This window comes from Salinimicrobium xinjiangense DSM 19287, from assembly GCF_000423585.1.
Classification (GTDB): Bacteria; Bacteroidota; Bacteroidia; order Flavobacteriales; family Flavobacteriaceae; genus Salinimicrobium; species Salinimicrobium xinjiangense.
In genome coordinates this window covers 1-57,655 of sequence record NZ_AUIG01000029.1, presented here as the reverse complement: position 1 = coordinate 57,655, position 57,655 = coordinate 1, and the positions used below count along the sequence as shown (strand labels likewise).

51 protein-coding genes, 3 tRNA genes and 1 pseudogene are annotated in these 57,655 nt (G+C 41.4%); 34 read left to right on the top strand and 21 right to left on the bottom strand.

Features of this window, described 5'->3' with window-relative positions; genetic code table 11:
- The 5 genes from G564_RS0111365 to G564_RS0111340 all read left to right on the top strand — a co-directional run.
- The coding region (locus G564_RS0111365; protein ID WP_029037768.1) for a transposase at positions 1-290 on the top strand (290 nt) is incomplete at its 5' end.
- Positions 291-425: 135 nt separating this feature from the next.
- Positions 426-767, top strand: a complete 342-nt coding sequence (locus G564_RS0111360) for a tRNA-binding protein (protein ID WP_029037767.1) — start codon at positions 426-428, stop codon at positions 765-767.
- A 28-nt stretch (positions 768-795) separates the two neighbouring features.
- Positions 796-1,092 (top strand): DUF6660 family protein, encoded by a 297-nt coding sequence (locus G564_RS0111355; protein ID WP_037373909.1) that lies wholly within the window; start codon positions 796-798, stop codon positions 1,090-1,092.
- 54 nt (positions 1,093-1,146) lie between these two features.
- A complete protein-coding gene (locus G564_RS0111350; RefSeq protein ID WP_029037765.1) occupies positions 1,147-3,330 on the top strand; it encodes a TonB-dependent receptor in 2,184 nt (727 codons plus the stop codon).
- Positions 3,331-3,771: 441 nt separating this feature from the next.
- Entirely contained in the window at positions 3,772-4,416 is a 645-nt protein-coding gene (locus G564_RS0111340) for a cation transporter (protein ID WP_029037764.1), read from the top strand.
- Positions 4,417-4,638: 222 nt separating this feature from the next.
- Here the strand turns inward: G564_RS0111340 and G564_RS19150 are convergent.
- The 3 genes and pseudogenes from G564_RS19150 to G564_RS0111325 form a co-directional block, all read right to left on the bottom strand.
- Positions 4,639-7,150: pseudogene (locus G564_RS19150) on the bottom strand (M14 family metallopeptidase).
- A gap of 80 nt (positions 7,151-7,230) precedes the next feature.
- The gene (locus G564_RS0111330) at positions 7,231-7,620 is read right to left on the bottom strand and encodes a PUR family DNA/RNA-binding protein (RefSeq protein WP_029037763.1); all 390 of its coding nucleotides are present in this window, start codon (positions 7,618-7,620) and stop codon (positions 7,231-7,233) included.
- Positions 7,621-7,695: 75 nt separating this feature from the next.
- Positions 7,696-9,453 (bottom strand): ABC transporter ATP-binding protein, encoded by a 1,758-nt coding sequence (locus G564_RS0111325; RefSeq protein ID WP_029037762.1) that lies wholly within the window; start codon positions 9,451-9,453, stop codon positions 7,696-7,698.
- A 127-nt stretch (positions 9,454-9,580) separates the two neighbouring features.
- On the opposite strand from G564_RS0111325, the gene G564_RS0111320 reads away from it, so the two are divergent.
- The 4 genes from G564_RS0111320 to yajC all read left to right on the top strand — a co-directional run bounded on the left by G564_RS0111320 (position 9,581) and on the right by yajC (position 12,522).
- Positions 9,581-10,675: a Glu/Leu/Phe/Val family dehydrogenase gene (locus G564_RS0111320; RefSeq protein WP_029037761.1), complete on the top strand. Its 1,095-nt coding sequence runs from the start codon at positions 9,581-9,583 to the stop codon at positions 10,673-10,675.
- Between the two features lie 85 nt (positions 10,676-10,760).
- Positions 10,761-11,699, top strand: a complete 939-nt coding sequence (locus G564_RS0111315; RefSeq protein WP_029037760.1) for a transcription antitermination protein NusB — start codon at positions 10,761-10,763, stop codon at positions 11,697-11,699.
- Positions 11,700-11,748: 49 nt separating this feature from the next.
- Positions 11,749-12,201 carry a DUF1573 domain-containing protein gene (locus tag G564_RS0111310; RefSeq protein ID WP_029037759.1) on the top strand — a complete coding sequence of 151 codons (453 nt, stop codon included), beginning with the start codon at positions 11,749-11,751 and terminating at the stop codon, positions 12,199-12,201.
- A gap of 27 nt (positions 12,202-12,228) precedes the next feature.
- Positions 12,229-12,522: a preprotein translocase subunit YajC gene (yajC, locus tag G564_RS0111305; RefSeq protein ID WP_029037758.1), complete on the top strand. Its 294-nt coding sequence runs from the start codon at positions 12,229-12,231 to the stop codon at positions 12,520-12,522.
- Between the two features lie 706 nt (positions 12,523-13,228).
- On the opposite strand, the gene G564_RS0111300 is transcribed toward yajC, so the two are convergent.
- Together G564_RS0111300 and pepT are read right to left on the bottom strand one after the other, a co-directional pair.
- Complete coding sequence (locus G564_RS0111300) at positions 13,229-13,822, bottom strand: YdeI/OmpD-associated family protein (RefSeq protein ID WP_029037757.1); 594 nt, start codon at positions 13,820-13,822, stop codon at positions 13,229-13,231.
- 199 nt (positions 13,823-14,021) lie between these two features.
- Positions 14,022-15,275: a peptidase T gene (gene pepT / locus G564_RS0111295; protein ID WP_029037756.1), complete on the bottom strand. Its 1,254-nt coding sequence runs from the start codon at positions 15,273-15,275 to the stop codon at positions 14,022-14,024.
- Positions 15,276-15,386: 111 nt separating this feature from the next.
- Here pepT and G564_RS0111285 point away from each other — a divergent pair, with 111 nt between their 5' ends.
- The 11 genes from G564_RS0111285 (at position 15,387) to guaB (ending at position 30,393) form a co-directional block, all read left to right on the top strand.
- The gene (locus G564_RS0111285; protein ID WP_029037755.1) at positions 15,387-16,406 is read left to right on the top strand and encodes a quinone-dependent dihydroorotate dehydrogenase; all 1,020 of its coding nucleotides are present in this window, start codon (positions 15,387-15,389) and stop codon (positions 16,404-16,406) included.
- Positions 16,406-17,023 (top strand): LysE family translocator, encoded by a 618-nt coding sequence (locus tag G564_RS0111280; protein WP_037373906.1) that lies wholly within the window; start codon positions 16,406-16,408, stop codon positions 17,021-17,023. The genes G564_RS0111285 and G564_RS0111280 overlap by 1 nt, the downstream gene beginning before the upstream one ends.
- Before the next feature lie 627 nt (positions 17,024-17,650).
- Complete coding sequence (locus G564_RS0111270) at positions 17,651-18,514, top strand: hydroxymethylglutaryl-CoA lyase (protein WP_029037753.1); 864 nt, start codon at positions 17,651-17,653, stop codon at positions 18,512-18,514.
- A 138-nt stretch (positions 18,515-18,652) separates the two neighbouring features.
- Entirely contained in the window at positions 18,653-19,861 is a 1,209-nt protein-coding gene (locus G564_RS0111265; RefSeq protein WP_029037752.1) for a DUF4856 domain-containing protein, read from the top strand.
- 188 nt (positions 19,862-20,049) lie between these two features.
- Positions 20,050-21,168, top strand: coding sequence for an imelysin family protein (locus G564_RS0111255; RefSeq protein WP_029037751.1), 1,119 nt, complete (start codon positions 20,050-20,052; stop codon positions 21,166-21,168).
- A 19-nt stretch (positions 21,169-21,187) separates the two neighbouring features.
- Positions 21,188-22,552 carry an HTTM domain-containing protein gene (locus G564_RS0111250; RefSeq protein WP_029037750.1) on the top strand — a complete coding sequence of 455 codons (1,365 nt, stop codon included), beginning with the start codon at positions 21,188-21,190 and terminating at the stop codon, positions 22,550-22,552.
- Positions 22,530-24,995, top strand: coding sequence for a TonB-dependent receptor domain-containing protein (locus tag G564_RS0111245; protein WP_029037749.1), 2,466 nt, complete (start codon positions 22,530-22,532; stop codon positions 24,993-24,995). The genes G564_RS0111250 and G564_RS0111245 overlap by 23 nt, the downstream gene beginning before the upstream one ends.
- A gap of 109 nt (positions 24,996-25,104) precedes the next feature.
- Positions 25,105-26,151 carry a Fe(3+) ABC transporter substrate-binding protein gene (locus tag G564_RS0111240; protein WP_029037748.1) on the top strand — a complete coding sequence of 349 codons (1,047 nt, stop codon included), beginning with the start codon at positions 25,105-25,107 and terminating at the stop codon, positions 26,149-26,151.
- Positions 26,132-27,793, top strand: coding sequence for an ABC transporter permease (locus G564_RS0111235; protein WP_037373904.1), 1,662 nt, complete (start codon positions 26,132-26,134; stop codon positions 27,791-27,793). Before G564_RS0111240 ends, G564_RS0111235 begins: the two co-directional genes overlap by 20 nt.
- A gap of 8 nt (positions 27,794-27,801) precedes the next feature.
- Positions 27,802-28,788: an ABC transporter ATP-binding protein gene (locus tag G564_RS0111230; RefSeq protein ID WP_029037746.1), complete on the top strand. Its 987-nt coding sequence runs from the start codon at positions 27,802-27,804 to the stop codon at positions 28,786-28,788.
- Positions 28,789-28,920: 132 nt separating this feature from the next.
- Positions 28,921-30,393, top strand: coding sequence for an IMP dehydrogenase (guaB, locus tag G564_RS0111225; protein WP_029037745.1), 1,473 nt, complete (start codon positions 28,921-28,923; stop codon positions 30,391-30,393).
- A 259-nt stretch (positions 30,394-30,652) separates the two neighbouring features.
- Here the strand turns inward: guaB and G564_RS0111220 are convergent, their stop codons facing one another.
- Positions 30,653-31,162: an OmpH family outer membrane protein gene (locus G564_RS0111220; protein ID WP_029037744.1), complete on the bottom strand. Its 510-nt coding sequence runs from the start codon at positions 31,160-31,162 to the stop codon at positions 30,653-30,655.
- Positions 31,163-31,232: 70 nt separating this feature from the next.
- Entirely contained in the window at positions 31,233-31,481 is a 249-nt protein-coding gene (locus G564_RS0111215; protein WP_029037743.1) for a hypothetical protein, read from the bottom strand.
- A gap of 158 nt (positions 31,482-31,639) precedes the next feature.
- Between G564_RS0111215 and G564_RS0111210 the strand changes: the two genes are divergently transcribed.
- From G564_RS0111210 to G564_RS0111190, 4 genes are all read left to right on the top strand, one after another.
- A complete protein-coding gene (locus G564_RS0111210; RefSeq protein WP_316928854.1) occupies positions 31,640-32,500 on the top strand; it encodes a peptidyl-prolyl cis-trans isomerase in 861 nt (286 codons plus the stop codon).
- Complete coding sequence (locus G564_RS0111205; RefSeq protein ID WP_029037741.1) at positions 32,463-33,911, top strand: peptidylprolyl isomerase; 1,449 nt, start codon at positions 32,463-32,465, stop codon at positions 33,909-33,911. Before G564_RS0111210 ends, G564_RS0111205 begins: the two co-directional genes overlap by 38 nt.
- Positions 33,912-33,924: 13 nt before the next feature.
- On the top strand, positions 33,925-34,878 hold the full coding sequence (locus tag G564_RS0111200) for an AAA family ATPase (RefSeq protein WP_029037740.1): 954 nt from the start codon (positions 33,925-33,927) through the stop codon (positions 34,876-34,878).
- Positions 34,879-35,486: 608 nt separating this feature from the next.
- Positions 35,487-37,757, top strand: coding sequence for an aconitate hydratase (locus G564_RS0111190; protein ID WP_029037739.1), 2,271 nt, complete (start codon positions 35,487-35,489; stop codon positions 37,755-37,757).
- A 280-nt stretch (positions 37,758-38,037) separates the two neighbouring features.
- On the opposite strand, the gene G564_RS0111180 is transcribed toward G564_RS0111190, so the two are convergent.
- From G564_RS0111180 to G564_RS0111165, 4 genes are all read right to left on the bottom strand, one after another.
- Positions 38,038-38,460, bottom strand: a complete 423-nt coding sequence (locus tag G564_RS0111180; RefSeq protein WP_029037738.1) for a hypothetical protein — start codon at positions 38,458-38,460, stop codon at positions 38,038-38,040.
- A 181-nt stretch (positions 38,461-38,641) separates the two neighbouring features.
- Positions 38,642-38,725, bottom strand: a tRNA-Leu gene (locus tag G564_RS0111175).
- 164 nt (positions 38,726-38,889) lie between these two features.
- A tRNA-Lys gene (locus tag G564_RS0111170) sits at positions 38,890-38,962 on the bottom strand.
- A gap of 98 nt (positions 38,963-39,060) precedes the next feature.
- A tRNA-Lys gene (locus G564_RS0111165) sits at positions 39,061-39,133 on the bottom strand.
- A gap of 132 nt (positions 39,134-39,265) precedes the next feature.
- On the opposite strand from G564_RS0111165, the gene G564_RS0111160 reads away from it, so the two are divergent.
- The gene (locus G564_RS0111160) at positions 39,266-39,787 is read left to right on the top strand and encodes a shikimate kinase (RefSeq protein WP_029037737.1); all 522 of its coding nucleotides are present in this window, start codon (positions 39,266-39,268) and stop codon (positions 39,785-39,787) included.
- Here G564_RS0111160 and G564_RS0111155 read toward each other — a convergent pair.
- Together G564_RS0111155 and G564_RS0111150 are read right to left on the bottom strand one after the other, a co-directional pair.
- Positions 39,779-40,282, bottom strand: coding sequence for a phosphoribosyltransferase family protein (locus G564_RS0111155; protein WP_029037736.1), 504 nt, complete (start codon positions 40,280-40,282; stop codon positions 39,779-39,781). The genes G564_RS0111160 and G564_RS0111155 overlap by 9 nt on opposite strands.
- A gap of 42 nt (positions 40,283-40,324) precedes the next feature.
- The gene (locus G564_RS0111150) at positions 40,325-40,714 is read right to left on the bottom strand and encodes an RNA-binding S4 domain-containing protein (RefSeq protein WP_029037735.1); all 390 of its coding nucleotides are present in this window, start codon (positions 40,712-40,714) and stop codon (positions 40,325-40,327) included.
- A gap of 77 nt (positions 40,715-40,791) precedes the next feature.
- On the opposite strand from G564_RS0111150, the gene G564_RS0111145 reads away from it, so the two are divergent.
- Positions 40,792-41,700 (top strand): FKBP-type peptidyl-prolyl cis-trans isomerase, encoded by a 909-nt coding sequence (locus G564_RS0111145; RefSeq protein ID WP_029037734.1) that lies wholly within the window; start codon positions 40,792-40,794, stop codon positions 41,698-41,700.
- A gap of 46 nt (positions 41,701-41,746) precedes the next feature.
- Here G564_RS0111145 and G564_RS0111140 read toward each other — a convergent pair whose 3' ends face one another.
- The 3 genes from G564_RS0111140 to G564_RS0111130 all read right to left on the bottom strand — a co-directional run bounded on the left by G564_RS0111140 (position 41,747) and on the right by G564_RS0111130 (position 44,378).
- Complete coding sequence (locus G564_RS0111140; protein ID WP_029037733.1) at positions 41,747-42,352, bottom strand: outer membrane beta-barrel protein; 606 nt, start codon at positions 42,350-42,352, stop codon at positions 41,747-41,749.
- Between the two features lie 119 nt (positions 42,353-42,471).
- Positions 42,472-43,425 (bottom strand): transketolase family protein, encoded by a 954-nt coding sequence (locus tag G564_RS0111135; RefSeq protein ID WP_029037732.1) that lies wholly within the window; start codon positions 43,423-43,425, stop codon positions 42,472-42,474.
- A gap of 107 nt (positions 43,426-43,532) precedes the next feature.
- On the bottom strand, positions 43,533-44,378 hold the full coding sequence (locus G564_RS0111130; RefSeq protein ID WP_029037731.1) for a transketolase: 846 nt from the start codon (positions 44,376-44,378) through the stop codon (positions 43,533-43,535).
- 426 nt (positions 44,379-44,804) lie between these two features.
- Between G564_RS0111130 and tgt the strand changes: the two genes are divergently transcribed.
- The 8 genes from tgt to G564_RS0111080 all read left to right on the top strand — a co-directional run bounded on the left by tgt (position 44,805) and on the right by G564_RS0111080 (position 53,404).
- Positions 44,805-45,935: a tRNA guanosine(34) transglycosylase Tgt gene (tgt, locus tag G564_RS0111120; RefSeq protein WP_029037729.1), complete on the top strand. Its 1,131-nt coding sequence runs from the start codon at positions 44,805-44,807 to the stop codon at positions 45,933-45,935.
- 1 nt (position 45,936) lies between these two features.
- On the top strand, positions 45,937-47,013 hold the full coding sequence (locus G564_RS0111115; protein WP_029037728.1) for an LptF/LptG family permease: 1,077 nt from the start codon (positions 45,937-45,939) through the stop codon (positions 47,011-47,013).
- Positions 47,000-47,923, top strand: a complete 924-nt coding sequence (locus G564_RS0111110) for a DMT family transporter (RefSeq protein WP_029037727.1) — start codon at positions 47,000-47,002, stop codon at positions 47,921-47,923. Before G564_RS0111115 ends, G564_RS0111110 begins: the two co-directional genes overlap by 14 nt.
- 46 nt (positions 47,924-47,969) lie before the next feature.
- The gene (locus tag G564_RS0111105) at positions 47,970-48,923 is read left to right on the top strand and encodes an acetyl-CoA carboxylase carboxyltransferase subunit alpha (RefSeq protein ID WP_029037726.1); all 954 of its coding nucleotides are present in this window, start codon (positions 47,970-47,972) and stop codon (positions 48,921-48,923) included.
- A 167-nt stretch (positions 48,924-49,090) separates the two neighbouring features.
- Complete coding sequence (gene dnaB / locus G564_RS0111100) at positions 49,091-50,644, top strand: replicative DNA helicase (RefSeq protein ID WP_029037725.1); 1,554 nt, start codon at positions 49,091-49,093, stop codon at positions 50,642-50,644.
- A gap of 151 nt (positions 50,645-50,795) precedes the next feature.
- Positions 50,796-51,980, top strand: coding sequence for a hypothetical protein (locus G564_RS0111090; protein ID WP_029037724.1), 1,185 nt, complete (start codon positions 50,796-50,798; stop codon positions 51,978-51,980).
- A gap of 132 nt (positions 51,981-52,112) precedes the next feature.
- Positions 52,113-52,946: an amidohydrolase family protein gene (locus tag G564_RS0111085; protein WP_029037723.1), complete on the top strand. Its 834-nt coding sequence runs from the start codon at positions 52,113-52,115 to the stop codon at positions 52,944-52,946.
- Between the two features lie 14 nt (positions 52,947-52,960).
- Entirely contained in the window at positions 52,961-53,404 is a 444-nt protein-coding gene (locus G564_RS0111080; RefSeq protein WP_029037722.1) for a secondary thiamine-phosphate synthase enzyme YjbQ, read from the top strand.
- A 30-nt stretch (positions 53,405-53,434) separates the two neighbouring features.
- On the opposite strand, the gene G564_RS0111075 is transcribed toward G564_RS0111080, so the two are convergent.
- The 5 genes from G564_RS0111075 to thrS form a co-directional block, all read right to left on the bottom strand.
- The gene (locus G564_RS0111075) at positions 53,435-53,641 is read right to left on the bottom strand and encodes a hypothetical protein (RefSeq protein WP_029037721.1); all 207 of its coding nucleotides are present in this window, start codon (positions 53,639-53,641) and stop codon (positions 53,435-53,437) included.
- A 130-nt stretch (positions 53,642-53,771) separates the two neighbouring features.
- On the bottom strand, positions 53,772-54,116 hold the full coding sequence (rplT, locus tag G564_RS0111070) for a 50S ribosomal protein L20 (protein ID WP_029037720.1): 345 nt from the start codon (positions 54,114-54,116) through the stop codon (positions 53,772-53,774).
- Positions 54,117-54,265: 149 nt separating this feature from the next.
- Positions 54,266-54,463 carry a 50S ribosomal protein L35 gene (gene rpmI, locus G564_RS0111065; protein WP_029033297.1) on the bottom strand — a complete coding sequence of 66 codons (198 nt, stop codon included), beginning with the start codon at positions 54,461-54,463 and terminating at the stop codon, positions 54,266-54,268.
- Between the two features lie 67 nt (positions 54,464-54,530).
- Positions 54,531-55,052 carry a translation initiation factor IF-3 gene (gene infC / locus G564_RS0111060; RefSeq protein WP_262504842.1) on the bottom strand — a complete coding sequence of 174 codons (522 nt, stop codon included), beginning with the start codon at positions 55,050-55,052 and terminating at the stop codon, positions 54,531-54,533.
- Positions 55,053-55,116: 64 nt separating this feature from the next.
- On the bottom strand, positions 55,117-57,063 hold the full coding sequence (gene thrS, locus G564_RS0111055; RefSeq protein WP_029037719.1) for a threonine--tRNA ligase: 1,947 nt from the start codon (positions 57,061-57,063) through the stop codon (positions 55,117-55,119).
- Between the last annotated feature and the right edge of the window lie 592 nt (positions 57,064-57,655).

Sequence of the window (57,655 nt, the reverse complement as noted above, 5' to 3'; positions counted from 1 at the left end):
TAGGTGTAGCTCCTTTTTCTTTTCATTCGGGAACAAGTCAAAGATCAAAAAATAAAGTGTCTCACAGAGCAAATAAAAAGCTTAAAACACTTTTCCATATGGCTGCCTTGTCAGCAATAAAAATGAAGGGTGAGCCCAGGGATTATTTTGAAAGAAAAATAGCAGAAGGAAAGAACAAAATGACTGTTGTTAATGCTGTAAGAGCAAAATTAATTAACAGGATCTTCGCCTTAATTAGAGAAAACAGGCAATATGAAAAATCCCTTAATTTAACCTTGGTTTATCCATAAGAATATCGGGATTGCGTCCTTCGCGTGAAACATAAAAGTAAATTTGTTCTTCTGCCTCTTGTTTGTTATGTCTGCCTCCAGAATACCTCCCAAAAATGCTATTTTTAGAACATCTTATTTTACATCCTTAAGCCAATGGAAGAATTAATCACCTGGAAAGATTTTGAAAAAGTGGAAATGCGGGTAGGAACCATTATTGAAGTCAATGATTTTCCTGAAGCACGTAATCCCGCTTATCAGCTAATAATAGACTTCGGTCCGGAGATCGGAATCCTAAAGTCTTCGGCACAGATCACCAAACGCTATTCAAAAAATGACCTTTTAGACAAGCAGGTCATTGCGGTAATCAATTTTCCGAAGAAACAGATCGCGAACTTTATGAGTGAATGCCTGGTCCTGGGTTCTGTTGGTGCCGGAAATGATATTGTGCTGCTTCAACCTGAAGCAAAAGTGGAAAACGGATTGAGAGTAGGCTGATTTCACTTCAGTTTTTTAACTTTGCAGCGTGAAAATTTTAGCTGTCTTATTAGCTCTCCTGGTTTTGGTTTTGAATGGCATTCCATGTTGTGCAGATGACTGTGAGCGTGAAAATCCCATTGAACATCAGGAAAAGAACACTCACAGCAATGAACTTTGTTCTCCTTTTCTAAGCTGCGGTACTTGTAATGCCGTGGTATTTCAGGAAGAGCCTTCAGAAATGCCTTTTTTGGAACCTGTTATTTCCAGGGAGTTTTCTAAGGCTGAAATAGGACTGCTTTCCGAATTTACTTTCCGAATCTGGCAGCCTCCAAAGAATAGCTAATCACCTCCGGGGGATTATTCCCAATGCTATTTTTTTAAAAACAAAATTAAAATCATGAAACAAAATATTCTTTTGTTGCTGGCCTTTGTCTTCTGTGGACTGGCAGCAAACGCACAGGACGTGCTGAAAATTAAAGTTATAGACGCCGAAACCAATCAACCTCTCTATGGTGCTAATGCCTTCGTCAAGGGGACTACGATTGGTGCCACGGCAAATGAAGAAGGAGTGATCAGCCTGGAAAATATTCCCGAAGGGATTCAGATCATACTTGTAAGTTATGTGGGTTTCGCCACTCAGGAACTCAGCATGGAATTTCCTCTTGCCGAAGAGAAATTTGTTACAGTAAAACTCGCTCATGAAGGGGAGCATATGGATGAAGTGATCATTTCTGCCACCCGTTCCCGCCGCACTATTGCCGATCTTCCCACCCGGGTTGAGGTAATCTCCGGCGAAGAACTTGGGGAAAAGGGAAATATGAAGCCCGGCGATATCCGCATGCTGCTTAATGAGACCACAGGGATCCAGACCCAGCAAACTTCAGCCACTTCATATAATTCCAGTATTCGAATTCAGGGGTTGGACGGGAAATACACACAACTTCTTAAAGATGGTTATCCATTGTATTCCGGATTTTCCGGCGGATTGAGTCTGCTGCAAATCGTGCCGCTCGATCTGCAACAGGTGGAAGTGGTCAAGGGAGCTTCTTCGACACTTTATGGAGGAGGTGCCATCGCCGGACTGGTTAACCTGGTATCCAAAACTCCGGGAGAGGAAAGGGAGTTGAACTTTCTGCTGAATGGAACTTCGGCTCTTGGCCTTGACGTGAGCGGATTTTATTCCGATACCTTCGGAAAGTTTGGAACCACAGTTTTTGCTTCTTATAACTACAGTGATCCTTATGATCCTGCAGATATTGATTTAACCGCTATTCCTGAAGTAAATCGGGTTACCGTAAACCCCAGATTGTTTTATTATCCTTCCAAAGATGCTACCCTGGAGTTGGGAGTGAACGCCGTTATTGAAGAAAGAACAGGCGGAAATATTGCCTTTTTGGAAGGTGAGGATGTAGCAGATCCATATTTTGAAAGGAACAACACCGAAAGGATCACCACCCGTGCCGGTTATACCCAGCTCTACGAAAACGGAGGTTCTCTGAATATAAAAAACAGCTTCAGCTTTTTCGAAAGAAAAATTGAGATCCCCGATTTTACATTTTCAGGAGATCAGCTGGCTTCTTTTACTGAAGCTGCCTATAATTTTGGAGATCACGATTTAGAATGGGTGGCAGGACTGAATATAGTTTCTGATAAATTTACCCAGGATCCTTTAGGTACTTCTGAAGTGGTAGATTATAATCACATCACCTATGGGGCTTTTCTTCAGAATAACTGGCGGATTTCTCCCATGTTTAGCCTGGAAAGCGGATTACGGACCGATTACCAGAATGAGTACGGTTGGTTTGTGCTGCCAAGGATGTCGGCTATGATCGAATTTTCTGATGCCTGGACGATGAGGCTGGGTGGCGGACTCGGCTACAAAACGCCGACCATCTTCACTGAAGATGCTGAAAGAATACAATTCCGAAACGTGCGTCCTATAAATGTTTCTGAAACAGAAGCTGAGAGATCTTTCGGCGCAAATTTCGATATCAATTATCGTACAGATTTGTTTGAGGTCATTGACTTTAGCCTAAATACACTCTTTTTCTATACCCGTGTAAATGATCCTCTTATTTTAGGTCAGACTTTTGACAATGTGCCTATTCCCGTGTACGAATATCGTCAACCCAATGGCTACCTGGACACACAGGGAATGGAGGCCAATTTTCGTTTTTCTTACGGAAATTTCAAGCTGTTTACCGGTTATACTTTGGCCGATGTCAACCAGCATTACAACGGAGAAAGTTATGAAGCTCCTCTTGTGGCTCAGCACCGCCTGAATAATGTGCTGGTTTATGAAATTCACGATGAACTGGTGATAGGTCTGGAAGGATATTATTTTGGTCCGCAGAAGCTGGAAAACGGGGCAACAGGGCAGGATTACTGGATCTTCGGATTAATGACCGAAAAGAAGTGGGAGAATTTCTCTCTGTTCCTCAATTTTGAAAATTTCACCGACACCCGGCAAACCCGCTTTGACAGCATTTACACCGGTTCCATTTCCGATCCGCAGTTTAAAGATATTTATGCTCCCGTGGATGGTTTTGTGATCAATGGAGGGATAAAGATTAATCTCTAATTGTTGAAGGTTTCAGGTCCCACCCCATCCTGCGGCCACCCCTCCGAGGGAGGGGACTTTTCAAATGATGTTTTGGGTCTATTACCGGCCATTCTTTTAAAATAATATTTTTTGAAATGGAAGTTTGATGCTCAGTAAGATTTAACACTATTCATTATAAAAATCCTCAGCATCTTCTATCCCTGGGTTTAGTTTTTTCTACTAAACATTGTTCAATCAGTCCCCTCCTCCGGAGGGGTGCCTGTAAGGCGGGGTGGGCATTAACAAATATGAATTGCCTCCGGCTTCAGCCGGAGGATATAATGTGTGCTAAAGTCCGGGCTTTAGCACAAATGTCTTTTTATTCTCTTTAAAGGAGAGGGATAATAAATTCAGGTGCAAAACTCAAGATTAACTATAAATTATTCGTACTTCTAAAATCGTCCTTCTAACTTTACAATTATGGGAAACGAAAAATATAAAAAAAGACTCCACTACGCGCTGATCCTTAGCTTTATCACCATCGGCTACAATCTAATAGAGGGTATTGTTTCCACCTTCTTTGGAGCCAGTGACGAGACACTAGCGCTGTTCGGATTTGGCCTCGACAGTTTCGTGGAGGTATTATCCGGTGTGGGAATCGCTCATATGATCTACAGGATGAAAAGACATCCTGTTGTGGAACGCGATGGCTTTGAGGTGACGGCGCTAAAAGTGACCGGGACCGCTTTATACATTCTCGCTGCCGGACTAGTTGTAGGAGCTGTGCTTGCGATGATCAATCGTTCTGAACCCGAAACCACACTCGCCGGAATTATCATTGCCGGCCTGTCCATACTTACCATGTACTTTTTATACCGGGAGAAAATAAAGGTAGGAGAACAACTGGAGAGTGAGCCTATCATTTCTGACGCTAAATGCACCAAAACCTGTTTCTATCTTTCTTTTATTCTCCTTGCTTCCAGTCTTCTATATGAGCTCTGGCAAATTCCTTATGTGGATGCGCTCGGTAGTCTCGGGATCGCCTGGTATGCTTGGAAAGAAGGAAAAGAAGCCTTTGAAAATGCTAAGTTGAAGAGTTTGAGCTGTAGTAGTGATTGCTGTTAAAGAGTATAGAGTACAGAGAATTGAGTATTGAGAAATGGATTTGAAGAAATAAATGAATTGCCTCCGGCTTTAGCCGGAGAGTTATGGGATAATTGCAGCCCCCTTCAGGGGGTTGGGGGTAAATCACTCAAAATAATAGAGCTTCCAAAAATAACATTTTTGGAAGCTCTATTAATATTATCAGTCTAGATTCTAGACTCTAGCTTCTAGTCTCTTCTTAACCTACATTTCCTCCCCAAAAAACACTGCATTCATCAACAGCTTGTTAGTTCCATACCAGAAGGCTCTGAAGTTAGTATTGTCTGTAAACAGGATGACATTTCCTCTACCCATGCTGTTGTGTTTGAAGGGAACGGTGTTGCCCAGTAATTCCAGATTAGGCTTACTTATGTATCCTGCCTGCAAAGGCTGAGCTGTATATTTAATTGGATTCTTGTAGCTGACAGAATCAGCTTCTACAAAGATGGTGATCTCTAAAAAGAGAGACTTTATCATCTTTATATCCAAAGTTAATAGGGTGGGAGCGGTCCTGTTTTGCTTCAAAAATGGCGCCTCCAATTCCTTGTGCTCCTCTGAAATCACGTCGCTGCTCAAAAGTGACATTTTTCGCCTGCACTTCATTTTCCTTGAATTCCAGATCCATAAATTCATTTTTATCAAACCAGTTAGCAGCATTTTTGTAACCGATCAATGTACCGCCGTTGCGAACCCATTCCTTCAGTTTTTTAGCTTCATCTTTTCCTAATCCTCCTCCCCATTGGTTGGGTAAAATAATATCCGTGTATCTGCTGAGATCAGCTCGTGAAAAGCTGGAAAGATCGAGCTTTGTGATCTTCATGTCGTACTGCTGATCGAACAGATGCCATATCTCTCCGGCGTCATAAGGCGTGATTCCGCTGCCGACTAAAAGTGCGACTTTTTGCGGCTCCAGGGCGCGAAACTGGTTACTTCCCAGGTTGACTCCGCCGGTAAGGCCGGTATCGGCTGCCGAAATTTCTACGCCCGAATCTTCTGCTATGTTCTTTAAGAAGTCATAGATCTCTTCGGAGTTCATTTCCTGGTTTTGCGCCGGGATCATAATGGTTCCATAGTCGTATTTCCTGTTTCCAATGGAAAACTGCTGCATGGCAACTTTTGCTCGAAGATCTTTGTTCAGGATCTTATTGAGGGCTTTTGGAGCTTCATAGGAATGCCATTCCATAACATATGCGTATTCACTGCGCACAGGGGCAGGAGCAGATGGTTTAATAAGACTGTCTATAGCCTTGCCTGCATTCTTCATCGCTGCATTATCACTGTAATCGAGATTGAAAGCCAGCGGGAATGACCATGCAGAAATATCATAGAACAAGCTGTCCTGGAATTGCGTTCTGCGTTCAAACATCGCTTCCAGAAGACGCTGCTGTCTCTGATTTTTCGGAATCAGATAACTGCTTCCGGGTTTAAAGGTTTTTCCGTTAGATGTAAATTCCTCATTCACCTCATGGAGTTCCACCTGGTGGCGGTTGAGGATCTCTGCCAGCTTATAGGCTGTAACAGGATCTTTTGAATTTCCGAAGACATAGGCATTCTTCCCGGCTTCTTTACGGGCATTATTGAAGAAGTTTCGCTGGTAATCCAGGAGCTTTACCCGCATTTGCTTTCCGGCTTCAAGCGTGGAGAGAGCTGCAGTAAATTGATTTCTAATGGTAAAAGGGAAGGTAAGAATTCCATTATCGGTTTCCTGCGCATGACCGCGGGAGCTTCCCTGTTCAAACAGAATTCCGATGCTTCCCTGAATGTCAGGGAAAGTAGAACCTTTTCCGTAGTAAAAGTCATCGTAGTTTTCTTCACTGTAATACAAGGATCCTATCCCATCAAGAGCAGAAGCATGATAAGTTCCTATTTCCCTTGTTAATTCCTGATTTAAAGACGGGGTGAGGGGATGGGTGCGGGATGGTATTCCCGGCTGAAAGAAAAATGATGCATTGGAGCCCATTTCATGGTGATCTGTCAGGATATTTGGATACCACTTGTGAAAAGTTTCTATTCTTGCACGACTTTCCGGTAATTGCACCGGAAGCCAGTCCCTGTTCATATCAAACCAGTAGTGGTTAGTACGCCCGCCTGGCCATACTTCACTGTACTCCCTGTCCTGGGGATCGGGATTGATATTTTTGCTCTTGTTGGTATTGGCCCAGTAGGCGAATCGCTGAAGTCCGTCAGGATTAAAAACCGGATCAAAAAGAATAACAGTGTTTTCCAACAGCTTATTTATTTTTTCACCTTCGGCGGCTGCGAGGTAGTAAGCGGCTAAAATTGCAGCGTTCGCTCCGCTGGCTTCGTTTCCGTGAATGGAAAATCCCTGATTTACGACCAGGGGCATTTCGGTTGTATTAAGTTTTTCAGATCCTGCTTCGGTAAGAGCTACATGTTGCTTCCGGATCTCCTCAAGATTTTGGTGATTTGCTTCCGAAGTAATGGTCAATAGCACCAGTGGCCTTCCTTCATAGGTGCTCCCCCGGTTTTCCATTGTGATCCTTGGAGAGGCTTCGGCTAAAGCTCTCATATAATTGAGGATCTGGTCGTGACTTGCATGCCACTCTCCGGGAATATATCCAAGAATATCCTGGGGTTTTGGTATCTCCTCGTTGTATTTAACGTCTTGCGGAAGATAGTAGGAAAGGCTAAGCTCTTCCTGAGCAAAAATTTGTGAGCTGAACAGAAAGGCAAGTGTAAATATAATAAATTTCATAAATGGAATTTTTGGAGCCCTAATATAAAAAAACCGCCCCGATTGATCGGGACGGTTTTATAGGTCATGTAATTTTTTATTTATATGTCGTCAAAACTAATGTCTGTAAAGGCAGCGGCAGACGGGGTAGCAGTAGCTTCAGCTTTCGGCTTCTCATCTTCCTCATATTCCTTCTTGAAATTCTTTTGATGACGTTCGCTGATCACTTCTTCTCCTTTTTCATCGAGAATATAATCTGTCATTTCCTGGAGAATTTCATTAAAACCGGCAAAATCTTCTTTATAAAGGTAGATCTTGTGCTTCTTGTAGTGGAAGGACCCGTCTTCATTTGTGAATTTTTTACTCTCGGTAATCGTCAGGTAGTAATCGTTTGCCTTAGTCGCCCTTACATCAAAGAAATAGGTGCGTCTACCGGCTCTCAAGACCTTGGAAAAAATCTCTTCTTTTTCAATCGTTCCATTGTCGCTCATAATCAATTTATCTTTTACGGTTTGTAAATCATAGGTTCAAAATTCTAAAAAAAATTAACATTCTACAACAAATTTTTACATTTCTTTTTCACTTAGCTGTTTTAGGTACAGCTCTTTGTAATAGCCCTCTGTTCCAAGAAGTTGCTGGTGAGTACCGCGTTGAACGATCTTTCCATCTTCCAGAATGATGATTTTATCGGCATTTTTTACTGATGAGATCCTGTGGCTAACAAGAATTGTAGTCTTATTTTTGCTGATCCTGAAGAGGTTATTTAAAATTTCTTCTTCGGTTTCTGTGTCTACTGCGGAAAGAGAATCATCAAAAAGCAGGATCTTTGGGTCGTGGACTATGGCCCGAGCTATTGACACGCGCTGTTTTTGCCCCCCCGAAAGAGTGATTCCCCGCTCTCCCAGTACTGTATCGTATCCTTTGCTGAAGCCTTGAATATTTCGATGAACTGCAGCATTTTTAGCGGCTGTGATGATCTCCTCATCTGTAGCATCAGCTTTACCGAATTTAATATTGTTTCTAATAGAATCACTAAACAGGAAGGCATCCTGTGGCACATAACCAATGCTTTCCCGTACCTCCTTGAGATTCATTTTTTGAATGTTCTTACCGTCAATCGTAATCTCCCCCTGCGTTACATCGTATAGTCTTCCTATTAGTTCAAGGATCGTGGATTTTCCGGAACCTGTTTTCCCTATTATTGCCAGGGTTTCCCCGCTTTCCACTTCAAAAGAAACGTTTTTAAGAGCAGTAATGTGAGTGTCTTCATAAGTAAAGCTTACATTTTTAAAAGCAATGGAACCCTGTACATCTTCCTTTTGGGTAGTGGGATTTTGAATTTGAGGTACCTCTTTAAGGAATTCGTTAATACGTTTTTGGGAAGCTTCAGCCTGTTGGACTATTGAGGTAACCCAACCTACCGTAGCCACAGGCCAGGTCAGCATATTCACGTATAATAAAAATTCAACAATTACTCCCAGGTTATCAATTTCCCCTGTGATAAATTTTCTTCCGCCTATATAGATCACCAGGATATTACTGGCCCCGATCAAGAGGATCATTAAAGGGAAAAAGAAAGCCTGAACTTTCACAAGGTCAATATTCTTATCCTTGCTTTCGTTAGAGAGCTGCACAAAACCTGTGTTGGTTTGAGGCTCCAGGCTATATGATTTTATGACTGAGATCCCACTAAATGTTTCCTGTGTGAAGGTATTGAGTTTTGATAAATATTGCTGAACGATCGTACTCCTTTTATTAATTGCCACACTTAATTTATAGATAGCAAAAGAGAGGATGGGAAGTGGAGCAATAGCATAGAGGGTTAGTTCCGGAGCCTGCAAAAACATGTACGGGATAACCACTATGAAAAGAATTCCGGTTTGGACACTGTACATAAAAGCGGGACCGGCGTACATACGAACTTTCGACACATCTTCACTAATCCGGTTCATGAGATCCCCGGTACGGTTCTTTTTGTAAAAATTCAGAGAGAGATCCTGATATTTTTGATAGACCTCATTTTTAAGATCGTATTCAATATGCCTGGAAACTACTATGATGGCTTGTCGCATGAGAAATGTAAAGAGTCCGGCAAGCAGAGTAGCTCCTAAAATGAGTAAAATATTGTTCATTAATTCAGATCGCAGGGCAGCTTCTGAAGTGATCTCGCCATTGATCCATTTTTCAATGGCACTTGTGGACTCTCCGATAAAACGCGGAGTGAGGATTGCAAAGATTCTTGCAATGATGGTAATAATGACACCGCCAGTTAGATGCCATTTATATTTTAGGAAGTACTTATTTAAATGCTTTAATTCCTTCATGCAAATTTTACAGCTGCAGAATTCCTAATTTGACAATTTTGCTGCAGCAAAGTGTTTTGAAAATGAAATATTATCTATTTTTGCCTCATAAAATTTCGATTAACGAAATCTACAAATCTCAAAATCTATGACAGTGGATGTTCTAAAGGCAAATGAACTTAAAAAAGCCGCTCCGGTCTTTGGGCAGCTTTCTTTTGATGACCATGAGCAAGTGGTTTTTTGCAACGACAAAGATACAGGTTTAAAGGCAATTATTGGAATCCATAACACAGTTTTAGGTCCGGCACTGGGTGGTACCAGGATGTGGAATTACAATTCTGAATGGGATGCCTTGAATGATGTATTGCGTCTATCCCGTGGGATGACCTTTAAAAGTGCCGTTACCGGTCTCAATCTAGGAGGAGGTAAAGCGGTGATCATTGGGGATGCCAAAACTCAGAAAACGCCGGAACTGATGCGAAAGTTTGGTGAATTTGTTCACTCGTTAAGCGGAAAATATATTACTGCCGAAGATGTGGGAATGGAAACAGCCGATATGGATACCGTACGCGAGGTGACACCTTACGTAACAGGTATTTCTGAAGATAAAGGTGGCGCCGGAAATCCTTCTCCTGTAACTGCTTATGGAGTTTATATGGGAATGAAAGCCGCGGCAAAATTCAGGTTTGGGAATGATGACCTGCAGGGAAGATCTGTACTTGTAGAGGGAATTGGCCATGTGGGAGAATCTCTTGTCGCTTATCTGGCTAAAGAAGGTGCAAAAATTTTCATTAGTGACATCAATGAAGCAAAACTTCAGCAGGTAAAAGAAATTTATAATGCTGAAATTTTTTCCGGAGATGTATATGCTGCCAATGTAGATATCTATTCCCCCTGTGCCCTTGGAGCAACTATTAATGACAATACCATTGAGCGTCTTCGCGCCGTAATTATCGCAGGAGCTGCTAATAACCAATTGGCGGATGATACCAGGCACGGAATCGTACTTCGGGAAAAAGGGATTGTCTATGCACCGGATTTCCTAATCAATGCCGGCGGAATAATCAATGTATACGCCGAATTGGAAGGCTACGGAAGAAAAGAGATCATGGAAAAGACGGAGAATATCTATAATACCACTCTGGAGATCCTTAATTCGGCCGAAGCAAATGATATCTCAACTCATGAAGCTGCACTTAAAGTAGCGCAGCAGCGTATAGCCGATAGAAAAAATAAGAAATAACCCCAGCGGTTTTTTAATTAAATAGTATTTTTGCCGGGCGAAAGGAAAACCTTTCGCCCTAATTTTTTAAAGTTCTTTTACAGTTATGTTGACCAGAAGACATATCCGGGTTAAAGTAATGCAGTCTTTGTATGCGTATTCCCAAAGTGAAAACGACAATCTCAAAACAGAAGAAAAATTTCTTCTAAAAAGTATGGATGAGATGTACGACCTGTATCTTTTAATGCTGGATCTATTTGTGAAGATAAGAGACCATGCAGAGGATTACCTGGAAAAATCTCAGCAAAAACATCTTCCTTCCATGGAAGAAGTTGACCCCAATAAGAAATTTATTAATAATGAAGTGATTGCGCTCCTAAAGGAGAACGACAGCCTCCAAAATGCACTGGAAGCCCGTAAACTTAACAATTGGAGTCATGACAATGAGTATGTAGAGATATTGTGGTCGGAGATCAGGAAAAGTGAAATTTTTGAAGATTATATGGCCACCCGAACTTCCACTTTTAAAGAAGATAAAGAATTTGTTCTGGCGATCTTCAGAGAGATCATTGCACCCAATGAAAAACTTTATGATTACCTGGAGGATAAGAAGATCACCTGGGTTGATGATTTACCTCTGGTAAATACAGCAATTGTAAAAATGCTTCAGAAATCGGTATCTGGGAAACAGCAGGCTTTGACCCGCTTGTTCAAGAGTTCAGATGACAAGGATTACGCAGTAGAGCTTTTCAGAAAAACGCTTTTAAATGATGAAAGTCTGGCGGCAGAGATGGAGGGGAAAACTCCTAACTGGGACAAGGAGCGTATTGCCGATCTTGATACGATTTTGATCAAGATGGCCATCTGTGAATTCCTTAAGTTCACATCCATACCTGTAAAGGTCACTATTAACGAATATTTAGAAATTGCCAAAGAATACAGTACACCTAAAAGTAGTATTTTTATCAATGGTATCCTTGATAAGCTCTCAAAGGAGTACAAGGATAATGGCAAACTGAACAAAATTGGAAGGGGCTTGATGTAATCCTCCAATTTTTCTTAATTTTAACCTCTTTAAATTTAAATTGTAAATCATGAAAAAAGGAATTTTATTAATGGCATTGATTGCTGCGTTTAATTTTACCTCCTGTAAGGAAGACGCATCAAACAAAGTAAAAGCAGAAAACGTTGAAGAAGCAGCAATGCGTGATTCACAGGATGTAGTATATCCGGCGATTACATTTGACAAGACCGAGCACGACTTTGGTACCATTCAACAGAATGAGAACGTGGAGCACACCTTCACTTTTACAAACACAGGGAAAGCTCCTTTGGTGATCACTAATGCGACCAGCTCTTGTGGTTGTACTGTTCCTACATGGACCAAGGATCCAATTGCTCCGGGAGAAACTGGAGAGATGTTGGTAAAGTTCAATGGAACGGGTCAAAATCAGGTTACTAAAACAGTTAATATTACTGCCAATACAGAGAGCGGTAAAGAACAATTAAAAATTAAAGCTTTTGTAGAGCCTAAGGCACAGTCGTAAGCCTAAGCAAAAGCAACAAAATTATCTATGGATCAATTAGCCCAGTTTGCCCCAATTATTTTAATGTTCCTTGTAGTGTATTTTTTTATGATACGCCCACAAATGAAACGTGCGAAGCAGGAAAAGCAATTCGCCTCTGAACTTAAAAGAGGAGATCGTATTGTAACCAAAAGCGGAATGCACGGTAAAATAATTGATTTCAGTGATAAACAGAATGCAGTAATTATTGAAACCGGAGCCGGAAAGATCACTTTTGACAGGTCATCCATTTCTATGGAAATGAGCCGAAAGCTGAACGAACCAGCGAAGGAAACCAAATAGCATCCTTAGGGATCGACAATAAAAAAGCCTCATGCCACCGCGTGAGGCTTTTTTATTGCAGCAAACCTGCAGGGTCTTTTTAAAACCTACCAGGTTTCCAAAACCTGTTAGGTTTGATTACCGAACCACCCGGACGTTTGTCTGCACCAACCCTGCCAGCGGTTAAAAACCCTGGCAGCGGTTTTGAGGATTGTCTTCCTAAACAACGTCAACTCCTCGTAATTCATTACAGCGATTTTGTTTGTGTTTTAGCCACCGATGCACGGATGATTTCTTGTTCAATCTACAACCGAGTCGACCTTTGAAATGAACTGATAGGCCAGATATCTGAATTGCAATTTAAAAAAGGCTGGAGGCCGTCAATAATTTAGCCGGAGCAGCGTTCCGGAATTATATTTCCCAAAGACCATCAGCCTGTAAGGCTGAGATCTTTTTTAACCTGAAGTCGCATAAACCTAACAGTTCCAAAACCTGTTAGGTTTGATTACCGAACCACCCCGACGTTTGTCTGCGCCAACCCTGCCAGCGGTTAAAAACCCTGGCAGCGGTTTTGAGGATTGTCTTTCACAACCCTGCCAGCGCTTAACAAGCCTGGCAGCGGTTTAGGAACTGTCTTTGTCAAGAACCTGTCCGGGCGTCAAGCCGCTGACAGGATTGCTCCGGAAGATTATTAGAACCCTTTCAGGGTTTCGAACCTGAAAGGGTTCTAACAATTCTTATACTTATCATGTAAGCCCTTTCCCTCCTTGACCATGGGAATGATCTTTTCCAGGCGACTTTTTCTTGTATTTTCTCTTTTTGCCTCATTCACATGCTCACAATATTCCCGTTGTTTTCCCGGAGAGAGATTGTCAAAGGCAACCTCGAAAGCCGGATCTTCAGAAAAAGCAGCTGCAATTTCTGCCGGTACTTTTATTTTTTTTGCTTTAACCGGCTTAATCTCCTTGCCATCTTTTTGATTCCGGATTGCTTCGAGCACATATTTTTTCAATTCCTTCAAGGGGATCTCTTCCCCACGCTCAAATCTTACCTGTCGTAAAGCCTTTGTCTTTCCTTCCTGCGCATTCTCCAGAAGAGCTGTATTTTTTTCTAATAATGCTCCGTTATAAAACCACATCGAGCAGTGATTCTTAAAGGCGGCAATGGATAACACGTTTTTACCGTCAACAGTATATACAGGGGCACCCCATTTGATGGTTTCCTCCACATCTGTACTCAGGATCATTTCCCGCAATTCACGTAGTTCCTTTTCCCAGGAAGGATGAGCCACTATGTATTGTTCTGCAGATTGGATGGCCATGGCTTGGTGAATGGTTAATTAGTTAATAGTGATTGGTTAATTGGTGATTGGTTAATTCGTTAATTCGGGATTCGTTAATTCGTTAATTCGGTAATTTGGATCCTTAAACCACAACCACTTTAAAATTTAAGGTCAACACCTAAACCCAAACACGCCACTCGCAACCCGCAACCCGCAACCCGCAACCCTACTTGGAATTTTAAATTTTAAATCTTGAATCCTTTTCCGCTGTTATCTCTGCTATCTTCACGATTACTTCTACCGCTTTCTGCATACTTTCGACCGGTACGTACTCATATTTACCGTGAAAATTATGTCCGCCGGCGAAGATGTTAGGGCAGGGAAGGCCTTTAAAACTTAACTGGGCTCCATCTGTTCCTCCACGAATAGGTTTTATTATAGGAGTTACGTCAACCTGCTTCATGGCTTCTTCCGCTATATCCACAATATGCATCACAGGCTCCACCTTTTCCCGCATGTTGAAATACTGATCTTTGATCTCCACAGTCACACAATCTCTTTCCTGCTGACTGCAGATCTCCCGGGCCAGGTCCTCCATCATCTGTTTTCGGGCCTCAAAATGTTCCCTGTCATGATCACGAATAATGTAATGTAAAGTCGTTTCTTCCACATCGCCCTCTATACCGTTAAGATGGAAGAATCCCTGCCGGTCTTCGGTATGTTCCGGAGTTTCAAGTCTTGGAAGGGAGCTGATGTAATCCATGGCAATGTACATGCTGTTGATCATTTTATCCTTTGCATAACCGGGATGTACGCTTTTACCGCTCACTTTAACCACGGCTCCGGCAGCGTTGAAATTTTCATATTCCAATTCGCCCACCTGGCTGCCATCCATGGTATATGCCCATTCGGCACCAAACTTTTCCACATCGAACTTATGGGCTCCGCGGCCAATTTCCTCGTCGGGTGTAAAACAGATACGGATCTTTCCATGTTTTACCTGCGGATTGTTAATGAGGTACTTCATTGCCTCCATGATCTCTGTAATACCCGCCTTGTCATCTGCCCCTAAAAGGGTATTTCCGTCTGTAGTTATAATTGTTTGTCCCTTGTATTGTAAGAGATCACTGAAGTAGTCGGGAGAAAGGATAATATTCTTTTCTTTATTCAGCACAATGTCCTTCCCGTCATAATTTTCAATGATCTGCGGATTCACATTTGTTCCTGAAAAATCCGGAGTGGTATCAAAATGAGAAACAAAACCAATTACCGGTACATCATGATCAACATTAGAAGGCAGTGTAGCCATTACATAAGCGTTTTCATCAATGATTACTTCCTGCATTCCCATGGCCTGTAGCTCATCTTTCAATTTGTTCGCAAGATCCCACTGTTTTTCTGTACTTGGGGTAGTGTCGCTGTTTTCATCACTCTGAGTATCTATTTTTACATAGCTTAAAAACCGATCTATCAATTCCTGTTTGTTGGTCATTATTGCTGATATTTTTTTCAAAAATAAAGATATAAAGAGCAGCTTGAAAAGCTTTCCTGATTTCCTGCTTTTTTAGGAAGCTTTGTGTTAATTTTGCCTAAAATTCCACCCATGTACCATAGCATAATCCGTCCATTACTTTTCAATATTGATCCTGAAAAGGTGCATTATTTTACTTTTTCCATGCTTCGGAAGTTATTTAAGCTTCCGGGGATACAATCCAGGATAAAAAAAGAATTCGTAGTGGAAGATCCACGGCTGGAGCGGGAAGTATTCGGAATTAAATTTAAAAATCCGGTGGGCCTTGCTGCAGGTTTTGATAAAGATGCAAAGTTGTATAAAGAGCTCTCCAACTTCGGATTCGGGTTCATTGAAATTGGCACTCTCACGCCTAAACCGCAGCCGGGAAATGAAAAGAAAAGACTTTTCCGCTTAAAAGAGGATAAAGCAATCATTAACCGGATGGGCTTCAACAACGGCGGTGTAGCTGAAGCTGTAGAAAGGTTGAAGAAGAATAAAGATGTGCTGATTGGAGGTAATATTGGTAAGAATAAAGTTACTCCAAACGAGAAAGCTGTTGATGATTATAGGATCTGCTTTAATGCCCTTTTTGACTATGTGGATTATTTTGTGGTAAATGTGAGTTCTCCCAATACGCCTAATTTACGGGAGCTGCAGGATAAAGCACCTCTTACAGCACTACTGAACACCCTGCAGCAGGAAAACCTGAAGCGGTCAGCTCCAAAACCGATCCTTCTTAAAATTGCACCAGATCTTACAGATTCGCAGTTACTCGACATTATTGATATTATAAAGGAAACCGGTATCGCCGGAGTAATTGCTACCAATACAACAATATCACGGGAAGGACTAACTTCTCCCGATAAAGACGAAACAGGAGGCCTGAGTGGAAAACCCTTAACTAAGCGGGCAACCGAAGTTATTAGATTCCTTTCAGAAAAAAGCAACAGGGCTTTTCCAATTATAGGAGTAGGAGGGATAATGAGTCCGCAGGATGCAATTGAAAAACTGGAGGCCGGGGCAAGTCTGGTACAGTTGTACACAGGTTTTATCTATGAAGGACCCAAGCTGGTGAAAAAGATCAATAAGGAAATCCTAAAGCGCTCATAGTGGCGGGGGAACTCATTGCATTCCTGACTGCTTCCATTTTACTTACCCTTTCTCCCGGGCCCGATATCATCTATGTCCTTGTGCAGGGAATGACCAACGGCAAAAAACATGGGATTGTAACTACCCTGGGGCTGGTTTCAGGCATCATTGTTCATACGAGTCTGGTTGCTTTTGGGATTTCGGCTGTTATAAAACAATCCGACAACCTATTTCTAATTATCAAAATTTTAGGTGCTGCCTATCTTTTTTATCTCGCCTGGCAGGTTTACAAAAGTGATGCAGCAATTAATTTCAAGGCTCCCGTAGCGGAACAGAAGAAGGAGCTCACTTCCCTCTTCAAAAAGGGATTTTTGATGAATGTTTTAAATCCCAAGGTGGCAATTTTCTTCCTTGCCTTTTTTCCTGGATTCCTGTGGGAGCCGGAGGTTAATACCATTTATCAGTTTTACCTTTTAGGTTTTCTGTTCATGCTGCAGGCTTTTATTATTTTTTCTACAGTTGCTATACTTGCAGGGAAAATTTCAAAATACCTTCGGAAGCATCCCAAGTCGGGAATAGTCTTTAAATGGGTACAGGTGGTGGTCTTTATTGGGATAGGAGTTTTTATTTTGGTGTAGAGTAGTTAGTATTGAGTATTGAGTATTGAGAAGAAACTTTAAATGAGTTTTGAATCCTTTTCGGCCGCTAATAAAATTTTAAACGTCTTTGCGAGCAAAACGCAGTGGAGCGAAGCAATCTCATTCTTTTATACCGGGCTGCCTCTTTGAACTGCACAGAAAATGAAATACATTTCGAGAGGGAGATTGTCTCAGTCGCCTTTTCGGCTCCTACCATTGACGTTTTTCTTTAGAAATTTATTTTCTCCCTTCGGTCGTTAAAAATTCGCATCTTTTCATAATTGTTCATTTTTTTGCTTGTCCAAAAAAACGAACCAAAAAAAGGACACTTTTTTGATAGGTGTTTCCGATTTTGCTCCCGCAAATCGGAACCGTGCTCCCCGGCTAAATTTTCTCCAAGGCTTCAAAAATTTTTAACGCCGGGGAAGCACTACACTTACAAAAAAGATACTCTGAAGGGAATATTGTATTATACAAGGAACAGACGTCATTTCCTACGCTAGAAATTTTTTTCAGAGGTCTCGCAAAGACGTTGCTAATGAAACTTCGTAATTCCTCCTTTGTAAATCGGAAATTGACTTCTAATTTCGTACTTCTAACTTCGTACATCTTCCTTATATTTGGCCTATGGCGAAGATCAAGATTATCGAATGTCCGCGTGACGCGATGCAGGGAATAAAAACCTTCATTCCTACAGATAAGAAAGTTCAATATATCCAGTCACTTTTACGATGTGGTTTTGACACCATTGACTTCGGAAGTTTTGTTTCGCCCAAAGCCATTCCGCAAATGGCTGATACAGCCGAGGTATTATCCAGACTTGATCTCTCCCGAACCCGGAGTAAACTTTTGGCTATTGTTGCCAATACCCGTGGGGCACAGGATGCATCTCAACATCCGGAAATTCAGTATCTGGGATATCCTTTCTCTATTTCTGAAAACTTTCAGATGCGGAATACCCATAAGACCATAGCCGAATCTGTGGAGACGCTTCAGGAGATCCTGGATATTGCCAATGCTACAGGTAAAGAGGTTGTAGCCTATCTTTCAATGGGTTTCGGAAATCCTTATGGAGATCCCTGGGATGTGGAGATCGTGGGAGAGTGGACAGAAAAGCTTTCAGGAATGGGAGTTAAAATATTATCTCTTTCAGACACCATAGGAAGTTCTACCCCGGAGGTCATAGAGTATCTTTTTTCAAATCTTATTCCGAAGTATCCTTCCATAGAATTCGGAGCGCACCTTCACACGACTCCCACAAAGTGGTTTGAAAAAGTGGATGCTGCCTATAGATCTGGCTGTAGAAGATTTGATGGGGCTATACAGGGCTTTGGTGGCTGCCCTATGGCCAAGGATGAATTAACAGGCAATATGCCTACGGAAAAACTGCTTTCCTACTTTACTTCAAAAAAAGCAGATACCAATGTCAAGATGATGAGTTTTGAGTCATCTCATAATGAAGCTACAAAGATCTTCTCTGCTTATCATTAGTAAATTCAATTGGTGCGAATATTTCAATAGCTAAATTTTATTTAAATTAAGTCTAAATAAGCTTTGCGAAATGTTGAAGCTGCTCTATATTTGCACCCGAAAATCAACCTTATTTTAAACAAGTCTAAATAAATTAGAATGAAAAATGCTCTTTTTGCGACTGTAGTTGGAGGACTATTATTTACTTCCTGTACAGTGGATGACAACCCTCCTATTGAAATCGATAATATTGATGTGCCGGAAACCTATGCTTTTGAAAGGAATGATAATTCCAGTGTAAATTTCGAAGGGCAGACTACAAGGTTAGTAATGGTCGGGGAATTGTTGTCTTCTTTCAATGACTTTGACAATGCTACAGAAGCCAGTCTCTCTAACATGTATTCTAATGTAAATGATCCTTTCTCTTCTGAAGAACTCAATTCTTCTTCAAAAAGCATAAAGAGCAAAGTAGCTGCTTCTCAGCTTTATTTTACAGGTAATACAGAGGAAAGCCACGCTCTTAAAAATGATTTTGAATCTTTCATTACTGGACAGGTCAATGAAGTATTTCCTAACAAAAATGAAGTGGCAACTCCGGGAGTTGCAGGGCAAATTGCAGATGGTTCCAGCGTTCGCTATGTGAATGGAAAAGGACTCGAATATAATCAGGCTTTTGCAAAGGGACTTATAGGCGCACTGGTAGCAGACCAGATACTGAATAATTACCTTTCTGTAGAAGTCCTTGATGCGGGAGATAATGTTGAAAAGAACGATGCAGGTTTAACGGAAGAAGGAAAGTCTTATACCACAATGGAACACAAATGGGATGAGGCCTATGGATATTTATATGGGCACCCAACTGTACCTGTAGCTAATCCCAATGCTGCATTGGGTGACAATGCTGATCAATTGTTATTGAAATATATGGGACGGGTAGAAGCCGATCCTGATTTTGCAGGAATTGCTGAAGAAACATTTGAAGCTTTCAAATTAGGACGTGCAGCTATAGTTGCAGGGAAATATAACGTAAGAGACCAGCAGGTGGAGATCATCCGCGAAAATATTTCAGAAATTATCGGAATTCGTGCAGTGTATTATCTGCAGGCCGGTAAGAGGGCTCTTGAAGCCAAAAAGATGGGAACTGCCTTTCATTCATTGTCTGAAGGTTACGGGTTTATTTACAGTCTAAGATTCACTCATAATCCTGCTACCAATGCTCCATATCTTTCAACATCGGAAATTGATGCGATGCTTGAGATCCTTATGGACGGTGATGGCTTCTGGGATGTAACTCCGGAAATTCTGGATGCACTTTCTGCAACCATTGCAGCGCCATTTAATTATACAGTTGCACAGGCAGCTGAGTAATTTAAAAGATCGTTAAGTAGCATATTTAGCTGCTAAACCTTAATTCTGAAGTAACCTGCCCGCAGTCCGGGCGGGTTTCAGAATTAAATACAGGAACTGGTTTTTTTTGAAAATATTAAAAACCAGAATTTCCATGATTACCCCGGATCATAACGGGCTTAAAACTGCTTTTTTAAACCACTATGAAAATGAAAAATCATAAATTATTTACCCTTATCTTTTTTATTTCTATACTGATTTCCTGTAATTCAGATGACAGTAAAAAATCTACCGATAAGGATAGTTTTGACCGGGGCGCGCTTCTGGAGAACTGGGCTGATAATATCATCATTCCTTCCTTTGAGAATTTTGCTTCATATACTACAGACCTGGAGGAGAAAACAGAAGCTTTTGTGCAGGAGCCTTCCGAAGCAAATCTCGCCAGCCTTAGGGCATCATATGAAGAAGCCTATATACAATATCAAACGGTTGCTATGTTTGGGATGGGTAGGGCAGAAACCATTAATTACAGGATGTTCCTTAATACCTATCCGGTAGACGAGGCAGCTGTAAAGGGGAAAATAGAAAGTGGAAGCTATAACCTGGAATTATTCACATCCTACGATGAGCAGGGTTTTCCGGCCCTGGACCTCCTGTTGAATGGATTAGCAGAAGAAGATGCCGGCATAGTAGAATTTTATACAAGTCATGCCGATGCTTCGGAATATCGCAATTATTTACAGGCGGTATCCACCAGGATCAATGGTTTGACACAGGAAGTTTTGGCCGATTGGCAGAATTCCTTCCGCGATGAATTTGTATCCAATACAGCTTCTTCAAACACCGGTTCTGTGGATCGGTTTACCAATGATTACGTAATGTATTACGAAAAGAATTTGAGGTCCGGTAAAATTGGGATTCCTGCGGGAGCTTTTACAGGGAATCCGGTGCCTCAAAATGTGGAGGCAAAATATTCTGAAGGATTATCAAAAGATCTTTATTTAAAAGCCCTGGAAACAGTGCAGAATTTCTTTAACGGAAAACATTTCGGTAAAAGCGAAACAGGTCCCAGCTACAAGCAATACCTGGATCATCTGAACAGCGTTAAGAATTCCGCAGATCTCAGCAGTCTCATCAATGGGCAATTTGACGTTATTAAACAGCAGGCTACAAATCTTAATGCTGATTTTGTAGAGCAGATCCAGACAAATAATTCGGTTATGCTACAGGCTTTTGATGAGCTTCAGAAGAATGTGGTGTTAATGAAGGTCGATATGCTGCAGGCTCTTTCCATTAGTGTGGATTATGTTGACACAGACGGAGATTAAGGAGTTCTAAAGCAAGGCAATGAAAAAAGCTTTTTCAGCATACCTGAACAGATATTCGGAAGCCGCCCCTCTGGCGGTTTTCCGAATTTTTTTTGGGATCATGATGTTCTTGAGCATCATTCGGTTCTGGTGGCATGGCTGGATTGAAAAGCTTTATATAAGCCCGCAATTCTTCTTTTCCTATTATGGTTTTGAATGGGTCAAGCCTATAGGAGATTTCACCTATGTCATTTTTATAATCTGTGGGCTCTCGGCCCTCTTTGTGGCTTTAGGCTTTAAGTACCGGCTGGCGATCATTACCTTTTTCCTGAGCTTTACTTATATAGAATTGATGGATAAGACCACCTATCTTAACCATTATTACTTTATTAGCATTCTCAGTTTTCTACTAATATTCTTACCTGCCAATGCCTATTACTCGATCGATGTCTGGCGCAAGCCAAAAAAATCCTTTCAAAAGATCCCTTCCTGGTGTATTGACAGTATTAAACTATTAATAGCCATTGTTTACTTCTACGCCGGAATTGCCAAGATCAATTCAGATTGGTTATTAGAGGCCATGCCTTTAAAGATCTGGCTACCTTCAAAGTATGATTTGCCGTTGCTGGGAGACCTGCTACAACAGGAGTGGGTGCATTACTTTTTCAGCTGGTCTGGGATGTTATATGATATTGCCATTCCATTTTTATTGCTCTACAAGCCCACCAGGATTTTTGCCTTTGTACTTGTGGTCATCTTTCACCTGGTGACGAGAATTTTATTTCCAATAGGCATGTTTCCATACATCATGATCGTAAGCGCTCTTATCTTTTTTGATGCCGGTATCCACCACAGGATCCTGCGGTTTCTCTCCGGAATATTCAGAATCACTAAAGCCAGATTTGATAACGGTCTTGTGAAGCATTACAAGCCGGTAAAGAGAAAATTGGTAATTTCTGTACTTGGCTTTTTCTTTTTGATCCAGATCCTTTTCCCGTGGAGATATCTTCTTTATCCGGGAGAATTGTTCTGGACAGAAGAAGGTTTCCGGTTTTCATGGAGAGTCATGCTGATGGAAAAAGCCGGATATGCGCAATTTAAGATCGTGGATGAGGAATCTGGAAAGTGGTTCTATGTCAACAATTCTGAATTTCTCACACCTTTTCAGGAGAAACAGATGGCCATACAACCCGATTTTATTTTAGAATATGCTCATTTTCTTGCAGAACATTTTAAAGAAAAAGGACATGAGAATATTCAGGTCTTTGTTGAGAACCACGTAGCACTCAACGGCAGGAAAAGCACCCTCTATATTGATCCCGAAGTAAATCTTTTGGACCACCGCGACTCCTTTAAATTAAAAACATTCTTACTCCCCTTCCATGACACTATCAAAGGCCTTTAGTATTCTGTTTTTATTAATTATTACTCCGGTGCAAGCTCAGCACCTCCTGCAGGGACAAATAATTTCGGCCGAAGATGGATATCCGATCCCTGAAGCTGAGGTGTATAACAATACTACCGGAAAACTTGCAGTAGCCAACCAAAGAGGAGAATTCAGGTTTGAAGATCTAAAAGCCGGAACTTACGATCTTACTGTCTTTAGTTTTCAGTACGAAATTGTAGAGCAAACGGTAAAGATTCCCTTAGATGAGCCCATAAAGGTTGAGCTCAGAGCTTTATCTAATAATCTTTCTGAAGTAGTGCTAACCGAGCGCCGGAAAAAACTTTTTGCGCTTCGCAATCTCAGGCAGGTGGAAGGCACCGCAATTTACTCGGGAAAGAAGAGCGAAGTGGTACTGCTCGAAGAGATAACGGCAAACCTTGCGACCAATAATGCCCGGCAGATCTACAGCCAGATCGTTGGTTTAAACATTTACGACAACGGGGATGCAGGTTTGCAACTGAATATCGGTGGCCGTGGCCTGGACCCAAACAGAACCCAGAATTTCAATACCAGACAAAATGATTACGATATTTCTGCAGATGTGCTGGGATATCCTGAGAGTTACTACACCCCACCGGCAGAAGCTTTAAGAGAGATCCAGGTGGTTCGTGGTGCCGCTTCTCTGCAATATGGAACTCAGTTTGGCGGACTGATCAATTTTAAATTCAAAGAGCCTTCTTATAAAAAGCTGGAGTTGATCTCCCGGCAATCTACAGGATCTAATAGTCTCTTCACCAGTTTTAACAGCCTGAGCGGTACTCTGGGGAATTTTAGTTATTACACTTATTACAACTACAAAACCGGGGAAGGCTTCCGGCCTAATTCAGAATATGATTCCCATAATGCTTTCGTTCATTTAGGCTACAGAATTGGTGAAGGAACAAAGCTTTCCATTGAATATACGTTGTTGGATTATCTTGCACAACAACCTGGCGGTCTTACAGATGCACAGTTTTACAGAGATCCATCTTATAGCAACAGGTCGAGGAACTGGTTTGATGTGAACTGGAACTTATTTGCCTTAAAACTGGAGCATAAAATTCTTGCAGATACAGATCTCAGCCTGAATGTATTTGGTTTGGATGCTTCCCGAAAAGCAGTGGGGTATAGAGAGAATCGGGTTTCCCAGCCCGATGATCCTGAAGCGCCGCGGGAATTGCTTTCAGATGATTTTAATTACTGGGGAGCTGAAGCAAGAATCCTTACCAGATATGACCTTTTTGAGGAGTCTGTATTTTTAATAGGTACCAAGTATTACAAGGCCAGGAATCTACAGCAACAGGGTCCCGGCAGCACAGGATCCGGTCCTGATTTTACCTTTGCCACAGCCGAATTTCCCAATTACTCCCGGCAGTCAGATTTTGAATTTCCGAATGAAAATATTGCCGTCTTTGGAGAAAATATCTTCAATTTTACTGATAAATTTTCCCTTACTCCCGGCTTTAGGTTTGAATATATAAACACAGAAAGCAAGGGAACCTATAAAGATATCTTCCTTGACCTGGCTGGGAATGTCCTTAAGAATGAAACCCTTGCCGATAACCGGCAGTTCAAACGGAATTTTGTACTTCTGGGGATAGGTGCCGGATATGAGCTTTCTGGTAGTGCCGAGATCTATGCCAACTTCTCCCAAAACTACCGCTCAGTAACTTTCAGCGACATCAGGGTGGTGAATCCGGTCTTCCAGGTGGACCCGGATATCAATGATGAAAAAGGATTCACATCTGATATCGGCATCCGTGGAAGATGGAAAAACATTTTGTCCTATGACGCCAGTATTTTTGGCTTGAAATACAATGATCGAATAGGGGAGGTCCTTAAAGCTGAGACCCGTGAAAATTCTCAGGGACAACAGGAGGAAACCGGGAGGGTGATCAGGTTTCGCGGTAATATAGGAGATGCTTTTATCTATGGACTGGAAACCTTTGCAGATTGGAACCTGCAGGCCAGTTTTTTTCCGGAAGCTGAGGATTATATGGCCAGAATTTTTATAAACTCTGCTTTTACCAGCTCGGAATATGTGCGATCTGAACAGACCAATGTAGAGGGGAACAAGGTGGAATTCATTCCTGTTGTTAACCTTAAAACAGGCTTAAATCTGGGATATCGTAATTTGATTGGATCATTACAATACACCTATCTTTCAAAACAGTTTTCGGATGCGACCAATGCGCCGCAGGTTAGTATAGACTCTCAGAGGGGGATCGAAGGCGCTATTCCTGCTTACGGAATCGTCGACCTCTCTATATCTTATTCTTTTAAGAGGTATAAAATTGAAAGCGGAATCAACAACTTCCTTGACAACACCTATTTCACCCGCAGGGCTACAGGGTATCCCGGGCCCGGGATCATTCCCGCCCAGCCTCTTACCTGGTACACAACGCTGCAGGTCAAGTTGTAAAAAATGTAACGGAAATCAGATTCTTTAAGACCGGACTGATTCTTTCCGGAGGTTTTATTTAAACCAGGTCTAAATAATTATATTTGTCACACTTAAAAAGTAAAAAGTAATGAAAAGATTTTTATTTGCGTTAGCAACTTTGGCTGCACTTACAAGCTGTAAAAACGAGAAACAGGATGAAGCTGCCACTTCTGGAGATTCTGCAGGAGAGGTTAATGTTTACACTCACAGGCATTATGCTTCAGACCAGCAATTGTTTGCGCAATTCGAAGAAACCACCGGTATAAAAGTGAACGTAATAAATGCGAGTGCAGATGAATTGATACAGAAAATGACCATTGAAGGAAAACAATCTCCTGCCGACGTGTTGATCACCGTGGATGCAGGTAGGCTTACCCGTGCCAAGGATCAGGGTTTGCTTCAAAAGGTGGATTCAGACATATTGAATAACACAGTCGCAGCACATCTTAAAGATCCGGGTAATGAATGGTTTGGTCTCACTAAAAGAGCAAGGATCATAGTATATGCTCCCGGCAGAGTGGACAGCACCCAACTTTCTACTTATGAGGATCTGGCAACAGAGAAATGGAAAGACAGGATCCTGGTTCGCTCTTCTGAAAATATCTACAACCAGTCCCTTCTTGCTTCTCTTATAGTAAATAATGGAGAAGAAGCTGCAAAAGAATGGGCTGAAGCTATGGTGGAAAACATGGCCCGGGCACCAAAAGGAAATGATAGGGACCAGGTAAAAGCTGTAGTGGCCGGAGAGGGAGATCTTGCCATTGTGAATACTTACTACATTGGAAATCTTCTGAATTCTGAAAATCCTGAAGAAGTAAAAGCGGGGGAATCGGTTAAAGTTTTCTTTCCTAATCAGGAGGGAAGGGGAACGCATATTAATGTGAGTGGTGCAGGAGTTGCCCGTTATGCTCCCAATAAAGAAAATGCAGTAAAGTTTATCGAGTTCCTGGTTTCTAAAGAAGCTCAGGAAGTATTCGCGAATTCCAATTATGAATATCCTGTGAACGAAGAAGTGCAGCCTGCTCCGTTATTGCAGAGCTGGGGAGAATTCAAGGAAGATCGTCTAAACCTTTCCAAACTTGGAGAAAATAACAAAAAGGCCGTGTTGATATTTGATGAAGCAGGCTGGAAGTAATAATATATTTTCATATAAATACCGCTTAAAGCGATTAAGGCGCGACAGTAATTACTGGGCAATACTCACCCTGGTCCTTCTCGCCTTCATCGCTTTACCTGTTATTTCTATTGGGGTAAAATTATTTGCCGGGCCCGGAGAGACCTGGGGACATATTGTAGACAATTTACTTTTTGATTACCTGGGTAATTCCCTTTTCCTCATCCTTGCATGCGGAACCCTGGTGCTTCTTTTGGGAGTTTCTTCTGCCTGGCTGGTGGCCAGATTTGAATTTCCGCTGAGGAAGCAAATGGAGTGGCTGCTAATTCTTCCGCTTGCCATTCCGGGATATATTGTCGCTTACGCCTATGCCGGCATATTCGACTACGGCGGTTCTTTTCAGCTTTTGCTCGAGTCCATAGGACTGGAGTTTATTCGTATTGATATGATGAATAAGTACGGTCTTGCTTTTGTGCTGGGCATTTCTCTATTCCCATATGTTTATGTGAGTTCCCGGGCTTTTTTCATGAATCAGGCGAATAGTTTGCTGGAGGCTTCAGAGATGCTGGGAGTAGGGCAGGTAAAAACTTTTTTCAGATTAATGCTTCCCATGGCCCGTCCTGCAATTGTCGCCGGTTTGATCCTTGTTCTTATGGAAGTGCTGAATGACTACGGGGCTGCAAAATATTACGGAGTAAACACATTTACCACCGGTATCTTCAGGTCATGGTTTGCGCTTGAAGAACCTGAAACTGCTGTTTATCTTTCTGCACTTTTAATTGTAATTGTTTTTACACTTATCCTGTTGGAGAAATTTCAGCGCAGAAACGTTCAGTTTAACAGTAACAGGAGTAATAGTAAATCCATTGACAGGATTAAACCCGGAAGGCAGAAAAGATCCTTGATCTTTCTTGTGGTGCTAATCCCCGTTTTTCTGGGTTTTATTCTTCCGGTGGGCCAATTGATCTACTGGGCCACGCTAACTTTTGATAAAGTTTTCAATTCCTCTTTTCTTGCTCTTTCTTTGCAAAGTTTCTGGATCGCTTTTCTTACGGCATTCATGACAGTTGTAATGGCTGTAACCCTTATTTATTTTTCAAAATGGAGCCGCATGAGTTTTATAAAGAATGTCGCTAAACTGGGAGTTTTGGGTTATGCCATTCCGGGAGCTGTAATCGCCATAGGAATTATGATCCCAATGATCTCACTGGATAAATGGCTTATTTCAATTTTTGATAAGGTCTTAAACCTGGATATTGGTTTAATTATAACAGGTAGTCTTGTGGCTCTCATTTATGCTTATGTAGTGCGATTCCTTGCGGTTGCATATAATCCAATTGAATCCACATCTTTAAAGGTTAGCAAAACCATTCCCGATTCTTCCAGGATCCTGGGAGTAGGGAACATCCGCACCTTTTTCAGAATTGAGTTTCCACTCATCAGGACCGGAATTGCCAGTGCCTTTATTCTGGTTTTCATTGACGTCTTAAAAGAATTACCTTTGACTCTCATCCTAAAGCCATTTCACGTAAATACTTTGGCAGTGAAAGCTTATGAATATGCGAGCGACGAAATGGTAATGGAAGCCGCTATTCCGTCCCTGTTCATAATTATCACCGTCATGTTGCCGGTAATTTTTCTCAACAGGATGCTAATAAAATAGAAGTAGATATGCTGGAGATCAATTCGCTTTCAAAAAGTTTCGATAAAGGAAAATCATTTGCTCTAAAGGATGTTTCTTTTCATTTGAACGAAGGGGATGTTTGTGCCCTGGTGGGAGAAAGCGGAAGTGGGAAAACTACACTGGTGAGGCTTATAGCCGGACTCGAAAGTCCCGATGCCGGAACCATAAAGATCAACGGAAGGATAGTATCTTCCCTCAAGACCTTTGTTCCTCCCGAAAAGAGGAAAGTTGGACTTGTTTTTCAGGAATATGCGCTATTCCCGCATATGACCCTGTTTAAAAATGTACTCTACGGAATTTCCAGGGAAAAGAACAAAAAGGCCCGTGCACAGGAGGTTCTGGAGCTGGTGGGACTTGGAGGAATGGAAGACAGATACCCACATCAGTTATCGGGAGGGCAGCAGCAAAGGGTGGCGCTGGCGAGAGCATTGGCACCAAATCCTTCCCTGCTTATTCTGGATGAACCTTTTAGTAATCTGGACGCCATTTTACGTGCTCAGTTAAGGAATGAAATATTTGAGATAGTAAAGAATACTGGAGTCACGGCTGTTTTCGTTACCCATGATACACAGGATGCCCTCGCGGTAGCCGACGAGATCCTCATTTTACAGGATGGAGAATTGATCCAGAAAGATGAAGCCGCCAACCTTTATACAAAGCCAAACTCTATTTATGTAGCCTCCTTATTCGGAAATACTATTCAGTTAAGTCAGGAATTGCAATCAGCTTTTAATTGTCCGCTCAACCCCGCATGTTCTCATGCCATAAGGAACGAAAACTTCGCAATTAATGAGGAGTGTGAACATGTCACCTATGCACAAGTGATTAAAAGAACTTTCCTGGGGAATGATACTCAATTACTCCTGAAGCTTGACAGCGGACAAAAACTTGCAGTGCTCACCAAAGAAAGAAATGTGGCAGACCGCATCAGAATAGGTTTTAATTCAAAAGATGTCCTCGAATTTAAATATTGATCTTATAGCCTGTGATCAGGTGCTTATCAATCTTAGAATTCAGCCGGTATAAATAGCTATCCATATTTCGATTTAATCTGGATTATTGATTTTAAAATGATTACATTTGCACGCAATTAAATCTTAATTGCTATGATCGCACATTCCTCAAGGATCGTTGGCGAAGGTCTCACATACGACGACGTATTATTGGTCCCCGCTTTCTCAGAAATCCTCCCCCGTGAAGTAAGTATTCAGTCTAAATTTACGCGTAATATCACCCTCAATGTACCCATTGTTTCCGCAGCTATGGATACAGTGACCGAGTCAAAAATGGCAATTGCCATGGCACGTGAAGGCGGAATTGGGGTGCTGCATAAAAATATGACCATTGATCAACAGGCGCTTAAGGTGCGCAAAGTGAAGCGGGCAGAGAGCGGTATGATCATCGATCCTATCACTTTACCTATTACGGCAAAGGTCAAAGATGCAAAGGATCATATGCGCGAGCACAGTATAGGTGGAATACCTATTGTAGATGAAGAAGGGAAGCTTTTGGGAATTGTGACCAACCGTGATCTGCGGTTTGAAAAGAACAATGACAGGCCTATCACTGAGGTCATGACTTCAAAAAATCTTATTACTGTTGCTGAGGGAACCTCTCTGGAAGAAGCTGAAGGTATATTGCAGGAAAATAAAATAGAAAAACTCCCGGTTGTAAATTCAGATTATAAGCTGGTAGGTTTGATCACCTTTCGTGATATCACTAAACTTACTCAAAAGCCAATCGCTAATAAAGATTCCTTCGGAAGGCTTCGCGTTGCAGCTGCCATTGGTGTTACAGGAGATGCCGTGGAACGTGCAGAAGCCCTTGTAAATGCGGGAGTGGATGCCATAATTATTGATACTGCCCATGGACATACCCAGGGAGTAGTAAAGATCTTAAAAGAAGTAAAAAAGAAATTTCCTGAACTACAGGTGGTAGTAGGAAATATAGCTACGGCCGAAGCTGCCAAATTCCTTGTTGAAGCAGGTGCCGACGCTGTAAAGGTTGGTATTGGTCCCGGTTCTATTTGTACCACCAGGGTGGTTGCCGGAGTTGGTTATCCGCAATTTTCGGCGGTACTGGAAGTGGCCGCGGCTATTAAAGGCAGCGGAGTTCCTGTTATTGCAGATGGCGGAATAAGATACACAGGAGATATTCCAAAAGCCCTTGGCGCGGGGGCAGATTGTGTAATGTTAGGATCCCTTCTTGCAGGCACAAAAGAATCTCCGGGAGAGACAATCATATATGAAGGACGAAAATTTAAATCCTACCGCGGAATGGGTTCTGTGGAAGCCATGAAAAAAGGCTCTAAAGATCGTTATTTCCAGGATGTGGAAGACGATATCAAAAAGCTTGTACCCGAAGGAATAGTTGGACGTGTGCCATACAAAGGTGACCTTTATGAAAGTATCCACCAATTTATTGGAGGCTTAAGAGCAGGGATGGGATATTGTGGCGCAAAAGATGTGCGCACCCTTCAGGAAACAGCGAAATTTATTAAGATCACTGCTGCCGGGATAAATGAAAGTCATCCTCATGATGTTACCATAACGAATGAATCTCCTAATTACAGTAGATAATTTACAAAACAGAGTAAAATTAAAGGGTCCCAAAAATGTCATTTTTGGGACCCTTTAATTTTTTGGTGGCTAAGGTTCTAACCAGTAATTAATTCTGTTTTATAATTTCTCACCATTATTATATGAACCTTAACCGCGTAAATTCTATTTAAATATATGCCGCCCCTCCGGTCATACTGCACGGTAGTCCCGCTGTTCAGCGGGGGTGGTACTGATCACTGATCACTGATCACTGATCACTGACCACTGATCACTACCTTTATTCCTTTACCTCAATTCCCATTTTTCTAAGCACCTTGATGGTGATATCAAAATCCTGAGATGAGAAAGCGAGGTCATTCCCACCTGAATGAAATACCTGGGTGTAGTTTTCTTCCTGGATCACCTGTAGCATGGCATCGTTGATCTGTTCATACAAAGGCTGCGTCAGTTCGTTGCGTTTCATTTGCATCATCACAGTAGCTTTTTGTCTGAAGTTTTTAATGTCATTTTCAAGGTTGATGATCTCACTTTCTTTGGCAGTTTTTTCCTCTTCAGTAAATGTGGTATTATTCTCCTGGTAATCCTTTACCAGGCTCTCATAACTCTGTACATTTTTTTGAAGCTCCTTTTGAAGATCCTGATTATAGGTTTGTAAGCCTTCATTCACCGTGGTCATTTCGGGCATCTGGGCAAGAATATAATCTGCATCTATGGTTCCTACCTTGGATTGAGCAAAAGCAGATATACTTAAAAGGGCAAAACTGAATACTAAAATTAATTTTTTCATGATCTATATATAATTTTCACAAATATAAAAGAGCAGAGCTATTTATGAAGATTTTAAGACTAATATTTAATTATTCGCCCTGAAATAGTTGACCTCGATGTGGCTTCAGGGCATCTCTTACTGCGGGCATTTCTTTTTCGGTTACCACTAAATATGCAATTGCATGAGCTTCTGATTGTTTTTCTGAGCCGGTTATGTCCATCTGGAGCTTATGTGAGTTCCTGTATTCCTTGAGGTGTACAGCGTGGTGCCGTGCAGTAATTTCGGCATCGGGACCTCTAAAATCCCAGATGAGTTTCAGCTTTCTTTCTTCAGACATAATTATATATATAATTCTTATTGGGAAAAAGAGATTAAAAAATGAGATTTTTGGAGATCTTCAAAAATATACTTTTTTTGATTCTCAATCGTTTAATTTGAAGGTTGGTTAACGTGGCAGATTTGTTATTTTTGCCAATTCATAATATTTTTTGCAAATTGATTAAAATTAAAGGAATCGCGGGTTTATTGCTTCTGTTATTGTTTTTGACAGGTTGCAATTTCCTCAATAAACCGGCAGAAAAGGATGTGATTGCGAGGGTTAATGACTCCTATCTATACAAGGAGGATATTGCCAACCTCATTTCCGATAATACTTCCCCCGAAGACAGTACGCTCCTGGTAAATAATTATATCACCCGCTGGGCTACCCAGAAACTCCTGCTGGACAGGGCCAGGATCAATCTTACTGAAGAACAACAGGCGGAATTTGACCGGTTGGTGCAGAATTATAAAAATGAGCTTTACGCCAAAGCTTATACTGATGCTATTGTTGCCAGGGAACTGGATACTTCAATCAGCAGGGCTGCTGCCGAAACTTATTATGAAGAAAATGGAGAAAATTTTATCCTGAATGAAAACCTGGTAAAGTTACGCTACATAAATATAACCAAGGATAACAAGGATTTTGAGGATATCAAAACCCGCTTCCGCCGGTTTAATGATGAAGATAAGCAGGCTTTGCTGGACATGGCTATTCATTTTAATTCTTATTCGTTGAATGATTCCGTATGGGTAAAAACCAAGCAGGTCTATGATAAAATACGCCCGTTAACCCCCCAGGACAATCCGGAATTTCTAAAAAACAAGAATTTTATGCAGCTTGAAGATTCATTAGGAGTATATTTGATTTCTGTTGAAGATGTTAAATTACGCAATGAACAGGCACCATTGGAATACTCTTTGCCAAGCATAAAACAGATCCTGCTAAATAAGAGAAAACTGGAGCTTATAAAAAAATTAGAAAAAGACATTACACAAGATGCAATTAGAAATGACAAATTTAAAATCTATAATTAATTCGGCTGCATTGCTGATCCTTATTCTTGCCGCCGGTACATTGCAGGCTCAGGAGGTTGTTGTTACTGACAGTACTGCCATAGGAATAGAATCTGAAATTCAGGCCAAAACGGCAAATAATTCCGGTCGGTTCAAGGTAGACGGGGTTGCTGCCGTTGTGGGAGATTACGTTGTGCTTGAAAGTGATATCGATAAAATGTATATCGAACTTCAAAGCCAGGGAGTATCTACAAAGGATGTGAACAATTGTAATCTTGCAGGCAGGTTGATGGAGAACAAACTCTATGCGCATCATGCAATCCAGGATAGTATTATGGTTTCAGATGCAGAGATCAATGCAAATATCGACCAGCAGCTGGCCTATATGACGCAGCAGGTGGGTTCCCTTGAAAAGGTGCTTGAATTCTATAAGAAAGATAGTGAAGCGGAATTTAGAGCTGAGCTTTTTGAGATCAACAAACAAAACAGGCTGGCTTCTGAAATGCAACGAAAGATCGTTGAAGCCGTAGAAATTACGCCCGAAGAGGTGAGAGCTTTTTTTGCTGATATCCCCGAAGATGAGCGTCCTGTTTTTGGAGATGAGGTGGAGATTGCCCAGATCGTAGTAAAACCTGAAATTACGCAGGAAGAGAGACAGAAGCTTATTGACAGGCTTAATGAAATGAGAGCAGATGTTCTTGAGAACGGAGCAAGCTTTGCGACCAAGGCAGTGCTTTATTCCCAGGATCCGGGATCAAGATCTTCCGGAGGAAAGATTTCCCTTAGCCGTCAGGATCCATTTGTGAAAGAATTTAAAGATGCCGCATTTTCTCTTCAGGAAGGAGAGGTAAGTAAGCCATTCCAGACAGAATTTGGTTATCACATCCTTACTGTTGACAAGATTCGCGGACAGCAGGTTGATGTGCGTCATATTCTTTTAATCCCTGATGTTACTGAAGCTACCAAACAAAAAGCTTTTAACAAGATCCAGAATGTAAGAGAGAGGATCAATAACAATGAAATAAGCTTTTCTGAAGCAGCGAAAGAAGTTTCAGATGAAAAGGAGACACGTGAGAGCGGCGGAAAACTGATCAATCCTACTACCGGAGACACCCGTTTTGAGCTGACCAAAATTGATCCCTTATTATATGAGCAGGTGGTAAATCTTGAGAAAGGGAAGGTTTCAAATATTCTTACAGACCAGGACAATACCGGAAGACCTTTCTATAAGATCATAACCGTTACCAACAGATATCCTGAACATAAGGCCGATTACGCCCAGGACTACAACAAGATCAAGGAACTTGCTCTTCGCGATAAGCAACTGGAGGCTATTGAAAAATGGCAGAAGGAGAAGATCAAGGAAACTTACGTAAAGGTAAACGGAAACTACAGAGATTGTGATTATTCCAGTGACTGGTTGAAGAAATAATTTTTAGCAAAATATGTCGGACGTAGAGGCGGTAAAAAATCTGGTTAACAAGCACCAACAGCTAAGGCAGGAAATTGCCAAAAGAATTGTTGGGCAGCAGGAAGTTGTTGATCAAATTCTTTTATCTGTTTTTTCCGGAGGGCATTCGTTGCTCATTGGAGTGCCCGGCCTGGCAAAGACCTTAATGGTGAATACCATTGCCCAGGCTTTGGGACTGAATTTTAAAAGAATACAATTTACACCAGATTTGATGCCGAGTGACATCCTGGGATCTGAGATCCTGGATGAGAACCGGCATTTTAAATTTATAAAGGGGCCGGTTTTTGGAAATATCATTCTTGCAGATGAGATCAACCGTACTCCTCCAAAAACCCAGGCAGCATTGCTTGAAGCCATGCAGGAGAGAGCTGTTACAGTTGCCGGGCAACATTATAAGCTTGACCTTCCTTATTTTGTGCTTGCAACCCAGAATCCCATAGAGCAGGAGGGAACCTATCCCTTACCTGAAGCCCAGCTGGACAGGTTTATGTTTGCCATTTTACTGGAATATCCTTCTTTTGAAGAAGAGATCCAGGTGGTTAAGAGTACAACTTCAGATGAGGTTGTAGAGATCAATCCTCTATTTTCAGCTTCAGAGATTGTGGAATTCCAGCATTTGATCAGGCGCATCCCTGTTGCCGATAATGTAGTGGAATATGCAGTAGATCTTGTTGGAAAAACCCGTCCGGCAGGAGATCGTGCGACAGCCCTTGTTAAAGAATATGTTGACTGGGGAGCAGGACCAAGAGCATCTCAAAATCTCATTTTAGGAGCTAAAGCGAACGCTGCGGTTCACGGCAAATTCTCTCCCGATATAGAAGACGTACAGGCAGTAGCTTACGGCATTTTAAGACACAGGGTGATCAAGAACTACAAGGCCGAAGCCGAAGGAATTACAGAAGAAGAGATTATCAAAAGCCTGTTTTAAAGGTTAAAGGGTTTAAGGTTCAGGTTTAAAGTTTAAGATTTTCCCTGATCACAGATTACTGATCACTGGCCTCTGCCACTATTTAATTCTTTTTTATATATTTATTTCATGATCAGGTTTTTAATTCGGTTTAAAATTCCCGTGTCGGTACTTTTTTTCGCCTGCCAGTTCCTATGGATACGGTCGAAGGGAAATCTTCTCGATCTTCAGAGCCTGACATTTATAGCTATAATGAGTTTCCTGGTACTATTCGGTTTTTGGTTGTTCCTATTGCTGGACATGATCAATTCGAAAATCTACAATAAGAGTTTTTGGTTGATCTCTATGTTAGTGATGCCCTATCTTGCACCTGCTGTTTATCTCTTTCAGCGCAAAAAGCTGCTGCACATTAAATCAAATTCGTTCAACCGGGATTAACGGTGATTGACGGGATTTACCAATTTCTTATTCTAATCTTATTTTTATGCCAAGTGCTTAATTTTTCCTATGAATTTTTAAGGAATCATTAAATTATCTTCAGTTAAAATTCAGCTTTGGTTATAATTTTTTAAATCCGGCAGGATTTAGTAATTTTGCAACACTTCAGAACGTAATAAAACTCAAACAAAATGGCATACGATATTGATATGATCAAGAAGGTTTACAGCCAGATTGGTGAGCGTGTAAATGCTGCCCGTCAAATTGCCGGTAAACCTTTAACTCTTTCAGAAAAAATTCTTTATTCTCATCTTTGGGAAGGACAACCAACAAAGGAATTTACAAGAGGAAAAGATTATGTGGAGTTTGCGCCAGACAGGATTGCCTGCCAGGATGCTACTGCACAAATGGCTTTGCTGCAATTCATGCAGGCCGGAAAGAAAACTGTTGCAGTTCCTACCACTGTACATTGTGATCACCTTATTCAGGCAAAACTTGGAGCCCAGTTTGACCTTCCAAGCGCAAAAAAATCCAGTGACGAAGTTTTTGACTTCCTGGAATCTGTTTCCAATAAATACGGGATTGGATTTTGGAAACCGGGTGCGGGAATTATTCACCAGGTGGTTCTTGAAAATTATGCATTCCCCGGGGGGATGATGATTGGTACCGATTCTCACACGGTGAATGCCGGTGGACTAGGAATGGTTGCCATTGGTGTTGGTGGTGCAGATGCTGTTGATGTTATGGCTGGAATGGCCTGGGAACTTAAGTTTCCTAAACTGATAGGAGTGAAGCTTACCGGAAAACTTTCGGGATGGACTGCTCCAAAAGATGTAATCCTAAAAGTGGCGGGAATCCTTACTGTAAAAGGTGGAACCGGTGCTATTATTGAATATTTTGGGGAAGGAGCCGAATCTATGTCGGCTACAGGTAAAGGTACCATATGTAATATGGGAGCTGAAGTAGGTGCAACCACTTCAACTTTTGGATATGATGAGTCTATGGCCCGTTACCTTCGGGCTACAAATAGAGCAGATGTGGCAGATGCTGCGAATGAAGTTAAAGAACATTTGACCGGAGATGCTGAAGTTTATGCAAACCCCGAAAAATATTTTGACCAGGTAATAGAGATCAATCTTTCTGAACTAAAGCCACATCTTAACGGACCTTTTACTCCAGATCTTGCTACGCCTATTTCAGAAATGGGAGAGAAGGCAAGAAAAAATGATTGGCCTGTAAACGTAGACTGGGGGCTGATAGGCTCCTGTACCAACTCTTCTTATGAAGATCTAACCCGTGCGGCTTCTATTGCAAAGCAGGCAGTAGACAAAAAAGTAAAGGCAAAATCTGATTTTGGTATTAATCCGGGATCTGAAACTATACGATTTACTGCAGAAAGAGATGGTTTACTTCAGATCTTTGAGGATCTTGACGCAACGATCTTTACAAATGCCTGTGGTCCATGTATTGGACAATGGGACAGAAGTGACCGTAAAGGAGAAGAGAAAAACACCATTGTACATTCTTTTAACCGGAACTTCTCTAAAAGAGCAGATGGAAATCCAAATACTCACGCCTTTGTAGGTTCACCGGAAATGGTGGCTGCAATTGCAATTGCAGGTAGACTGGATTTTGACCCTACTACAGATACACTTTTAAATGAAGACGGGGAATATGTAAAGCTTGATGAGCCTACAGGTCTTGAATTACCACCAAAAGGTTTTGATGTTGAAGATCCGGGATATCTTGCTCCTACCGAAGATGGGTCTTCTGTTGAGGTGAAAGTAAATCCGAATTCCGAAAGACTTCAGCTACTGGAACCATTTGAACCATGGGACGGTAAAAATCTTATGGGTGCAAAGCTGCTTATCAAAGCTCATGGAAAATGTACTACAGATCATATTTCTATGGCAGGGCCATGGTTGCGTTTTAGAGGGCACCTGGACAATATATCCAACAACTGTTTAATTGGAGCGGTCAATGCTTTCAATATGAAGACCAACTTTGTGAAGAATCAGATCACCGGAGATTACGATGGTGTACCTGCTACTCAGCGTAAATATAAGGCTGCAGGAATCCCAACAGTTGTAGTTGGAGACCATAACTATGGTGAAGGATCTTCAAGAGAGCATGCTGCGATGGAGCCAAGACATTTGGGAGTGAAAGTCGTGCTTGTCAAATCTTTTGCAAGGATCCATGAAACAAACCTGAAAAAACAGGGGATGTTGGGAATCACCTTTGCTAATGAAAGTGACTATGATCTCATCCAGGAAGATGACACTTTTAACTTCATCGACCTTGAGAATTTTGCGCCAGACAGGCAGCTGACAGTTGAAATTGTACACGCTGATGGTACCAAAGATGTTATCAAAGCCAATCATACATACAATCAGCCACAAATTGAGTGGTATAAAGAAGGTTCTGCATTGAATCTTATCAAGAAGCAAAATGGTGCAGCCTAATAACCGGCTGCCATTTCTAAAGTCAAAACTCCCGTTCTGCGGGAGTTTTTGTTTTTCGTAATAGAATTTATATGGAGATTGAAAGCCAGGGGTGCATATTTTGCGGAAGACGCTTTAAGAGTTTCTGTAAAACTATGGCGCAACATAATAATTAAATAAAAAAAGCCGTCTTTTACGACAGCTTTTCTTAAAAGTAGATGAGAAACTCCGGAGGTTTATTTCCGGAGTATTCTATCAAGTAATTTTTGCCCCCCAGTAAAAATTACTATACTCTCATCTATTATGGTAAGGATTCTAATTTCCTTTTTTGCTTTAATAATACGTCTAAAGTCGTGGATGGTATATCCTGGTTGTATAGCGTATCATAATACAATTTAATATTTTTTTTCTCTTTTTCATAACAGGCTTTCAGATTTAAATTATTGAAGGTGTTACGTGCGAGGTAATCCAGCTTTAAAAATACAGGTAGAAAATTGAGAACTGCCGTTCCAATTTTTGTCGACTGTATGGAATTTCTGATATTAAAAAGTAATTTTCTTAACTCAAGTTTTGTTTTTTCTCTTATTTCAATAAGCTTCGCTACATTCTGAGCCATCTCGCGGTCTTCCTGTCTCAGGTCATAGTAAATGACATAATACATTTGAAGAAGATCATCATTTGAGAGATCAAGTTTAAGTAGCTGAGAGTATAATTGAAATTGCATCTGATACCGAAATAAGCGTGAATGGTTTGATAAAAATAAACTTTATTTTTTACCGTGTAGATGCTAAGAATATGATTAACAGAAATTTAGCTTTTGTGTAGGCGAAGATGTCGGAAAACTAAAAATCTTAACGAATTGAAGAAAATTCGTTCAAATAACATTAAGCCGGAGAATAAAAAAGTGCCCAGAGCGGGACTCGAACCCGCACGCCCTAATGGACACATGGCCCTCAACCATGCCTGTCTACCAGTTCCAGCACCTGGGCAATTTTAAGAATTCAATAAGGAAGTAAAAAGTCCTTTTAGAAGTTCTGCTTGATATGATCATCTTCCAAAGACCTTAATTTAAGACCTACGTTGTGAGATTGTGGTCCGGAAAAAGTCACCTGGCTGGGACTTCCCTCGGGACTCGTCCCATCCATGTACGTTGTGACCTGGCTGGGACTCGAACCCAGGACCCTCTCCTTAAAAGGGAGATGCTCTACCAACTGAGCTACCAGGTCAATATGCTTATGAACTAATTTGTGATCTGGCTGGGATTTCCTTCGACTTCGCTCAGTCCCGATTATTATCGGGATTCTCATCCCACCCATTCACTTCGTGATCTGGCTGGGATTCGAACCCAGGACCCTCTCCTTAAAAGGGAGATGCTCTACCAGCTGAGCTACCAGATCTGCCTTGTTGCATTTTTGCCAATGCGGGTGCAAATATACCCACATTAATTTATTTTTCAAGAACAAAATGGATTAAATTTGCTCATCAAATCAAGGAGTGGGTAAAACTCTTTAATAATCATTGTTTTAGGCATGAAAATAATTTTAACCGGCTACATGGGATCGGGAAAAACAGCTGTAGGTATGGAGCTTGCGACTCAGACCCATCTTAATTATCTGGACCTTGATGATGAGATAAGCCGTAGGGAGATGAAAACAATTTCTAAAATATTTGAAGACTCAGGAGAAATTTATTTTCGCAAAAGGGAAAGCGAAGTGCTAAAAGAGCTTCTGGAGCAGGAGAATAATTTTATTTTATCTCTTGGAGGTGGTACTCCCTGTTATGGTAAAAATCTTCAGGAAATAAAAAATACCCAAAATGCCACTACAATTTATCTTAAGACCAGTCTGGCTGAGCTTACGCAAAGACTCATTAAAGAAAGAGAGCAGAGACCTTTGATTCAACATTTGGGTTCACGGGAGATCCTGGAAGACTTTATTCGGAAACATCTTTTTGAAAGGAGCTTTTACTACAGTCAGAGTGATGTGATTGTTAATACCGATGAAAAGTCGATACCCGTTATAGTTGAAGAAATTATTGCTGCCTTAAACTAATTCTGCACGGTCCTTTTTTTCCTCAAATGTTACCTTCACCGTTTCATGAATTGAAGTGGAAAGAGAGATGCCTTTAAAATCTGCTTTTACAGGGTATTTTTTGTGACTCCGGTCCACCAGGACAGCAGTTTTAAACCTTTTGAGTGGAACATCAAGAAAATGTTTTACACCGTATATCAAGGTTGTGCCGGAATTAAGTACATCATCAATTAATACAAGAGCTTTATCTTTATAATCCCGGGAAGGGAGACTTGTGGTGATCTTCTCTAAAGGATTCTTCTTATTAATTTTGACTTCACACATAAGCACTTTGAGATCGGAAATACTTTGAAGTTCCTCCTTTAATTTGAGAGCGAGTTCATAGCCGCTCCTGCTTATTCCGGCAAGAATAACCTCTTCCTCTTCCACATTACTTTCATAGATCTGGTAGGCAATTCTTTTGATCTTATGATTGATCTGCTGGTGGTCAAGAATAAGGACAGATGTTTTCTCCATGTGTGATTTTTTTCAAAGATAGCAAACCGCAATATAAAAACATCAGGTGTTTTCCTCCGTATCATCTTCGGGATCGAACCAGTCATCAAGTTCCCTGCGATCCTTTTTTGTGGGTCTGCCTGTACCTTTTTTACGGTAATAGTCCCTTGAATACTTTAATAGTTCCAGTTTTTCGAATTCCTCTTTTGGAGTTATATCCTTTACATAGAGACTGGAAAGCTTTGCGCCAATGCGACTTTTTGGTATATCCAGCACCTCGATCTGATAGTTGATCTGATTCTTTCTTATTGAGATCTTATCTGTAGCATAGACTTCTCTGGAAGGCTTTACCACCTGTTCATTTACTCTTACTTTTCCCTGTTTACATGCTTCTGTCGCAATACTTCGGGTTTTATAATACCGCACGCTCCATAAATATTTATCTACTCTCATATTTTTACAGTAAAAGTCTAACGATCATCAGCAAAAATACAAGAATATTGTATCTTGCGGCCCTAAATTAGGTTTTGATGAGATTGAATAAATTATTGCTTTTACCCCTTTTTATTGCTCTTTTTAGCGTTTCCTGTGATAAGGACGATGATCCGGGTGCAGAAGTAATTCCACCACGGGACAGAGGAGAGCAGGAGATAGCAGATCAGGCAGCGCTGCAGGAATACCTGGACACTCACTATTACAATTATGAGGACTTTCAAAATCCTCCTGCAGAATTCGATTATACTATAAAAATAGATACTATTAATGCGGCAAATGCAGATAAAACTCCTTTAAGTGCATCACCTGATTTGGAAAGTAAAGTTTTCAATTATCAGGGGGTGGATTATACGCTTTATATTTTGAAAGTAAGAGAAGGGGCAGCCGAGCAACCTAAACCAAAATTCAGCGATTCGACTTTTGTAGCTTATGAAGGTTCTCTTTTGAACCGGACTGTTTTTGATACTTCCAGAAATCCGGTTTGGTTTGATCTTACAAGAACAGTTGCCGGTTTTGGACAGGCTATGACCGAATTCAGGGGAGCCTCAGGCTTTGAAATCCTTCCAGATAATACAGTCAAATGGAATAATGACTTCGGGATTGGAGCTATGTTCCTGCCTTCAGGTTTAGCTTATTTCAATGGTCCACAACCTACCATTCCTTCCTATAGTCCCCTGGTTTTTACTTTTAAACTCTATGGCGTAAATGAAGCCGACCATGACAATGATGGGGTGCCTTCCTGGATGGAAGATATAAATGGTGATCAACGTGTAGAGAATGATGATACAGACGGGGATGGAATACCTAATTATGTTGACAGAGACGATGATGGAGATTTTATTCCCACCCGGGAGGAGATCTCTGATGAGGATGGGAATATTATAATACCTTATCCTGATTCAACCGGAGACGGAACTCCAAATTACCTGGATAAGAATAACTAATAAAAGCCCCGAAAGGGGCTTTTATTATGTAATGAACAGGAAGCTTTTAAAGCTTGACCGAGAGACTAAATATAAGCTGGTTGGGTCGGGTATCCACCCTTTGAAGTCCTTCGCCGCCACTTAGGTCCAGAACTGTTGCTTCATTTTCCTTTAAAGCTCTTTCATACCTCACATCCAGGCCTATACTGCCCAGTTTGATTCCGACTCCAAACTGTGCGCCAACTGTAAATTCATTTTCAACGTCTCCCAGGGAGACTCCATCAAAGTCGTTTTCTAATATGTATTGAAGGCTGGGGCCTGCAAAAACATTTAGTGGTCCCAAAATGTCCATTCCAAGCAAAACCGGAAGATCTATTTTGGAAACATTATAATCGGCCTCCTGATCGTTATATTCATAGGAGCTTTTGGTTTTGGTATACAACAATTCGGGCCGCAGAAAGAATCCTCCGAGATCGGCACGGTAAAACAATCCAAAATGATAGCCCACTTTGCTGTCACCGCCTTTCATGATATCTTCGCCGGCATTTGTTATATCTGTATAAGCAATTTCTCCATTATCTCCGTAATTGAGTCCGCCCTTTACTCCAAATCCGCTTTGGGCAAAAAGGGCAGAGGTAGAGCATAACAATAAAATAAACAGGTAATTCTTCATAATAGGTTTTTTTAAGTTCATTGATTAAAACGCTTTGAACAAGAAAATATTTTTAAAAAATAAAAGCCTTCCAAAAATGACATTTTTGAAAGGCTTTTATTTCAGAAGCTAACCCGAAGCTATTTTCTTTTCATAACCTTTTGTGCGGCTTTGACAATTGCCGCAGCATTAAGGCCATATTTTTGCATGAGTTGCTCAGGTGTTCCGCTTTCACCAAAGGTGTCCATAGTGGCAACGAATTCCTGAGGTGCAGGATGATTCTGAACCAGAGTCCTGGCCACGCTTTCCCCAAGTCCGCCAAGGAAGTTGTGTTCCTCTGCAGTTACTACACAACCTGTCTTTCCTACTGAAGCAAGAATGGCAGCTTCATCCAGTGGCTTAATGGTGTGAATATTGATCACTTCAGCCGAAACGCCTTGTTCTTCAAGCTGTTCTGCGGCCTGAAGTGCTTCCCATACCAAATGACCCGTAGCGATTATAGTTACATCCTTACCTTCATTAAGCATTACTGCTTTCCCTATCTCAAATTTCTGATCTTCAGGAGTGAAGTTGGCAACTTTAGGCCTTCCAAACCGAAGATATACAGGACCATGATGCTCTGCTATTGCAATAGTTGCCGCTTTAGTCTGGTTGTAGTCACAGGTATTGATCACGGTCATTCCCGGCAACATCTTCATCAAACCAATATCTTCCAGTATCTGGTGAGTTGCGCCGTCTTCTCCCAGGGTTAAGCCGGCATGAGAAGCGCAAATTTTCACATTTTTGTCAGAATAAGCAATTGACTGCCTTATTTGATCGTAAACCCTTCCTGTAGAGAAATTCGCAAAAGTTCCCGTAAAAGGGATTTTTCCGCCAATGGTCAAACCTGCTGCAATCCCCATCATATTGGCTTCAGCAATTCCTACCTGGAAGAACCTTTCGGGATTTTCATCAATGAAATCCTGCATTTTCAGGGAACCTACCAAATCTGCACAAAGTGCAACTACATTAGGATTAGTTCTACCCAGTTCGGTAAGGCCGTCTCCAAATCCTGAGCGTGTATCCTTTTTTCCTGTATCTGTATATTTTTTCATAAGCCTCCCCCGGCCCCTCCAAAGGAGGGGAGTTAGGGCGTGTATTTAAGTGTTAATAATTTTCATTTTGTCAAGATCAAGCTCCTCTTTGGGGAAATTGGGTGTGGCTAATAGTCACCTAAAGTTTCAGGGTTTTGAGCAAGAGCTGTTTCCAGCTGCTCGTCATTTGGAGCAACACCATGCCATTTGTGACTTCCCATCATGAAATCTACCCCGTGGCCCATTTCAGTATTTAATAGGATACAAACGGGTTTCCCCTTTCCGGTTCTGCTTTTAGCCTCTTTAAGCCCATCAACAACCTGTTGTATGTCGTTACCATTTTCTATTTCCAGGACATCCCAGCCAAAAGCTTCAAATTTCACCTTGAGATCTCCCATTGGCAGAACGTCATCTGTACAACCATCAATTTGCTGATAATTGCGATCTACAGTAGAAATGAGATTGTCTACTTTATTGGCGGCGGCATACATGATTGCCTCCCAGTTCTGGCCCTCCTGAAGCTCACCGTCGCCGTGTAGAGAATAAACCAGATGCTTATCTCCATTAAGTTTTTTAGAGTTTGCTGCACCAATGGCAACAGACATTCCCTGTCCCAAGGATCCTGAAGCCACACGTACGCCGGGTAGACCTTCATGCGTTGTAGGGTGTCCCTGCAGGCGGGAATCGATGAGTCTAAAAGTATTTAGTTCCTCCACGGGGAAATATCCGCTGCGGGCAAGAACGCTGTAAAAAACAGGAGAAATATGACCATTGGAAAGGAAGAAGAGATCTTCTCCTTTACCGTCCATATCAAATCCTTCCTTACGATCCATCACTTCCTGGTAAAGCACAGAAATAAATTCGGCACAGCCCAAAGATCCTCCCGGGTGACCGGAATTTACCTTGTGAACCTGCCTTACAATGTCCCTTCTCACCTGGGTGATAAAATCTTCTAATTGTTGTGTGTTTGGCATCTGGTTTTAATTAAATGTGTTGCAAAAATACTATTTTATCAATGCTTTGGAAATCAACATGACTCATTTCTTATCAAAAGCTGTTAACAGTTGGTAATAGTTAAATAGGAACTGGTTAATTAGTTAATTCCGGAACCGGAAATAGAGAATCGAGAATCGAGAATCGGGAAACGGGAAACGGGAGACGAGAGGCGGGAATTGGGAGCCGGGAACTGAAAAAAGTGGTTCGGTCGCAATATTGGACTTGGGATTTTGGGTATTGGGTATTGGAATTTGGTTTTTGATTTCCATTTCCCGCTGATCCCGCAGATCTTCGCAGATTTCCTTCTATAGTCTCACTTTTAAAATCTAACTTCCATTTCTGCCCACTGACCACTGCCCACTGACTATTAAAATTAACTATCTTTGCGCCCATTAAAATCTTCTATGAAATTTGAATTAGCAGTGACCGATCCCGGCAGTAGTGCACGTGCCGGAGTGATTACTACAGACCACGGAATTATTGAAACTCCCATTTTTATGCCGGTGGGGACCATAGCGACAGTAAAAGGTATAAGTCAAAAAGACCTTAAGGAACAGGTGAATCCAGATATTATTCTAGGGAACACCTATCATCTCTATCTTCGGCCTCAAACTGAAATTTTGAAGAAAGCCGGCGGTCTCCACAAGTTCATGAACTGGGACCGGAATATACTTACCGACAGTGGTGGATATCAGGTATATTCTCTTTCAGAAAGGCGTAAGATCAAAGAAGAAGGTGTGAGGTTCAAATCCCATATTGACGGATCATATCATAATTTCACTCCCGAGAATGTTATGGAGATTCAGCGAATGATAGGGGCCGATATTATCATGGCTTTTGATGAATGTACTCCCTATCCCTGTGATTACCGCTACGCTAAAAATTCCATGCACCGCACCCATAGATGGCTAGACAGGTGTATTACACATTTCGAAAAGACACCACCTTTATATGGGTATTCACAGTCTTTGTTTCCAATTGTACAGGGCAGTACATATAAGGATCTAAGAGAGCAATCTGCCGAATATATAGCTGCTGCCGGTGCAGAAGGGAATGCCATTGGGGGGCTCTCTGTCGGGGAACCTGCAGAAGAGATGTACGCCATGACCGAAGTGGTAACGAATATCCTTCCAAAAGAGAAGCCGAGATACCTGATGGGGGTAGGAACTCCAATTAATATTCTGGAAAATATCGCGCTGGGAGTGGATATGTTTGATTGTGTGATGCCCACCCGTAATGCCAGGAACGGAATGCTTTTTACTGCACATGGCACGATCAACATTAAAAATAAAAAATGGGAGGATGATTTTTCACCTATAGATGAGTCGGGTGCGACTTATGTTGACAGGGATTATACTAAAGCATATTTAAAACATTTGTTTTCGGTCAATGAAATGCTTGGCAAGCAAATTGCAACCATGCACAATCTCGGCTTCTACTTGTGGTTGGTTCGTGAGGCCAGAAAACATATATTAGCAGGGGATTTTGTTTCCTGGAAAAATAAGATGGTGCAGCAAATGAACAAACGCCTGTAATTTGAAGATCCTCGACTGGTACATATTAAAACGATATCTGGGAACATTTGTTCTTATGCTGTTTTTGTTTATTCCAATTGGGATTACCATCAATATCGCAGAAAAGATTGACAAGATCCTTGAGAATGAGGTTCCATTCTGGGAAGTTGTGAATTACTATATCGATTTTACCATTTACTTTTCAAACCTCCTATTTCCTTTATTTCTCTTCCTGTCTGTAATCTGGTTCACTTCCAAGCTGGCACAGAATACAGAAATAATTGCATTTTTGAGCAGTGGGGTCTCTTTTTGGCGATTTTTACGCCCTTATCTTATCGGGTCCACAATAGTGAGTGCGTTAGCTCTCATAATGGGAATGTATCTCGCTCCAAATGCAAGCAAGGGTTTTAATGAATTCAAATATACCTACCTTAAACGTGGGGCCGAAGTACAGGAAACCAGTGATGTTTACAGGCAGATCAACGACAATGAGTATATCTATGCTTCTCACTTTCAGCCCCGGACGAATTCAGCAAGGAATTTCACTCTTGAACACTTCGAGGGAAATGAGCTGCGTTTCAAGATCAGTGCTTCCAGACTAAAACTTAATGAAGAAGATTCTACCTACACCCTTACTAATTACAACAAAAGAATTATAGGAGAAGAGGGAGATTTGCTTTATTCTGAAATAAGCAAGGACACAGTCATGCCTTTTGAATTTGAAGACCTTACTCCTGTTACCTATATGGCAGAAACTTTGAATTACCAGGAATTGCGGGATTTTATTGAACAGGAAAAGAGAAGAGGCTCTGGAAATATCAATCGTTATAAAGTAGTGGCCTACAAACGCTGGAGCTTACCCGTTTCAGCATATATTCTTACCGTAATTGCAGTAGCTGTATCTTCTATGAAACGCCGAGGAGGAATGGGGGTTAACCTCGCTTTAGGTATAACCCTTGCCTTTATATTCGTTTTTATGGATAAGGTTTTTGGAACTATCGCAGAACAAAGCACTTTTTCTCCTTTAATAGCGGTATGGTTTCCCAATGTTTTCTTCGGAATCTTAGCAATTTATCTGCTCTGGAATGCCAAGCGATAAAATAAAGAGCTATCTCCATTTTCACTTGATTGTGTTCATCTGGGGATTTACGGCAGTTCTCGGTGCATTGATCTCTCTTGATGCTGTTCCGCTAGTCTGGTACCGCATGCTCCTGGCAAGCGGATTCATATTTATCTGGATCAAATGGAAGAAGAAAAGATTGCGGCTGGCTCCAAAGCGGGTTTTGGTAATGTTGATTGCAGGAGTAGTAATAGCGGCACATTGGCTTAGTTTCTTTGGTGCCATTAAAGTTTCTAATGTCTCGATCACCCTTGCAATTCTTTCTTCCGGAGCTTTTTTTACTTCTATCCTGGAACCGATCTTTTATAAGCGGAAGGTGATCTGGTATGAGATCCTCTTTGGTTTGATCGTGATATTCGGACTTTATATCATATTTAAAGTAGAGACGGAATATCTGGCGGGAATTATATTGGCCCTTATTTCAGCTTTTCTTGCCGCAGTTTTTTCGCTAATTAACGGGAAGCTGGCAAAAAAAGAAGATGCTTCAGTAATCTCATTTTACGAACTCCTTACCGGGACCGGAGCAATCACAATTTATCTTTTGATCCTGACTTTCTTTGGAAGTAATAATGCAGGCTTCGGAAGGGAATTTTTCAATATTTCTTCGGCCGATTGGGGATATCTCCTTATACTTGCTTCTGTATGTACTGCCTATGCTTTCATTGCTTCGGTGGCAGTAATGCGGCATTTAAGTCCGTACACCATAATGCTCACCATTAATCTTGAGCCAGTCTACGGGATTTTACTGGCTTTTTGGGTCTTTGGCAGTGAAGAAGCCATGAATCCTGAATTTTATTATGGAGCGGCAATAATCTTGAGTACGGTAATCTTAAATGGCTTTCTGAAGACAAGGAGAAAAATTAAAAAACAACCGGAAGCTACCTTTTAAGTTTCTTATATTTGTAAGCTAATTTAAAACAAACCCATAACTCATTATGGAATATTTAGACTTTGAATTACCAATAAAAGAGTTGGAAGAGCAGTACCAAAAAGCCTGTGCCATTGGTAAGGAAAGTGAAGTCGACGTAACGGCTACCTGCCGTCAAATTGAAAAAAGGCTAAACGAAACCAAGAAAGAGATTTATAAAAATCTCACTGCATGGCAGAGGGTTCAGCTTTCCCGTCATCCAAACCGTCCATATACTTTAGATTATATCAACGCAATTTGTGGAGAAACTTTCCTGGAGCTACACGGAGACAGGAATGTGAAAGATGATAAAGCCATGATTGGTGGCCTCGGAAAGATTGGGGATCAGAGTTACATGTTTGTTGGCCAGCAAAAAGGATATAATACAAAAACACGTCAGTACCGAAATTTCGGAATGGCAAATCCTGAAGGTTATCGCAAGGCACTCCGCTTAATGAAATCTGCAGAAAAATTCGGAATTCCTGTGGTGACATTTGTCGATACTCCTGGAGCATATCCGGGTCTTGAAGCAGAAGAGCGCGGCCAGGGAGAAGCAATTGCAAGGAATATTCTGGAAATGACCCGTTTAAAGGTACCGATCATTGTTGTGATCATTGGTGAAGGTGCCAGTGGTGGAGCATTAGGAATTGGAGTAGGAGACAAGGTGTTGATGTTGGAGAATACCTGGTATTCTGTAATTTCCCCGGAATCCTGTTCCTCAATTCTTTGGAGAAGCTGGGAATACAAGGAAAGAGCAGCCGATGCTCTTAAGCTTACTGCCAAAGACATGAAGAAACAAAAACTTATTGATGAGATCGTTAAGGAACCGCTTGGTGGAGCACACAGCAACAGGGAAATGACCTTCGAAACAGTAAAGAACTCCATAAGCGATGCCTACAATGAGTTTAAAAACTTATCACCAGTAGAATTGGTGAAAAAACGCATGGATAAGTATTCTGACATGGGAGTCTTTAAAGGATAATCTCTTTAAACATAAGAAGGAAAAAAATCCGGAGGGTGAAACTCCGGATTTTTTTGGCCTTATCAACAAAATAATAAAGTTTTCAACAGTTAAAATGTTCATAAACTGTGAACTAAGTCGACCCGCTCACAGGAACGTTCTAAAACCAATTTTTCTACATTCGTAACATGGAAAAAGCCAAAGCCCCTCAAAATTACAATTACAGTCCCGGGAATGTCATAAATCTCGAAAAAGGAAAATTACCCCCACAAGCAGTTGATTTAGAGGAGGTTGTGCTCGGAGCAATGATGATCGATAAAAGAGGAGTTGATGAGATCATCGATATTTTACACCCCGATGTATTCTATAAAAGTGCTCACCAATACATCTTTGAAGCCATTTTTAAGTTATTCGAGAATTCAGAACCTGTCGACTTATTAACGGTTTCCAACCAATTGAGGAAAGATGAGAGGCTTGAGCAGGCGGGAGGGGATTTTTACCTGGTCCAGCTAACTCAAAAAGTATCTTCTTCGGCCCATATTGAATTTCACGCGAGGATTATTCTTCAAAAATATATTCAACGAAGTCTGATCAAAATATCAAATGAAATCATCGAGGAGTCCTACGATGAAACAACAGATGTTTTCGACCTTTTAGACAAGGCAGAATCCAGACTTTATGAAGTAACCCAGGGGAACATCAAAAGATCTTCAGAGACGGCGCAGGAGCTTGTGATGCAGGCAAAAAAGAGGATTGAGGAAATTTCAAATAAATCCGGACTAAGTGGAGTTCCTTCAGGATTTGATAAGCTTGACAAATTAACTTCAGGTTGGCAGCCAAGTGATCTTATTATTGTGGCCGCACGGCCCGGTATGGGAAAAACGGCTTTGACGCTCTCAATGGCCCGTAATATTTCTGTTGGGCAAAACATTCCGGTTGCTTTTTTCTCCCTGGAGATGTCTTCGGTGCAGTTGATCACCAGATTGATCTCTTCGGAAACAGGCTTGTCTTCAGAAAAACTCCGTACCGGAAACCTCGAAAAACACGAATGGGAGCAGTTGAACGTAAAGGTAAAAGCGCTTGAGAAAGCACCATTATTTATAGATGATACACCTTCGCTTTCTATTTTTGATCTTCGGGCAAAAGCAAGAAGGCTCGCTTCGCAGCACGGAATTAGACTAATAGTAATTGATTACCTCCAGTTAATGACTGCAGGCGGAAGCCAAAAAGGTGGAAACCGGGAGCAGGAGATCTCTACAATTTCGAGAAACCTGAAAGCACTAGCCAAAGAATTAAACGTTCCGGTTATCGCACTTTCGCAGCTCTCCCGTGCTGTAGAAACAAGAGGAGGTTCAAAAAGGCCACTTTTGAGTGATCTTCGGGAATCTGGAGCTATTGAACAGGATGCCGATATTGTATCGTTTATCTATCGCCCCGAATACTATAAGATCGAAGAATGGGATGACGAAGAGCGCTCTCCCACAGATGGACAGGGGGAATTCATAGTTGCCAAACACAGGAACGGAGGCTTGGAGAATATTCGTTTGAAATTCATTGGACATTTAGGTAAATTCGATAACTTAGATGACTTTGATTCTCCTTCTGAATTCCATTCGAAGATGAATGATGACGATTCGGGGGACATGGGCTTTAATACCGGCCATTTCCCGAGTGCCGATGAAGCCTTCGGAAGCTCAATGAACGATGATTTAAATGATGACGACAGCGACGTGCCTTTTTAAAAATTATATACTTGTTCTGAAATCCTTGGGAAGCAGAAAATCTGTAACAAAATATCAAAGAGCCGGAAAGAATTCCTTCTTTTCCGGTTTTTTTGTCCTCCTGTTTTTCCTGAGTTCTTCACCGGTATTTGCATCCCAGATCCTTATTCCCATGGATGCTGAAACACAGCGGAATCACCTTAAAGCCTATGGGATCACCTATTGGATGCTCGACAAAAATGTGAAGGTGCAGTGGCTTCTCAACTATCGGGGAGGGTCTTTTCTCTTGCCCGATTCTGAGGAATTGCGCAGGGAGTGCAAGATCCGTGGAGTATCATTTGAGGTGATAAGTGATCAAAAGACAGAATCCATCCTTGAAGAGATCTCCAGCCCGTCAAGAAATATGGAAGCAGTCCTTCTGGAAAAAGCGCCAAAGATCGCCGTTTATTCCCCTCAGGATAATAAGCCCTGGGACGATGCAGTGACTATGGTCCTCACTTATGCCGAGATTCCCTACGAAACCATTTATGATGAGGAAGTGCTGAATGATGCATTGTTGTTATTTGACTGGCTGCATTTACATCATGAAGATTTTACCGGGCAGTATGGAAAATTTTACCGCAGCTATCGTACTGCTCCCTGGTACATAGAAGATAAAAAGCAGGCTGAAGCTTTGGCAAACCGGTTAGGTTACGACAAAGTTTCTGAAGCTAAACTGGCAGTAGCATTAAAGATCAGAGATTATGTAGTTGGCGGCGGATTCATGTTCGCCATGTGCAGTGCCACAGATAGCTTTGATATAGCCCTTTCGGCCGAAGGAGTAGACATTGCAGAACCTATGTTTGACGGAGATCCCAGTGATGCAGATTATCAAAAAAGGCTGAATTTCGAAAAGAGCTTCGCATTTGAAAATTTTATTCTCGAAAGAAATCCAATGGTTTACGAATTTTCTTCTATAGACATGACCGGTAAACGGCAGGTGCCAATGGATGTGGATTATTTCACGCTCATGGAATATTCGGCGAAATGGGATCCCGTTCCTACTATGCTCACACAGAATCATACAATGCTGGTAAAAGGCTTTATGGGTCAGACTACCGCTTATGATCCTGCGACCATAAAACCAACAGTTCTGGTCATGGGAGAAAGCAGGATAAACGGTGAAGCAAAATATATCCACGGAATTAAAGGCAACGGATTTTTCACCTTTTACGGAGGTCACGACCCCGAAGATTATCAGCATATGGTAGGAGATCCAAAGACCGAACTGGAACTGCATCCCACTTCTCCGGGATACCGGCTCATCCTGAATAATGTGCTCTTCCCGGCTGCCAAAAAACAAAAACAGAAGACATAGATGCAAAGCATCTATTTCGCCGTACCGTACAGACGCCCTACTAGGGCGTCTCCACAATTATTTTAGGATCGTCTCCACAATTATTTTAGGATCGCATAATGAAAATTTCCACAATTATTTTAGGATCGCACAATGAAAATCGACTCTCACCAGCACTTCTGGAAATACAACCCACAAACCTACTCCTGGATACCTGATGAAATGGCATCAATAAGGAAAGACTTTACTCCCCGGGATCTACTACCATTACTAACAGAAAATGGGTTTTCAGGATGTGTGGCCGTACAGGCAGATCAGTCGGAAGCTGAAACAGAAAACCTTCTGAAAATAGCAGAAGAGAATGATATCGTTAAAGGAGTAGTAGGATGGTTAGATCTTTCGTCGCCCAATGTGGAGGACCGGTTAAAATACTTCTCTAAAAATCCATTATTGAAAGGTATACGTCATACGGTTTGGGACGAAAAAGGAGAATTTATGACCGCTCCCGATTTTCAGCGGGGGATAGGCATGCTCGCTAACCTCGGACTAACTTTTGATCTTCTGGTCTTTAATTATCAGCTGAAATCTGCAGTGGAACTTGTACAGTCTTTTCCCAGGCAAAAATTTGTGTTGGATCATATGGGGAAACCGAAAATTTCAGGTAAACCGGGCAAGAATTGGGAGAACAACATTGTACAACTGGCCGAATTTCCGAATGTTTGGTGTAAAGTGTCCGGACTAGTGACTGAAACTCCCGACTTAAGCTGGAAAACTTCCGATTTCACGCCCTACCTTGAGGTGGTAGCCGACTCCTTTGGTCCCGATCGTTTAATGTTCGGTTCGGACTGGCCGGTATGCCTTTCCGCAGCAACATATAAGGAAGTAGTTTTTCTCGTGGAAGATTTCTTCAGCAGCTATTCAAAAGAGGATAAAGAGAAGATCTTTGGAAAAAATGCATCAGATTTTTATAACTTGAAGATGTTTTAAATAAGGTGTCAAAAATGGGAAAACTCGATTACATTTTTCAGAAAGAGATTGAATTGGCATTAAGGCCCCGGGGATTCCATTTGATCACAGATGAAATACTGCGACAGTTGCCGGAACTAAAAGAGGTAAAAACAGGTTTTCTTCATGTTTTCATTAAACATACTTCTGCAGGTTTAAGTATTAATGAAAATGCAGATCCTACAGTGAGGGAAGATTTTAAAAGTCACTTTGACGAAATGGTACCCGAAGATCAGCCATACTACAAGCATACACTTGAAGGTAGTGATGATATGCCGGCTCATATCAAATCCTCCTTAATGGGATTCTCTGTCCAGGTTCCTGTTACAATGGGAAGATTGAACCTTGGTACATGGCAGGGAATTTATCTTGGAGAACATAGGGATCACGGCGGTAGCAGGAAACTGGTTTTGACAATATATGGAGAGAAAAAAAGTTAAAGAGATCTCTTTATCCCGCCTGAAAAGTTCTTAGAAATTTTGTCTTCGCAGCTTTCTTGTCGTACGCTCCTGTTCCTTTTTGACCTCTTTTGTCTCTTCAGAACATGAACATTTTAAGCTACTGTCAGCAAAGTGACAAAAAGTGGCAGTTAATTCCAGCGTGTCATTGGCCGGGGAAGCATAGATCTGCAGGGCTAGTAAAAAGGTAAGGGTGAAAATCCATTTGAGCTCTTTCATTTTTCTGTTTTTTGATTATATCTCCAGGACGTGGAAACCGGAAAAAAGATGCAGAAAATCTGATAAAATTTTAAAATAAAAGATCCCGCTCTTTCGAACGGGATCTTTATAAGTGAGATAACAGTTTAATTTATTTTACTTTTTTGACGATAGCTTCAAACGCATCGGGATGATTCATCGCAAGGTCTGCAAGAACCTTACGGTTCAATTCGATACCTGCGGCTTTTACTTTCCCCATGAATTGTGAATAAGACATTCCGTGCATACGGGCACCTGCGTTGATACGCATGATCCATAGTGAACGGAAATTTCTCTTCTTGGTCTTACGGTCTCTGTAAGCATATAACATTGCTTTGTCAACCGCGTTTTTAGCTACTGTCCAAACGTTCTTACGACGTCCAAAGTAACCTTTTGCTTGCTTAAGAACCTTTTTTCTTCTGGCTCTCTTCGCAACTGAATTTACTGATCTTGGCATATTTTTAAATTTTTTTGTAGCAGGCGGTCGTTCTTGACACTTTTAAAAAGAACTTCTAAAATCTATCCCGATAGCTATCGGGACTAATTTCTAAGTTCATTTTGCCTGACTCCAGGGTTATTAAATTTGGTAAACCATCAAAGGTTCAACTACAATAAACGTAATTGAAGTTTGATATTCTTTTCGTCTGCCTCATGTACTAAAGTACTGTGAGTCAGCGCGAGCTTTTGTTTTTTAGTCTTCTTTGTTAGGATGTGACTTTTAAACGCATGCTTTCTTTTGATCTTTCCGGTACCGGTAAGCTTGAAACGCTTCTTGGCACTGGATTTTGTTTTCATCTTAGGCATTCTGTCCTTCTTTTTAATTATCTCACTTATTATTGTAGATCATACAGCCCAATTGGGCTGCAGGATATTATTTCGATTTGGTCTTCTTAGGGGAGAGGAACATGGTCATTCGCTTCCCTTCCAGTTTTGGCATTTGCTCTACTTTTCCAAGTTCTTCCAGGTCAGTAGCAAGGCGCAGTAACAGGATCTCTCCCTGTTCCTTAAATACAATGGAACGTCCTTTGAAGAATACAAAAGCTTTTAATTTGGCTCCGTCTTTAAGGAATTTTTCCGCGTTCCTTTTCTTAAACTCATAGTCGTGATCGTCTGTATTAGGACCAAAACGGATCTCTTTTACAACCACCTGGGTGGCCTTGGCCTTTAATGCCTTATCACGCTTTTTCTGTTCATAGAGAAACTTTTTATAGTCCATTACTTTGGCAACGGGAGGATTGGCATTTGGCGATATTTCTACCAAATCCAGCTCCTGCTCTTCGGCAATGGCTAATGCTTTACGGGTTGGGTACACACCCATTTCCACGTTGTCGCCCACGAGGCGAACTTCTTCCGCACGGATCTTTCCGTTAATTCGGTGCGGATCTTCTTTGATTTCTCTAAGAGGTCTTTTGGTTCTTTTTCTACGTATTGCTATGGCTCAAAAATTTTGGTTAAACTTAAACTTCAAATGCTTTTAAAGTACTATTTACTTCTTTTTTAATTAGTTGGGCGAAATCTTCGACAGACATGCTGCCTAAATCTCCTTCCCCATGTTTACGTACAGAAACCGTTCCATTATTTTCTTCCTGTTCCCCAACGATCAACATATATGGGATCTTGCTAACCTCTGCTTCCCTGATCTTTTTACCTACAGTTTCACTTCGGTTGTCGGCAAGGGCGCGAATTTCGTGATTTTCCAGCAAAGTTAAAACTTTTTGGCTGTATTTTTCATATTTCTCACTGAGAGAGAGAATAATAGCTTGTTCTGGCATCAACCAGAGCGGGAAATTACCTGCTGTGTGTTCTAAAAGTATGGCAACAAAGCGCTCCATACTACCAAAAGGAGCACGATGGATCATGACCGGGCGGTGCATTTCGTTGTCACTTCCCTTGTATGTCAGGTTAAATCTTTCCGGTAGATTATAGTCCACCTGAATTGTTCCTAACTGCCATTGTCTGCCCAGAGCATCCTTCACCATGAAGTCCAGTTTAGGACCATAGAAAGCGGCTTCTCCGGTTTCGACAACATAATTCAGGCCTTTTTCCTTTGCTGCATTAATGATGGCACTTTCCGCTTTTTCCCAGTTTTCGTCAGATCCTATATATTTTGTTTTATTCTCCGGATCTCTCAAAGACACCTGTGCGGTGAAGTTTTCAAAACCGAGGGAATTGAATACATATAATGTAAGGTCGATCACTTTTTTAAATTCAGAATCCAATTGATCGGGAGTACAGAAAATGTGGGCGTCATCCTGTGTGAAGCCGCGAACCCGGGTAAGTCCGTGTAATTCTCCACTCTGCTCGTAACGATATACAGTTCCGAATTCCGCAAAACGCTTCGGAAGATCTTTATAGCTCCAGTGACCGTTATTATAGATCTCACAGTGGTGAGGACAGTTCATGGGCTTCAGTAGAAATTCCTCTCCTTCATTAGGAGTCTTGATCGGCTGAAAGCTATCTTCTCCGTATTTTTCATAGTGACCTGAAGTCACATATAATTCTTTATGCCCAATATGCGGAGTTACTACCATTTCATATCCCGCTCTTTTCTGCGCTTTTTTAAGGAAGTTCTCCAGGCGCTCTCTTAAAGCTGCACCCTTAGGAAGCCATAATGGCAGTCCCTGACCCACTTTTTGAGAAAAAGTAAACAGCTCCAGTTCTTTTCCGAGTTTTCTGTGGTCTCTCTTTTTCGCTTCCTCTAAAAGCTCAAGATACTCTTTAAGATCTTTCTGCTTCGGAAAGGAAATTCCGTAGACCCTTGTTAGTTGCGGATTCTTCTCATTACCTCTCCAGTAAGCGCCGGCGACGCTCATCAGCTTTACTGCTTTAATAGGAGCAGTATTCGGGAGGTGTCCTCCGCGACATAGATCGGTAAAAGTATCGTGGTCGCAGAAAGTGATGGTTCCGTCCTCCAGGTTTTCGATAAGTTCTACTTTAAAAGGGTTGTTTTCCCGTCTGTAATATCCAAGAGCTTCTTCCTTTGGTACAGAACGCATGTTGAAATCGTGCTTTCCGCGGGCGATCTCCAGCATTCGGTCCTCGATCTTTTTGAAGTCATTTTCAGAGATCTTATGTTCTCCAAAATCCACATCATAGTAGAACCCGTTTTCAATAGCGGGTCCTATAGTGAGTTTAGCTTCCGGATAAAGATCCTGAATAGCCTGCGCCATTACATGAGAAGAAGAGTGCCAAAAAGCCTTCTTTCCCTCTTCATCATTCCAGGTATATAAAGTAAGGCTGCCGTCTGTATTAAGGGGAGTGGTCGTCTCCACCACCTGATTGTTGAACTTTGCCGAAATAACATTGCGGGCCAGGCCTTCGCTAATGCTCTTTGCCACCTCTATTGGGGTAGTGCCGTTTTCAAACTCTTTAATACTGCCGTCGGGCAACGTAATCTTTATCATAAAACTTTAATTAAGGCTGCAAAGATAACAGGTTCAGGGGTGCTTTACAATACTATTATATATGTATCTCAAATTTATGGGCGTTCCTCCCCTTCGCTAGGGCTTCGGGGAGTCGCGTGTTCCGCTGTATTTTAAAAGCGTCTTTTTTTCAGGCGCTTTAAAAGATGCCGCTTCACCCGTTAACGCAAAATGTGATTCCGGATTCAAGATTCAAAATTTAAAATTGATTTTATTGTTGATGGAGTCCAGATAAGGGAATCAGGAAACAGGATTTTCCGCTCCTAACCCTGTCAGCGGCTTTAAGCCCTGACAGCGGTTAAAAGAAATCCTCCTCAAAAAAAATGTTTCATGAAGATATTCTGAAGTACAGGTCACGAAGTGGGATCATCTGGAATTGCACAACATGAACTCGTACTTCTAACTTCGTAGATTTAACTTTTTTATTCCTCTCAAAAATGTCATTTTCAGCACCTTATTTCCCGGAGTTTCAAAAATGTCAAAAAAAGCTTAAATTATTTTTAGAGGAAGCTTGCGGAAGTGGAATTCGGTTGTATATTTGCAGCCGCTTTGAGAGCGAGTGACAGGAGAGGGG

What these genes read in the sequence shown, in the direction of transcription:
- G564_RS0111235 (WP_037373904.1), top strand. Translation starts at nt 26,132, where the DNA reads ATGAAGCAGGCTGGAAGTAATAATATATTTTCATATAAATACCGCTTA.
- G564_RS0111315 (WP_029037760.1), top strand. Translation starts at nt 10,761, where the DNA reads ATGTTGACCAGAAGACATATCCGGGTTAAAGTAATGCAGTCTTTGTAT.
- guaB (WP_029037745.1), top strand. Translation starts at nt 28,921, where the DNA reads ATGATCGCACATTCCTCAAGGATCGTTGGCGAAGGTCTCACATACGAC.
- G564_RS0111240 (WP_029037748.1), top strand. Translation starts at nt 25,105, where the DNA reads ATGAAAAGATTTTTATTTGCGTTAGCAACTTTGGCTGCACTTACAAGC.
- G564_RS0111330 (WP_029037763.1), bottom strand. Translation starts at nt 7,620, where the DNA reads ATGAGCGACAATGGAACGATTGAAAAAGAAGAGATTTTTTCCAAGGTC.
- G564_RS0111265 (WP_029037752.1), top strand. Translation starts at nt 18,653, where the DNA reads ATGAAAAATGCTCTTTTTGCGACTGTAGTTGGAGGACTATTATTTACT.
- G564_RS0111085 (WP_029037723.1), top strand. Translation starts at nt 52,113, where the DNA reads ATGAAAATCGACTCTCACCAGCACTTCTGGAAATACAACCCACAAACC.
- G564_RS0111205 (WP_029037741.1), top strand. Translation starts at nt 32,463, where the DNA reads ATGCAATTAGAAATGACAAATTTAAAATCTATAATTAATTCGGCTGCA.
- G564_RS0111230 (WP_029037746.1), top strand. Translation starts at nt 27,802, where the DNA reads ATGCTGGAGATCAATTCGCTTTCAAAAAGTTTCGATAAAGGAAAATCA.
- G564_RS0111135 (WP_029037732.1), bottom strand. Translation starts at nt 43,425, where the DNA reads ATGAAAAAATATACAGATACAGGAAAAAAGGATACACGCTCAGGATTT.
- dnaB (WP_029037725.1), top strand. Translation starts at nt 49,091, where the DNA reads ATGGAAAAAGCCAAAGCCCCTCAAAATTACAATTACAGTCCCGGGAAT.
- G564_RS0111300 (WP_029037757.1), bottom strand. Translation starts at nt 13,822, where the DNA reads ATGGCCATCCAATCTGCAGAACAATACATAGTGGCTCATCCTTCCTGG.
- G564_RS0111270 (WP_029037753.1), top strand. Translation starts at nt 17,651, where the DNA reads ATGGCGAAGATCAAGATTATCGAATGTCCGCGTGACGCGATGCAGGGA.
- G564_RS0111145 (WP_029037734.1), top strand. Translation starts at nt 40,792, where the DNA reads ATGAGATTGAATAAATTATTGCTTTTACCCCTTTTTATTGCTCTTTTT.
- G564_RS0111340 (WP_029037764.1), top strand. Translation starts at nt 3,772, where the DNA reads ATGGGAAACGAAAAATATAAAAAAAGACTCCACTACGCGCTGATCCTT.
- G564_RS0111220 (WP_029037744.1), bottom strand. Translation starts at nt 31,162, where the DNA reads ATGAAAAAATTAATTTTAGTATTCAGTTTTGCCCTTTTAAGTATATCT.
- G564_RS0111320 (WP_029037761.1), top strand. Translation starts at nt 9,581, where the DNA reads ATGACAGTGGATGTTCTAAAGGCAAATGAACTTAAAAAAGCCGCTCCG.
- thrS (WP_029037719.1), bottom strand. Translation starts at nt 57,063, where the DNA reads ATGATAAAGATTACGTTGCCCGACGGCAGTATTAAAGAGTTTGAAAAC.
- rplT (WP_029037720.1), bottom strand. Translation starts at nt 54,116, where the DNA reads ATGCCAAGATCAGTAAATTCAGTTGCGAAGAGAGCCAGAAGAAAAAAG.
- G564_RS0111255 (WP_029037751.1), top strand. Translation starts at nt 20,050, where the DNA reads ATGAAAAATCATAAATTATTTACCCTTATCTTTTTTATTTCTATACTG.
- G564_RS0111190 (WP_029037739.1), top strand. Translation starts at nt 35,487, where the DNA reads ATGGCATACGATATTGATATGATCAAGAAGGTTTACAGCCAGATTGGT.
- G564_RS0111155 (WP_029037736.1), bottom strand. Translation starts at nt 40,282, where the DNA reads ATGGAGAAAACATCTGTCCTTATTCTTGACCACCAGCAGATCAATCAT.
- G564_RS0111325 (WP_029037762.1), bottom strand. Translation starts at nt 9,453, where the DNA reads ATGAAGGAATTAAAGCATTTAAATAAGTACTTCCTAAAATATAAATGG.
- G564_RS0111075 (WP_029037721.1), bottom strand. Translation starts at nt 53,641, where the DNA reads ATGAAAGAGCTCAAATGGATTTTCACCCTTACCTTTTTACTAGCCCTG.
- G564_RS0111250 (WP_029037750.1), top strand. Translation starts at nt 21,188, where the DNA reads ATGAAAAAAGCTTTTTCAGCATACCTGAACAGATATTCGGAAGCCGCC.
- G564_RS0111160 (WP_029037737.1), top strand. Translation starts at nt 39,266, where the DNA reads ATGAAAATAATTTTAACCGGCTACATGGGATCGGGAAAAACAGCTGTA.
- G564_RS0111110 (WP_029037727.1), top strand. Translation starts at nt 47,000, where the DNA reads ATGCCAAGCGATAAAATAAAGAGCTATCTCCATTTTCACTTGATTGTG.
- yajC (WP_029037758.1), top strand. Translation starts at nt 12,229, where the DNA reads ATGGATCAATTAGCCCAGTTTGCCCCAATTATTTTAATGTTCCTTGTA.
- pepT (WP_029037756.1), bottom strand. Translation starts at nt 15,275, where the DNA reads ATGACCAACAAACAGGAATTGATAGATCGGTTTTTAAGCTATGTAAAA.
- G564_RS0111360 (WP_029037767.1), top strand. Translation starts at nt 426, where the DNA reads ATGGAAGAATTAATCACCTGGAAAGATTTTGAAAAAGTGGAAATGCGG.
- G564_RS0111090 (WP_029037724.1), top strand. Translation starts at nt 50,796, where the DNA reads ATGGATGCTGAAACACAGCGGAATCACCTTAAAGCCTATGGGATCACC.
- G564_RS0111350 (WP_029037765.1), top strand. Translation starts at nt 1,147, where the DNA reads ATGAAACAAAATATTCTTTTGTTGCTGGCCTTTGTCTTCTGTGGACTG.
- G564_RS0111080 (WP_029037722.1), top strand. Translation starts at nt 52,961, where the DNA reads ATGGGAAAACTCGATTACATTTTTCAGAAAGAGATTGAATTGGCATTA.
- rpmI (WP_029033297.1), bottom strand. Translation starts at nt 54,463, where the DNA reads ATGCCTAAGATGAAAACAAAATCCAGTGCCAAGAAGCGTTTCAAGCTT.
- G564_RS0111215 (WP_029037743.1), bottom strand. Translation starts at nt 31,481, where the DNA reads ATGTCTGAAGAAAGAAAGCTGAAACTCATCTGGGATTTTAGAGGTCCC.
- G564_RS0111285 (WP_029037755.1), top strand. Translation starts at nt 15,387, where the DNA reads ATGTACCATAGCATAATCCGTCCATTACTTTTCAATATTGATCCTGAA.
- tgt (WP_029037729.1), top strand. Translation starts at nt 44,805, where the DNA reads ATGAAATTTGAATTAGCAGTGACCGATCCCGGCAGTAGTGCACGTGCC.
- G564_RS0111310 (WP_029037759.1), top strand. Translation starts at nt 11,749, where the DNA reads ATGAAAAAAGGAATTTTATTAATGGCATTGATTGCTGCGTTTAATTTT.
- G564_RS0111180 (WP_029037738.1), bottom strand. Translation starts at nt 38,460, where the DNA reads ATGCAATTTCAATTATACTCTCAGCTACTTAAACTTGATCTCTCAAAT.
- G564_RS0111140 (WP_029037733.1), bottom strand. Translation starts at nt 42,352, where the DNA reads ATGAAGAATTACCTGTTTATTTTATTGTTATGCTCTACCTCTGCCCTT.
- G564_RS0111245 (WP_029037749.1), top strand. Translation starts at nt 22,530, where the DNA reads ATGACACTATCAAAGGCCTTTAGTATTCTGTTTTTATTAATTATTACT.
- G564_RS0111105 (WP_029037726.1), top strand. Translation starts at nt 47,970, where the DNA reads ATGGAATATTTAGACTTTGAATTACCAATAAAAGAGTTGGAAGAGCAG.
- G564_RS0111150 (WP_029037735.1), bottom strand. Translation starts at nt 40,714, where the DNA reads ATGAGAGTAGATAAATATTTATGGAGCGTGCGGTATTATAAAACCCGA.
- G564_RS0111130 (WP_029037731.1), bottom strand. Translation starts at nt 44,378, where the DNA reads ATGCCAAACACACAACAATTAGAAGATTTTATCACCCAGGTGAGAAGG.
- G564_RS0111200 (WP_029037740.1), top strand. Translation starts at nt 33,925, where the DNA reads ATGTCGGACGTAGAGGCGGTAAAAAATCTGGTTAACAAGCACCAACAG.